Annotated in this window: 50 protein-coding genes (1 of these 50 running past the window's edge); 14 read left to right on the forward strand and 36 right to left on the reverse strand. The window is 56.4% G+C overall.

Annotated features, from left to right (window positions below; translation table 11 throughout):
* The 5 genes from HUS57_RS00080 to HUS57_RS00100 all read right to left on the reverse strand — a co-directional run.
* A partial coding sequence (locus tag HUS57_RS00080; protein WP_173930905.1) for an ATP-binding cassette domain-containing protein occupies positions 1-205 on the reverse strand: 205 nt, incomplete at its 3' end.
* The gene (locus tag HUS57_RS00085; protein WP_173930906.1) at positions 198-944 is read right to left on the reverse strand and encodes an ABC transporter ATP-binding protein; all 747 of its coding nucleotides are present in this window, start codon (positions 942-944) and stop codon (positions 198-200) included. The genes HUS57_RS00080 and HUS57_RS00085, both read right to left, overlap by 8 nt.
* A gap of 1 nt (position 945) precedes the next feature.
* Entirely contained in the window at positions 946-1,809 is an 864-nt protein-coding gene (locus HUS57_RS00090; protein WP_173930907.1) for a branched-chain amino acid ABC transporter permease, read from the reverse strand.
* A complete protein-coding gene (locus HUS57_RS00095) occupies positions 1,809-2,687 on the reverse strand; it encodes a branched-chain amino acid ABC transporter permease (RefSeq protein WP_173930908.1) in 879 nt (292 codons plus the stop codon). Before HUS57_RS00095 ends, HUS57_RS00090 begins: the two co-directional genes overlap by 1 nt.
* Before the next feature lie 12 nt (positions 2,688-2,699).
* A complete protein-coding gene (locus HUS57_RS00100; RefSeq protein ID WP_173930909.1) occupies positions 2,700-3,833 on the reverse strand; it encodes an ABC transporter substrate-binding protein in 1,134 nt (377 codons plus the stop codon).
* 241 nt (positions 3,834-4,074) lie between these two features.
* On the opposite strand from HUS57_RS00100, the gene HUS57_RS00105 reads away from it, so the two are divergent.
* Positions 4,075-5,505 carry an NAD-dependent succinate-semialdehyde dehydrogenase gene (locus HUS57_RS00105; RefSeq protein WP_173930910.1) on the forward strand — a complete coding sequence of 477 codons (1,431 nt, stop codon included), beginning with the start codon at positions 4,075-4,077 and terminating at the stop codon, positions 5,503-5,505.
* A gap of 907 nt (positions 5,506-6,412) precedes the next feature.
* Here the strand turns inward: HUS57_RS00105 and HUS57_RS00110 are convergent.
* The 3 genes from HUS57_RS00110 to HUS57_RS00120 form a co-directional block, all read right to left on the reverse strand.
* Positions 6,413-7,174, reverse strand: coding sequence for a BTAD domain-containing putative transcriptional regulator (locus tag HUS57_RS00110; protein ID WP_173930911.1), 762 nt, complete (start codon positions 7,172-7,174; stop codon positions 6,413-6,415).
* Positions 7,175-7,306: 132 nt separating this feature from the next.
* Positions 7,307-7,819, reverse strand: coding sequence for a hypothetical protein (locus HUS57_RS00115; protein WP_246727666.1), 513 nt, complete (start codon positions 7,817-7,819; stop codon positions 7,307-7,309).
* Positions 7,797-8,570: a response regulator transcription factor gene (locus tag HUS57_RS00120; protein ID WP_173930912.1), complete on the reverse strand. Its 774-nt coding sequence runs from the start codon at positions 8,568-8,570 to the stop codon at positions 7,797-7,799. Before HUS57_RS00120 ends, HUS57_RS00115 begins: the two co-directional genes overlap by 23 nt.
* 477 nt (positions 8,571-9,047) lie before the next feature.
* Here HUS57_RS00120 and HUS57_RS00125 point away from each other — a divergent pair, with 477 nt between their 5' ends.
* The 4 genes from HUS57_RS00125 (at position 9,048) to HUS57_RS00140 (ending at position 15,699) form a co-directional block, all read left to right on the forward strand.
* Complete coding sequence (locus tag HUS57_RS00125; protein ID WP_173930913.1) at positions 9,048-10,010, forward strand: hypothetical protein; 963 nt, start codon at positions 9,048-9,050, stop codon at positions 10,008-10,010.
* Positions 10,011-10,106: 96 nt separating this feature from the next.
* On the forward strand, positions 10,107-12,104 hold the full coding sequence (locus HUS57_RS00130; RefSeq protein ID WP_173930914.1) for a hypothetical protein: 1,998 nt from the start codon (positions 10,107-10,109) through the stop codon (positions 12,102-12,104).
* A gap of 11 nt (positions 12,105-12,115) precedes the next feature.
* Positions 12,116-14,359 (forward strand): type I secretion system permease/ATPase, encoded by a 2,244-nt coding sequence (locus tag HUS57_RS00135; RefSeq protein WP_173930915.1) that lies wholly within the window; start codon positions 12,116-12,118, stop codon positions 14,357-14,359.
* On the forward strand, positions 14,356-15,699 hold the full coding sequence (locus HUS57_RS00140; RefSeq protein WP_173930916.1) for an HlyD family type I secretion periplasmic adaptor subunit: 1,344 nt from the start codon (positions 14,356-14,358) through the stop codon (positions 15,697-15,699). The genes HUS57_RS00135 and HUS57_RS00140 overlap by 4 nt, the downstream gene beginning before the upstream one ends.
* 659 nt (positions 15,700-16,358) lie before the next feature.
* On the opposite strand, the gene HUS57_RS00145 is transcribed toward HUS57_RS00140, so the two are convergent.
* The 15 genes from HUS57_RS00145 to HUS57_RS00215 form a co-directional block, all read right to left on the reverse strand.
* Positions 16,359-17,660 carry a TRAP transporter large permease gene (locus tag HUS57_RS00145; protein ID WP_173930917.1) on the reverse strand — a complete coding sequence of 434 codons (1,302 nt, stop codon included), beginning with the start codon at positions 17,658-17,660 and terminating at the stop codon, positions 16,359-16,361.
* Between the two features lie 2 nt (positions 17,661-17,662).
* The gene (locus HUS57_RS00150) at positions 17,663-18,091 is read right to left on the reverse strand and encodes a TRAP transporter small permease (protein ID WP_173930918.1); all 429 of its coding nucleotides are present in this window, start codon (positions 18,089-18,091) and stop codon (positions 17,663-17,665) included.
* 153 nt (positions 18,092-18,244) lie between these two features.
* A complete protein-coding gene (locus tag HUS57_RS00155; RefSeq protein ID WP_173930919.1) occupies positions 18,245-19,261 on the reverse strand; it encodes a TRAP transporter substrate-binding protein in 1,017 nt (338 codons plus the stop codon).
* Positions 19,262-19,308: 47 nt separating this feature from the next.
* Entirely contained in the window at positions 19,309-20,031 is a 723-nt protein-coding gene (locus tag HUS57_RS00160) for an SDR family oxidoreductase (protein WP_173930920.1), read from the reverse strand.
* A 97-nt stretch (positions 20,032-20,128) separates the two neighbouring features.
* A complete protein-coding gene (locus HUS57_RS00165) occupies positions 20,129-21,187 on the reverse strand; it encodes an amidohydrolase family protein (protein WP_173930921.1) in 1,059 nt (352 codons plus the stop codon).
* An 18-nt stretch (positions 21,188-21,205) separates the two neighbouring features.
* Positions 21,206-22,375, reverse strand: a complete 1,170-nt coding sequence (locus tag HUS57_RS00170) for an NADH:flavin oxidoreductase/NADH oxidase (RefSeq protein ID WP_173930922.1) — start codon at positions 22,373-22,375, stop codon at positions 21,206-21,208.
* Positions 22,376-22,586: 211 nt separating this feature from the next.
* Positions 22,587-23,351, reverse strand: coding sequence for an FCD domain-containing protein (locus tag HUS57_RS00175; protein ID WP_210256031.1), 765 nt, complete (start codon positions 23,349-23,351; stop codon positions 22,587-22,589).
* A gap of 87 nt (positions 23,352-23,438) precedes the next feature.
* Positions 23,439-24,224 (reverse strand): aldolase/citrate lyase family protein, encoded by a 786-nt coding sequence (locus HUS57_RS00180; RefSeq protein WP_173930924.1) that lies wholly within the window; start codon positions 24,222-24,224, stop codon positions 23,439-23,441.
* Positions 24,225-24,611: 387 nt separating this feature from the next.
* Entirely contained in the window at positions 24,612-25,571 is a 960-nt protein-coding gene (locus HUS57_RS00185) for a nucleotidyltransferase family protein (RefSeq protein WP_173930925.1), read from the reverse strand.
* Positions 25,571-25,822, reverse strand: coding sequence for an acyl carrier protein (locus HUS57_RS00190; RefSeq protein WP_173930926.1), 252 nt, complete (start codon positions 25,820-25,822; stop codon positions 25,571-25,573). Before HUS57_RS00190 ends, HUS57_RS00185 begins: the two co-directional genes overlap by 1 nt.
* Positions 25,819-26,382, reverse strand: a complete 564-nt coding sequence (locus HUS57_RS00195; RefSeq protein WP_173930927.1) for a GNAT family protein — start codon at positions 26,380-26,382, stop codon at positions 25,819-25,821. The genes HUS57_RS00190 and HUS57_RS00195 overlap by 4 nt, the downstream gene beginning before the upstream one ends.
* Positions 26,379-27,803, reverse strand: a complete 1,425-nt coding sequence (locus tag HUS57_RS00200) for a class I adenylate-forming enzyme family protein (RefSeq protein WP_173930928.1) — start codon at positions 27,801-27,803, stop codon at positions 26,379-26,381. Before HUS57_RS00200 ends, HUS57_RS00195 begins: the two co-directional genes overlap by 4 nt.
* A gap of 294 nt (positions 27,804-28,097) precedes the next feature.
* A complete protein-coding gene (locus HUS57_RS00205; RefSeq protein ID WP_173930929.1) occupies positions 28,098-29,096 on the reverse strand; it encodes a hypothetical protein in 999 nt (332 codons plus the stop codon).
* Positions 29,087-29,515 carry a lasso peptide biosynthesis B2 protein gene (locus HUS57_RS00210; protein ID WP_173930930.1) on the reverse strand — a complete coding sequence of 143 codons (429 nt, stop codon included), beginning with the start codon at positions 29,513-29,515 and terminating at the stop codon, positions 29,087-29,089. Before HUS57_RS00210 ends, HUS57_RS00205 begins: the two co-directional genes overlap by 10 nt.
* Positions 29,516-29,538: 23 nt before the next feature.
* Entirely contained in the window at positions 29,539-29,838 is a 300-nt protein-coding gene (locus HUS57_RS00215) for a PqqD family protein (RefSeq protein ID WP_173930931.1), read from the reverse strand.
* Positions 29,839-29,930: 92 nt separating this feature from the next.
* Here HUS57_RS00215 and HUS57_RS00220 point away from each other — a divergent pair, with 92 nt between their 5' ends.
* A complete protein-coding gene (locus HUS57_RS00220; RefSeq protein ID WP_173930932.1) occupies positions 29,931-30,272 on the forward strand; it encodes a hypothetical protein in 342 nt (113 codons plus the stop codon).
* Positions 30,273-30,683: 411 nt separating this feature from the next.
* Entirely contained in the window at positions 30,684-31,223 is a 540-nt protein-coding gene (locus tag HUS57_RS00225) for a hypothetical protein (protein WP_173930933.1), read from the forward strand.
* A gap of 790 nt (positions 31,224-32,013) precedes the next feature.
* Here the strand turns inward: HUS57_RS00225 and HUS57_RS00230 are convergent.
* The 8 genes from HUS57_RS00230 to HUS57_RS00265 all read right to left on the reverse strand — a co-directional run bounded on the left by HUS57_RS00230 (position 32,014) and on the right by HUS57_RS00265 (position 41,256).
* A complete protein-coding gene (locus tag HUS57_RS00230) occupies positions 32,014-32,328 on the reverse strand; it encodes a metalloregulator ArsR/SmtB family transcription factor (RefSeq protein WP_173930934.1) in 315 nt (104 codons plus the stop codon).
* A gap of 31 nt (positions 32,329-32,359) precedes the next feature.
* The gene (locus HUS57_RS00235; RefSeq protein ID WP_173931193.1) at positions 32,360-33,262 is read right to left on the reverse strand and encodes a cation diffusion facilitator family transporter; all 903 of its coding nucleotides are present in this window, start codon (positions 33,260-33,262) and stop codon (positions 32,360-32,362) included.
* A 564-nt stretch (positions 33,263-33,826) separates the two neighbouring features.
* Positions 33,827-34,909, reverse strand: a complete 1,083-nt coding sequence (locus HUS57_RS00240) for an alanine racemase (RefSeq protein WP_173931194.1) — start codon at positions 34,907-34,909, stop codon at positions 33,827-33,829.
* Between the two features lie 55 nt (positions 34,910-34,964).
* Positions 34,965-37,127 (reverse strand): N,N-dimethylformamidase beta subunit family domain-containing protein, encoded by a 2,163-nt coding sequence (locus HUS57_RS00245; protein WP_173930935.1) that lies wholly within the window; start codon positions 37,125-37,127, stop codon positions 34,965-34,967.
* Positions 37,128-37,136: 9 nt separating this feature from the next.
* A complete protein-coding gene (locus HUS57_RS00250) occupies positions 37,137-37,955 on the reverse strand; it encodes an ABC transporter permease subunit (RefSeq protein ID WP_173930936.1) in 819 nt (272 codons plus the stop codon).
* The gene (locus HUS57_RS00255; protein WP_173930937.1) at positions 37,952-38,872 is read right to left on the reverse strand and encodes an ABC transporter permease; all 921 of its coding nucleotides are present in this window, start codon (positions 38,870-38,872) and stop codon (positions 37,952-37,954) included. Before HUS57_RS00255 ends, HUS57_RS00250 begins: the two co-directional genes overlap by 4 nt.
* 43 nt (positions 38,873-38,915) lie before the next feature.
* Positions 38,916-40,109, reverse strand: a complete 1,194-nt coding sequence (locus HUS57_RS00260; RefSeq protein ID WP_173931195.1) for an extracellular solute-binding protein — start codon at positions 40,107-40,109, stop codon at positions 38,916-38,918.
* 28 nt (positions 40,110-40,137) lie between these two features.
* Positions 40,138-41,256: an ABC transporter ATP-binding protein gene (locus HUS57_RS00265; RefSeq protein WP_246727667.1), complete on the reverse strand. Its 1,119-nt coding sequence runs from the start codon at positions 41,254-41,256 to the stop codon at positions 40,138-40,140.
* 274 nt (positions 41,257-41,530) lie between these two features.
* Between HUS57_RS00265 and HUS57_RS00270 the strand changes: the two genes are divergently transcribed.
* From HUS57_RS00270 to HUS57_RS00285, 4 genes are read left to right on the forward strand one after another with little or no spacing between them, the layout of a single operon-like run.
* On the forward strand, positions 41,531-42,325 hold the full coding sequence (locus HUS57_RS00270) for an SDR family oxidoreductase (RefSeq protein WP_173930939.1): 795 nt from the start codon (positions 41,531-41,533) through the stop codon (positions 42,323-42,325).
* 39 nt (positions 42,326-42,364) lie between these two features.
* On the forward strand, positions 42,365-44,497 hold the full coding sequence (locus HUS57_RS00275) for a hydantoinase/oxoprolinase family protein (RefSeq protein ID WP_246727668.1): 2,133 nt from the start codon (positions 42,365-42,367) through the stop codon (positions 44,495-44,497).
* On the forward strand, positions 44,490-46,265 hold the full coding sequence (locus tag HUS57_RS00280; protein ID WP_246727669.1) for a hydantoinase B/oxoprolinase family protein: 1,776 nt from the start codon (positions 44,490-44,492) through the stop codon (positions 46,263-46,265). The genes HUS57_RS00275 and HUS57_RS00280 overlap by 8 nt, the downstream gene beginning before the upstream one ends.
* A gap of 32 nt (positions 46,266-46,297) precedes the next feature.
* Positions 46,298-46,690: a RidA family protein gene (locus tag HUS57_RS00285; protein WP_173930940.1), complete on the forward strand. Its 393-nt coding sequence runs from the start codon at positions 46,298-46,300 to the stop codon at positions 46,688-46,690.
* Between the two features lie 71 nt (positions 46,691-46,761).
* Here HUS57_RS00285 and HUS57_RS00290 read toward each other — a convergent pair whose 3' ends face one another.
* Entirely contained in the window at positions 46,762-47,781 is a 1,020-nt protein-coding gene (locus HUS57_RS00290) for a LacI family DNA-binding transcriptional regulator (protein ID WP_173930941.1), read from the reverse strand.
* A gap of 331 nt (positions 47,782-48,112) precedes the next feature.
* On the opposite strand from HUS57_RS00290, the gene HUS57_RS00295 reads away from it, so the two are divergent.
* The 3 genes from HUS57_RS00295 to HUS57_RS00305 all read left to right on the forward strand — a co-directional run bounded on the left by HUS57_RS00295 (position 48,113) and on the right by HUS57_RS00305 (position 52,523).
* Entirely contained in the window at positions 48,113-49,498 is a 1,386-nt protein-coding gene (locus HUS57_RS00295) for an aspartate aminotransferase family protein (protein ID WP_210256033.1), read from the forward strand.
* Positions 49,499-49,636: 138 nt separating this feature from the next.
* Positions 49,637-51,358, forward strand: a complete 1,722-nt coding sequence (locus tag HUS57_RS00300) for an IlvD/Edd family dehydratase (RefSeq protein WP_173930942.1) — start codon at positions 49,637-49,639, stop codon at positions 51,356-51,358.
* A 218-nt stretch (positions 51,359-51,576) separates the two neighbouring features.
* Positions 51,577-52,523, forward strand: a protein-coding gene (locus tag HUS57_RS00305) for an IS630 family transposase (RefSeq protein ID WP_246727670.1) whose coding sequence is annotated in 2 segments (ribosomal slippage) — positions 51,577-51,916 and positions 51,916-52,523 — 948 coding nt in all. Because the reading frame shifts where the segments join, the coding sequence is not laid out codon by codon here.
* Between the two features lie 311 nt (positions 52,524-52,834).
* On the opposite strand, the gene HUS57_RS00310 is transcribed toward HUS57_RS00305, so the two are convergent.
* From HUS57_RS00310 to groL, 4 genes are all read right to left on the reverse strand, one after another.
* A complete protein-coding gene (locus HUS57_RS00310; RefSeq protein ID WP_210256034.1) occupies positions 52,835-53,986 on the reverse strand; it encodes an MFS transporter in 1,152 nt (383 codons plus the stop codon).
* 16 nt (positions 53,987-54,002) lie between these two features.
* Positions 54,003-55,340 (reverse strand): MATE family efflux transporter, encoded by a 1,338-nt coding sequence (locus HUS57_RS00315; RefSeq protein ID WP_210256035.1) that lies wholly within the window; start codon positions 55,338-55,340, stop codon positions 54,003-54,005.
* A gap of 563 nt (positions 55,341-55,903) precedes the next feature.
* Positions 55,904-57,019: an NAD(P)-dependent alcohol dehydrogenase gene (locus HUS57_RS00320; RefSeq protein WP_173930945.1), complete on the reverse strand. Its 1,116-nt coding sequence runs from the start codon at positions 57,017-57,019 to the stop codon at positions 55,904-55,906.
* A gap of 339 nt (positions 57,020-57,358) precedes the next feature.
* Positions 57,359-57,671, reverse strand: the 3' portion of a protein-coding gene (groL, locus tag HUS57_RS00325) for a chaperonin GroEL (protein WP_173930946.1). Its footprint extends 1,316 nt past the window's final position; only the last 313 of its 1,629 coding nucleotides appear in the window; its start codon lies off the right edge, out of view; its stop codon occupies positions 57,359-57,361.

Here is a 57,671-nt window from a genome sequence, read left to right on the forward strand (position 1 = left end):
GCTCGCCGGTGACGGCCTCGCCGCCGAGCCGCACCGTGCCGCTTTCGGCAGCCTCGAGGCCGCAGATGGCGCGGAACAGCGTCGTCTTGCCCGCCCCGTTATGGCCGACCAGACCAACGATCTCGCCCTCAGAGATTTTGATATCGACGTCCTCGAACGCCGTCACGGCGCCGAAGCGCACGGTGAGCTTGTCGACCTCAAGCATGGCCAGCCCCAAAATAGATTTTCGTCAGTTGCGGATCGGCTTCGATTTCGGCCGGGGTGCCCGAAGCGCGCACCCGCCCTTCGGCAAGGAAGAACACCGTCTCGCAGGCGCCGCGCACCACGTCGAGATTGTGCTCGACCAGGATGATGGTATGGCCCTGCTCGCGCAGCCCGATGATCTGCTGCAATACCTTTTCGCGCGAGGTGGGGTCGATGCCCCCGGTCGGCTCGTCGAGCATCAGGATGCGCGCACCCGAGGCCAACAGGCACGCCAGCATGACCGATCGCTGGTCGCCATAGGACAATTCGCTCGCCTTGCGGTCCCCCAGATGCGCGACGCCGACCTTTTCGAGAAAGCCATCAGCCTCCGCCCGCATCGCCGCCTTCTTCCTGCCCGTGCTCATGAGTGCCGGGATGAGGTGGTGCGACACTGCGGGGAGGGCGACCATTACGTTCTCGCGGGCCGTCAGCGCATGAAACAGGCGCATGCGCTGGAAGCCCCGGGCGATGCCCATCCGCGCCACCTTGTGCGGCTGCAGCCCGGTGATGTCCTGCCCGTTGACCAGCACGGTGCCGGCGGTGGGCTTGATAAGGCCGGTGATCATGTTGAAGACCGTGGTCTTGCCCGCCCCATTGGGTCCGATGAGCCCGGTGATGCGCCCTTCCTGAAAGGAACAGGTCACCCCGGCCACCGCCTTCTTGCCACCGAAGGATTTTTCCAGGTTCTTGAGTTCGATCATGTCAGCGCGCCCTCACAAGGCCGGTCGGCCGCAGGAAGCAGAAGCCGATGATGATGAGCCCGTAAAAAATCTGCCGCAAATTGCCCAGCACCTCACTGGGGAAGGGAAAGAAGCGGAGCAATTCGGGCAGGATGATGAGCAGGGCGGCGCCCGCCACCGGCCCCCACAGCGTTCCCATCCCCCCGATGAGCACCATGGAAAGGATCAGCACCGAGGCATGCACGTCGAAGGTGAGGGGATCGATGAAGGTGTAGTAGGAGCCGTAGAGCGCTCCCGCCAGTCCCGCCACGCAGCCGGCAATCACGAAGATCTTCACCTTGGCGGCGATGACATCCTTGCCCAGCGTCTGCGGGACGATCTCGTCCTCGCGGATCGCCTTGAGCAGCAGGCCGAACGGCGAGCGCACCAGCACCGACAGCGCGATGAAGATCAGTATGGCGATCAGCGTATAGGCGATGAGAAAATCCAGCGGCTGCGTCAGCGTGAAGCCGAAGATGCTTGGCTGAGGAATGCGATGCAGGCCCGCGCTCCCGCCGGTGATGCCGTCGAGATTGACCAGCAGGCTATAGAATACCTCCTGGATGGCAAAGGACGCCAGCACCAGATAGTCGCCGCTCACCCTCAGTGAAGGCAGGCTGATCGCCGCACTGACTAGCGCTGAGGCGACCAGTGCCACCCCGACCGCCGGCAGGAAACCCCAGCCGAAGGCCTGCATGGTGAGGGCTGCCCCATAGGCGCCGACGCCGAAGATCGCCGCATGGGAGATGGTGAACAGGCCCGTATAGCCAAGGAGAAGATCCAGGCTCATCGCCAATATGGCAAAGAGCGAGACCGTGACCAGAATTCCGATGATGTATGTTGCCATTACATGCTCGATTGTATCAGTCGACGTCCAAGCAGGCCGGTGGGGCGAACGAGGATGATTGCGAGAAAAAGCGAATAGGTGAACGCGGCTTGCCAGCTGCTGGGAATGAAATACAGCGCGACGTTCTCGACGAACCCGATAAGAAAGCCGCCGATGGCCGCGCCCAGCATGCTGTTGATGCCGCCTAGGAACAGCGACATTGCGCCGATCAGCACCACGGGCAGGCCGATATAGGGCGATACCCCGGTTCCCGACAAAAGCAGCATCACCGCCGCGATGGGCAGGATGGCCGAGCCGAAAGCAACGCAGGCCATGCGGATCGGGCCCGTGGCGATGCCCTGGAGCTGCATCAACTCCTCATCGCCGATCAGGGCCTGCACCTTGCGCCCGAAATCGGTGCGGTAGAGTACGAACAGCGCCAGCCCCACCACCGCCACGGCGATGATCGGGGCGAGGATCTGGGCACGCGAGATCACGACGCCCCCGACGATAATCGGTCCGCCCACATCAACCAGCAGGGTTTTCTGCGAGGGCCCGAACAGGATCGAGAGCAGGTTTTCCCCCACGATCGTCACCCCCAGCGAGGCCATGACGATCACCAGCATGCTGGCCCCGCGCCGGCGCAGCGGGCCGTATATGCCGGCCTGGCAGCCCAGCCCCCCGAGCGTGGCGAAGACCACGCCGGCGAGGATGGCGGGAAGGAGACCTATCGTTGTCGCCAGAGCGACAACGATAAGCGCCGAGCCTGAATAGACAGCTCCCTGCGCGAAATGCCAAACCTTGGTGGTTGCGAAAATCAGCGCAAACGAAAGCCCGAACAGGGCGAAGATCGACCCCGCATAGACCCCGTTGACGGCGAGCTGAAGAAACAGGTTCATTGACGGTCGCTCCTATTGGGATGCGCCGACGCGGTCGACCAGCACGAAGGCGCCGTCGCGGACACCCTTGATGATCACCGATTTGGACACAGTGCCATCGTCGCGGAACACCACGTCGCCGGTAATGCCCGGGAAGTCACGCCGGTCCATGATCGCGGCGCGCAGCGGCTCGCCGGCCCCCCCCGCCTCATCGAGCGCGGCAGCAACGATCATCATCGCGTCATAGGCGTAGCCGATGAACGGGCTGGTGAAATCCTCGCCATATCGGGTCTGGTAGCGCTGGGCCACGGTCGCGATAGCCGGGTCTTCGCTCGCGGGATCGAAATCGGTCTGGGTATACAGCAGGCCCTCGGCCGCCGCGCCCGCCGCGTCGAGGAAGAGCTGGCTCTCCATGCCGCCATAGGTGAGAATCTGCACATTGGGCATCAGCGCCTTGATCTGGCGCGTGGCCGCTGCCGCCACGTCGACGTCGCCCACCAGATAGACGAAGTCGGGCTGGGCCGCCGCGATCTTGGCCACTTGCGGCCCGTAATTGGTGTCGCTGGCCCGGAATGATTCGATCGCCGCCATCTCGCCGCCGAGCTGGGTGAACTGGCGTTCGAACTCGACGACATTGGTCTGCCCGATATCGTTGGAGATATAGAGCGCCGCGCCACGGTCGAAATCGAGGGTGTCATAGGCATAGTTGGCCATCACCGCGATGTCGAAATCGGCGAGCTGGATGACGCTGAAGGTGAATTTGCCGATTCCCGCCATGGCCGGGCTCTGGGCGCCTACATTCATCATCACCAGCTCGCGCTGGTCGGCCAGGGGCGCGATGGTGGGCAGCACGGCGCTGCCCGAGGTGATCAGCACGTCGATGCCGTCCACCGTGGTCAGCTTGTTGAAGCCTTCGAGGCCCTTCTGCGCCTTATATTCGCTGTCTTCGGAGAACATCGTGAAGCGCTGGAAGCCGGCGGCCTCGTTCAACTCCTCGATGGCGATTTCGACGCCGCGATTGGTCCAGTTGCCGATCTGGCCGCTGGCGCCCGAGGTGCCGACCAGCACGCCGACGCGTACCGGATCCTGCTGTGCAAATGCGTTGTTGCCAATGCCGAGCAATGCGGCAAAGGCTGTCGCGATAAGAAGATTACGACGATGGACCATCCTGTGGGTCTCCTCCCAATCGGTTGCGGCCACGTTCTCTTAAAAAGAACGACCGTTTCTTATAAATCGCATGCGTTGGTTCCTATGTCAACCGAACCTGCCGGGGTTGACACCGAACTTTCATTGGTTCCTATGTCAACCGAACCTGCCGGGGTTGACACCGAACTTTCATACGCAATACACAGAAGGAAACATATGATCTGTTTTACGAAACAGCAAAAAAAGATCTGGGATGGGTTTTATGAACGATATTAATCTTCTGATCGGCGGAACATGGAAGCCGGCGTCCGATGGCGGCCGACGCGATGTGATCAACCCGGCCAATGGCGAGGTTGTCGGCCAACTGGCGGTGGCGACCGATGCCGATCTCGACGCGGCAGCTCAGGCCGCTGCCGCTGCCTTCGCAGGCTGGAAGAATACGCCCCCCATCGAACGCGGCGCCATCCTGCGCCGAGCCGCCACCCTGATGCGGCAGCGGGCCGACGAGTTTGCGCCCATCATCACCCGCGAAAACGGCAAGACTATCGCCGAATCCATGGCCGAAGTGTCTTGGGCCGCTGATTTCTACGAGTGGTTTGCCGAGGAGGCGCGGCGCATTTATGGCCGGACCGTTCCGGCCCGCATGGCTGGCGTGCGCCAGTTTACCAATCTCGAGCCGGTCGGGCCGGTCCTGGCGCTGAGCCCCTGGAACTGGCCGCTGGTCCCCTTGTCGCGCAAACTTTCCGCCGCGTTGGCCGCTGGCTGCACGGTGATCGCCAAGCCAGCCGAGGAAACCCCTTCGGCGGTCGCGTTGCTCGCAAGGATCTTCGCCGAGGCGGGGCTGCCGGACGGCGTCCTCAACGTGGTCTATGGCGACCCGGCCCATATTTCGAGCCGGCTGATCGCCGCGCCCGAAGTGCGCAAGATTTCCTTTACCGGCTCCGTGCCGGTCGGGCGGCTCCTTGCCCGACAGGCCGCCGATCATTTGAAGCCCATCACCCTCGAACTCGGCGGCCACGCCCCCGTCATCGTCTTCGACGATGTCGACGTCGACGCCGTGGTCAGCAAAATCGTCCCCATCAAGTTCCGCACGGCGGGGCAGGTCTGTTCCTCACCCACCCGCTTTTACGTGCATGAGAAGATCGCCGCCCAGTTCACCGAAAAGCTGGCCCGCGCAGCCTCCGACCTCAAGGTCGGCGATGGCGCCGCCGCCGGCACCGAAATGGGTCCGCTGATCAGCGCCCGCCGTGTCGATGCCGTCGCCGATCTGGTTTCCGACGCCGTCTCCCGGGGTGCGACGCTGACCAGCGGCGGCCAGCGCCCGGAGGGCAAGGGATTCTATTACCCGCCCACCATCCTGGCCGGGGTGAAGGACGACGCCCGCATCATGTCTGAAGAGCCGTTCGGGCCCGTGGTCCCCGTCACCACCTTCGCGGACTATGACGAGGTGATCGCCCGGGCCAATTCGACGCCCTACGCCCTTGCCGCCTATGTGTTCACCCAGTCGCTGGAATTGGCTCACAAGGTCGGCGCCGATCTCAATTGCGGCAATCTGGGCGTCAACACCTTTGCCGTCTCGCTGGCCGAGGGGCCCTTTGGCGGCAACCACGACTCCGGCTATGGCAGGGAGGGCGGCACCGAAGGCATCCAGTCCTACCTGACCACGAAATTCGTGGCGGAGTCGGCCAGATAATTACCGAGGGCTGGGGCGGGTATCCGCCCCTCGTCCCTTGCAGATGAACCAGAAGGGTTTCCCCCGATGCGTGTCAACATTTCCGATTTGGCCACCCGGGTTCAGTTCAGTGTAGCATAGCAGGCTGCCGATCCGTCTCCGCTTTGAGAGAATATCGAGCTATTCATCGAGTGAAACCACGCGCCAATGGCGTCCTGTGCGGGACGGGGCGCGGACCCAAAGGTCAGCGAGAAAGTCGGGCCGTCCGTTGAGGGCTGCGCGCAGTTGTTCATGTCGAGCCCGTGCAGCATCGCTTCGCGCGAACCGAACGCGACATACGTGCGGAGGCGTGCGAAAAAATGTTTTGGGCCACCGTATAGCCGCAGCGCAAAAGCCATGCGCTTTGATGTGGCCGCCGTACGCGAGCCTCTCTGGCCTGATTTATGATTCCGGCGCGTCGCGGCAGAGGGGTGGCGATTTGCCAAGCTTCTGGTGTCGAAGCACGACCTGAAGGGAACGCATTCTTTAGTAATACAAATCATCACTTTGGATTGGAGACAGTTGTCATTCAGACCCTTTCGCTCCGCCACTATCAGATTGCAAACTCTCAACAGCCCGAATTGAGCGTCGAATTCCGTTTGATTCAAAGGGTACCGGTTCTGGCCGAACCTTAGAGACTGGTGTAAGGCCGATTCCGGTCTCTGGGAAAGCTTTGGTCTCAACCCGGCATGGACGCGGGTGCCGGACGAGACTGGTGAAGCTCTTGCTGCCGGCTTGATTGTTCGGATGGTCCGCAAGCAGCCGGTCTTGGGGATTCCGTCAGACGTCCTATCAGGTGGCCTCGTGCTGACATTAAACATGTGGCGCCCCGACGGCGCTATGCGATCGGCAAACGTTTGGCGCAAGGCAAAGGCATTTTTATGTTATGCTATAACTGTGCTCTACCCATCAACTGAGCATAGAGCGCGCGAGTATGCGCTGAGCCGACGACGCCGAATTCCTCCATCAGATTGCGCTCATATCGCTGAAATATCTGTTGCAGACGTGCAAAGTCGCGTTGTTTTGCAGCTTCCATCATAAGGAGACGGAATGCCTGCTCGTTGCTGGCATCTATCGTCAGTAGCTTATGCGCGCATGAGGTTCGCAATGCAGGCGAAACCTCGATCGCCCCGACAAGTGCGAGCTCAAGCTTTTCGATAACCGATTCACGGAGCTGGGCACGCCGTTCCGCCAGCCAGTCCTCGAATGGCTCGCTCGACTCGGCAATATCCGCCAGCAAATCGCCCCCATAATATTCACACAAAAGGGAAATGTCAGCGGGTTCATTGCCTTTCAACGCCTTGATGACGGTGGCGAGATCCCAATTCAATCGCGATGGATCGACATGCACCAGGCTGAAGTTCGCCTCGATCAGGCGAAAATCGTGCTCGTCCTGGAAGCGGCGAATACGAACCAGATTTTGACGAAGGTTAGCAGCAGCCTGTTTATGATCGGCCTGAGGCCAGAATATCCAATCAAGCTTCTGGCGGGAAACTGTATGGGTCCTACTCGATAGATACAGGTAGCAGGCAATGCGGAAAATGTTGGAAGGAATCGATGACAACAACCTTCCATCAGTCTTTACGCTGCATACTCCCAGGGTGTTTAGCGTAACGCGATAAGGCTGTCCCGCTTTCTGCGTTTGTGCCATGTTGGTCACCGCTGATGATCAAGAATTTCTTGTCAAGCATCAGTAAGCTGACCATCATACATTATCCACATGAAATGGCAAAGTATAAATAAAAAATAAAGATCCTGCAATCTGTCTATTAAATATCCACGGTTAGTATTGGATTTTATTGCATCGTATAAAAGAGAATATAATTCGGTTAATATCGATAATCTCGTTTATAGTATTTGCAATATTCTTCATCTCGTCCTCATCGATCGGCTGAATCTTCCCGTATCTGAGGGTATTCCCGTGATCTGCGATGCGGAGAAGCTGTGTCGACTCGATGTCGCCATGCTCATCGAAGGAGTAGATGCAATGGTTGTAATTGTTGCGGATACGCGCTGCGGACTTCATGCGTTTGACAAGCGGGGAAAGCTGCGCGCCGATGGCTTCATCGACCGTCTCAAGCCGCAAGAGTCGATCGATCAGGTCAAGCCGGGCTCGTGACGTATTCAACGTCAGGAAGGTGACGATCGCAACCTCCTTGCTCGTGCCCATAATGAAGGACAGCAGATAGATCAGCAGGCTTTCCGTGTTCGTCCAGGCGTAGTTCAGCTTGCCAATCAATAACAGGAGCTCTTCGTTGCGCATGGCGGAGCCGTCAGGAGTTTGGTCGGATAACACCAAAACCGCCGGATCCTGCGGGTCGTTTGGCAGGCGAAGCAGGTCTTTGGACGAATTTTCGCCGATAGGCAGCGGCGGCTTGGGTCCGGTTGGTAACCTGAAGCTTGGATAGCAGATTGTGAACATGCACTTTTACCGTGTGCACAGAAAGCGACATCCTGTGCGCGATGAGCTTGTTCTGGTAACCTTCTGCGATCAACTCCAGGATCTGGCTTTCGCGTGCCGTAAGGCAAGGTAGAGCCGGAATCTCGTTGTTGGCAGCCTTGGGCTCAAAAGAGGGACTTCTCATCGTTGTCCCGGTACCCTGCCGGAGGCTTTGGGCGGGATAATATTCTCCGCCGCTCATAAGTAGAGAGAGGGCTGCAAGCCATACATCCAGCTTGAGCGCCCATGGTAGAATTCCCTGAACCTTTCCGGCAGCGAAAAGCATGTCGCATTGGTCGGCTTGCTCACTGTTCTCATCGAGAAGCAGAGCAATGGCCGTGTTAGGATAATGCGCGCGACAGGCGGCGGTCAGACCGCTCATCTCTTTGCTGCAATTTGCATCTATCAGGGCGAGTTGCGGATCATGATCAAGGTCGGGGAGAGCCCCGTCTGCCTCTGTCACATACACCTGGGATCCGCGCAGACGGTCCTGCATTGTACGTGCGAGGCATTGAAACAATGCTCCGGCATGGGCAACAACGAAGACGATCCTCATCGTGTCAAAATCAAGCGACGCCGTACCGTACACTGCTTTGCTGCTTGTCATGACGCCCTCTCCGGCACACCCTATCCTTAACTGCTTATGGTTAACAGACGTAAATGTTAGTAAAAGCTAACAGGCGATGCGTGACTCGAACGTGACATATGAAGGTTAGCTCGATGAGCTGAGCTCGCGCTAGCCCTTTCATAGGCGAAAAGCGTTACTCGCCATCCAACGAATGTGCGCTGGCAAGTTCGAAACTGATACACCCGCCGGGAATAGGCCATCGAATGATGTAATAACGATTTAGCTCTTTGGATCGAAATAGATAAAAAGAGCGTCCAGCGTCCCCTTCATAGTCAATTTTACTTAAGCTTGATTGCTGTCTTACAAATCCACAAGCGATCAGTGATGGTTTTCGCGCGTGGCCAGAACCACTCGGGCTCTGGTCAGAACGCAAAGGTGGGACGAGCCGATAGCCCCGTTTGAAATGAAGAGGGGTGGGTCCTTCCGCCGCGAACTCTCCATTCAAGGAGCAGTAAGATGGCCATTAACAACAACTCCGTTAATGAAAGCCTGCTTGTCGGACTGGACAACGTTGCCAGTACTAACAGCAATCAGAACAACGACAACAGCAATCAGGGTAACGATTATCGGGATCAGTCTACCAATCTGGGTCTTGGACTGACTGACTCTCTCAATGACAACTCGAACCAGGATAACGATTACTCGACCAATACCGATGTGGGGATCGGGATAGAGGATTCGTTGAACGATAATTCGGATAATTCCGACAACTCGAACCAGGACAACGATTATTCCACTAATACCGAGGTCGAGATTGGAATAGAGGATTCATTGAACGACAGTTCGACCAACAATTCAAACAACGACAATTCGAACCGGTCGCAGACTGACTCGAATAATGACAACTCCGACCGCTCGCAGACAAACTCGCATAACGACAATTCTGACAATTCTACCAACGCTTCGCATAACGATGCGTCGACGACCGTCGACGTTGCTCTGGACGTGGCAATTGAGGATGCCTTCAACGACGAGTCGATCGCCAACTCATACAACGATAACAGCACGGATGACAGCACGGCCTTCGGCAATATCAGCCTCAACTTCGAAAACATCTTCGATGGTGCGTTCGGTGATGGCAATGGAAATACGGCCTTTGCCGTAAGCCAGGTTGCCGACATCGTCGATCAGGATACGCTGTCCGGCTTTGCTCAGCACAACAATGGAACGTTTAATGCTCAGGCCTATGCCGATGATGCGAGCATCGGAGGAAGCTGGGACTATATCGGTTCGGACAACGGAAATGGTGACAATGGCGTGACCGACGTCACGACGATCGCCGATGCGCGCGCTTCAGCCAGTGGTACCGCGTTCAACATGGAAGTCGTGATGGGCGCCAATCTGCAGCAGAACGCGTTCTCTGCCAATGTAGTCGGTGGCGATATGGTCAGCGAGACCAACTCCGGCGACAGCTTCTAGGCTTTTCTGATCTCAAGCCCGGCCTGCGCGGAAACGCGCAGGCCTTTGGCTCCCATTGAGGGCATTCCCGTTCTCGCTTGAAGTGGAGATCAATCCGTGTTCATTCCAAATGACGGGAACACCGAGATCATTGCGCACTTCATCGGCTATTTTCAGATATGCATCGAAGAAGTCCGTTACCGGCCCGATTTCGACCCGTTTGCTAATATCGCCACGCAATCGCCTGAACCCGGAACACTGGATGCGCGCAGCTTTCAGTTTCGGGAATCATTTGAACTGAGCATCTCCTCGCCGAAATTGAGTTATGTTCCGTCTGGCTACACGATCGTTACAGGGCAGGTGGAGCATTCCGTTTCCTTCGACCAACTTTCGGTAAGCATCCCTCGCCACGAACTGCCCGCCCGACCGTCCCAAACGCAGCCCGATAGCGGCCCAACCTTGATGCAGCAAGAGCTCATCATAATGCCCGAGCCGGGCTCGACTATTCTTATTGCCTCCCAGTACAAATATCTGTCGGATGACGATGTGCTCGTGGTCGGAGACATCGATTTCATAGGCGAACTCCGTACCGAGGCCCACGCCGAGCTCGAAGCTCTTTCCCATCACGCACTCAGCGTCTCGTCGGGTCTAGCGGAACTGGCCGATCTGCGATCGGTCGCGCAGGTGGTCGAACTTGTCGATCAGGCGCCATCCCTGGTGCAAAAGCTTTCTGCGGAAGACTTTCAAGGCTTCGACAAGTTCGAAGTAAAACTCGGTGACACACTCGACGGCTTCTACAGCAACGGCGTCAGTGTCGAAAAGCAAGTAACAATGGCGGACAGTTTGCCGCTCGTCCAAGATCTGCCTGATATGAAGGAGGCAGATCAAGGCGACTTTGCCTCGATTTTCATCGACGCCGCCGAAGCACCGACCACGATGAGTATATCAAGCGGCGGAAACATCTCCTGGAACGATACGACCATCGTCAGCGCCGGACTGGCGCCTGCCGTATTTTCAGTGGCTGGCGATTATCACCGCTTCGACGCGATATATCAGACCAATGTCCTGCGCGATATTGATACTGTTGACGACAACTGGCCCGCTCAGAATCTGACAATGGGCGGCAACACGCTGCAAAACAGCGCAGGCTTCGTCAATCAGGATTACGCCAGCTATAGCGGCACCGAGAGCCCGGCGAACGGCATGCCAGAAAATTGGAGCGTGACCAGCATCAATGGGGACATGATCTTTCTCGATTGGGTGCAGCAATACAATTTCACGCTCGATAACGACACCCAGATACTGACCGCGATGGGGACAAACACCTTCATATCGACGGGGCTGAACATCGGGTTCAACGATCTCTCCTTCGCCAATCTGGGGCAGTACTTCGACCTCGTACTCATTGGCGGCTCACTCTATGACGGAAACTTCATCGTACAAACCAATGTGCTGCTCGACAGCGACAATCTTTCCGTTCTGGATAATTCGAGCGCCTATCTGGGTGACGCCGCGACTGGTGAAAACTTACTATGGAACCAGGCTACGATCCAAAACATCGGTACCACGAACTGGCAGCAGGGTTTGCCCGGCCATTATCAGAGCGCGCTGGATAATCTCGCCCAGGGCAACAAGGCGATGCCATCGGGCTTTACCAACGACAGCGTGCTGGACGGCCTCGGCAATCTTAAGGTTCTCTACATCTCCGGAAACGTCTACGACATTCATTACATTGACCAGATCAATATTGTCGGCGACGCGGATGATCTTGCGATCTATGAGGCGAGCCTTCTGGAAGCCCAGGAAAGCGTCTGGAAAGTATCTACTGGCCACAACATGCTCGCCAACAAGGCAACGATCCTGGACTATGACAGCCTGGGCGAGGTCGCCTATGTTGGCGGCCAGATCTATAGCGATGCCGTGCTCGTGCAGGCGGATTTACTGGAAGGTCTGGACGACCGAACGACCACCCGCGGCGATGAAATTGCCAATGAGGTTCTCGCCTTCCTGGATGACCACACTGACCTGTCCCCGCGGCTGGAAAGCCATCCAGCGATCAAGAGCATGGCCGACTACGGCATAAGCTCGGACATGTTCCAATCAATGTTTGCTTAAGGCGCAAGATCATGTTGACGAAGGGTTCGCAAAACAAGCCGTTCGGCGAGCCTCCGCAGGCTGGCCGGCCGAACGAAGTACAAGGCGGTGCCGACAAATGCCTTGCCGATATCGATGCCGCTGTGCGCGACCTAAAAACCCTTGCAGCGTATGAAGGTTTAACGCCCAAGGGACTGGCCAATACCAACGGCCAGGCAAGCCCTGCCGGCGCGCGGGAAACGAGTGGCCGCTCCACAACGCCTTCAGCCCAATCTCGCGCGCGGTTGGAAAATTCTTTTCAGCCGCAGCCGATAACTGCCGAGCCACGCTCGCCGGTCGCCGAGCCGCAGGCGCGCGAAGAAAGCGCTCCACCCCGTTCGCGCACGGAGGTGAAGATCGGGCCTGTCATCGAGGGGGATACCGGACTGCTTGCACCGCATAAGAAGGCGGACAGCAGCGGAGGCGGTTCTGGAGCCAAGAGCAGTCCGCCCAATGGCGGCGGGGGAGGGGGCGGCGCACCCGTACCGGGGAGCTTTCCCAAGCGTGTGGAAATGCCCGATTTTGCGGTGGCATTCAAAAATGGCCTTGACGCCGTGCGCAAAAATATCGCGATCGTCATGGTCTTCACGATAATGACCAACATTCTAGTGCTGGCGATACCGATTTATCTGTTCCAGATCGCGGATCGCGTGCTGACAAGCCGGTCGGTTGACACGCTGGTGATGCTCACGGTGGTCGTTGCGGCGGCGGTCATATTGCAAATGGCGTTCGATGCGATACGGCGTTTCATCCTGATGCGCACGGCGGTTGAAATAGGAGCGCAGCTTGGGGCGCCGGTGCTGGCCGCTGCCGCCCGCTCATCCCTAAACGGCTCAGCACGCGATTATCACGTGCTCGGCGATCTTCAGCAGATCCGCTCCTTCATCACGTCGGGCACACTCCTTTCAATTCTCGACGTACCGATCGCTCCGCTTTTCGTGCTTGTGGTGTTCCTGATTCATCCCCATCTCGGCTCGATTGTCGTTGGCGCATCCTTGCTATTGATCTTCACGGCCTACGTGAACCAGCGTATGACGGCGCAACATTTCAGCGATGCAAACGGCTTTAACAGCCGCGCAACGCTGCATGTCGACTCCATGTCGCGCAATTCGCAAATCATCAATGCAATGGCCATGATACCCGAAGCGGTTCGTATGTGGGGCCGCGACACTGCATTGGCGCTGCGTTCCCAGGTGCGCGCTCAGGACCGCAACATCGTGATCAGCAGCGCATCCAAATCGCTGCGGCTCTTAACGCAGGTCGCAATGCTGGGGTGGGGCGCCTTTCTGGCGATTAAGGGCGAGATGACGGGCGGTATGGTGATTGCCGCTTCGATCATCGCCAGCCGTGCTTTGACGCCTATAGAGGGTGCCATTGAGGGCTGGAGTGGCTTTACGCAATATCTAGCTTCCTTCCAGCGCGTGCGCGCACTCTTGCAGACCTCGCCACTGAACTTCCAGCGGCTGCTTCTGCCTACGCCTCAAGGCAGGCTCGATGTCGACCGTATCCTTTACGTGCCGCCACCGACCAAAAAGGTCATCCTCAACGGTATTTCGTTCTCCCTGTTGCCAGGTGAAACGCTCGCCGTGATCGGCAATTCGGGCTCCGGCAAGACCACGCTCGGCAAGATGCTTGTTGGATCGATCTTGCCTACTTCCGGTAATGTCCGGCTCGACCTGATGGATCTGCGCAATTGGGACCAGCGGCAGTTTGGCGAGAATATTGGCTACCTGCCTCAGGACGTGCAACTCTTTCCCGGATCCATAAAAGCAAACATCGCCCGCATGCGTGACGATGCCACCGACCAGCAGATATTCGATGCTGCCATTCTGGCCGACGTGCACGAACTGATCGCTTCTTTCCCGCAAGGCTACGAGACCTTTGTGGCCGCTGATGGCGCGCCGCTTTCAGGCGGGCAGAAGCAGCGTATTGCGCTAGCCCGTGCGTTTTTCGGCAGTCCGCGGCTGGTGGTACTTGATGAGCCGAACTCGAATCTCGATTCGCCTGGCGAAATAGCGCTCGCCAAGGCTTTGCTGCACGCACGCAAGCAAAAAATAACGGTTGTCACGATCACCCAGCGCACCGCGCTGCTCAACCACGTTGACAAGATTCTGGTGCTGAACAACGGATCGGTGGCGATGTTCGGCTCCCGCAACGAGATCCTCAAGACGCTGGCGAATAAAAGCCGCAACACCGGCTTGGGCGGAATGATCGATAATTCGGGAACCGGGCCATGAAAACCGATGTGACCGGGTATAATCCGCTGAACGAATGGTATGCCAACGTTCCCCGCTCCATCCGAGCCCAAACCATAGGCGGACTGACCTTGATGTTCGTCGTATGTGGTGGTTTCGGCGCATGGGCCGGCCTTGCGCCACTGGCATCAGCGGTCATCGCGCCTGGCAGCTTTGTTGCCACGGGCAAGAACAAGATTGTGCAGCATCTGGAAGGCGGCCTGATACGGGAAATCCTCGTGCAGGAGGGCGATCATGTGAAAGAGGGCCAGGACTTGATCCAGCTCGACAAGACCGCAGCTCTCGCCAACGCGCGCCAGCTCCATTTACGCACGCTGAGACTGGAGGCAACTCTGGTCCGGCTGCAAGCGGAATCGCGTGGAGAAAGCGAATTCATGGCGCCGGCATCGATCGCGGGTAAGCTCGACGACGCGGAGATCGCCGCGATCATGGACAGCCAGAAGAAAATTTTCGATTCAACGCGCCTTAAGATCGAGAACCAGCTTGGTTTGCTGCGCGAGAACATTTCCGCGCTCAACCATCAGCTTGATGGCATAGAAGGCCATGCCGACTCCTTGCGCCGGCAGCGCGCGATCCTGCAAAGTGAGTTGGACGTCAAGACCGAGCTGCTGGAAAGGAGCATTGTCACCCGCTCGACCGTCAACATGCTGGAGCGTGCAGTGGCGGACGCCGATGGCGCTATCATTCGCCTTGAAGCGGAAGCTCGCATGGTCATGACGCAGATAGCGAAATACAAGATGGAGATGATCCAGGTCGTAGATACTGCAAAGAATGTGGCCTTTGATGAAATTCAGAAGGTTGAGGCCGAACTGGATGCTGCGCGTGAGCAAGGGCGCAACGCCAGAAGCGTGCTAGGCCGCACGGCAATCCAGGCTCCCGTGTCTGGCATTGTCGTTCGCAGCTACTATCACACCGGCGGCGGCGTTATCGAAAGCGGACGTCCGATCATGGAGATCCTTCCATCCGGCGAGCCTCTCATTATCGAGGCGCAGGTACCGCGCATGCAGATCGACGAGGTTCGTCTTGGCCAGTCGGCCTCTATCCGGCTGAGCGCTTTGAACCAGCGCACGACGCCCATCCTTGAAGGTGAGGTAATCTATGTTTCTGCCGATGCCGTGACTGCATCGGCGTCTTCGCCGTCAAAGGAAATCTATATCGTGCGTGTCGAGATTCCCGGCGAGGAACTGCATCGTGTGAAGGGTTTCAATCCCACCCCCGGTATGCCGGCCGAGATCCTGATCCAAACCCGCGAGCGCACATTCTTCCAATATATCGCCAAACCGATTAGCGACAGCATGGCCCGCGCGTTTCGAGAATACTGAATGGGTTTTCCTGGCTTATCTGGGATGGTGTCCGTGTTCGCGCAGCTTCAATATGGTGTTTCTTGCCTGCGTCGCATTACGTGAAGATGAGATGGACGCGGCTCCCCGCAAGAGCGCAATATCTTCAAACTTGCGGTGCTAGAAAAGTAAGCCGGAAGAGATTGCATCCATTTCGGCGCCGATCTGGCAGAGAATGTGTTCCTTGTCCGTACCCTCTGCAAGACACTTGATTAATGATCAAGACACTTGATCTTTGATAATGTCAGGCGCATTCGGAGCGACGCTAAGGGGAGAAGGTTGGCCCCAATCTTCTTACCCCCGCAATCCCCATGTTCCCATCCAAAATGCGTTGGAGCCAGAGCCTCTAACCTTCCGCTCCAGTTAGACAGTCTTGTTCTTTACTCCCTAGGCCAGCCGCATCTGGGAGGCTGCGGCGGGTCACTCTTGGTACTGGAACGCGGGGTCTGCTGCCTTTGTCATCAAGGGCCACGACATGGTACATCCCGAGGCTGACCAGGCGACTTTTTGAGGCAGCGTGCGCCCTTGCTGCCTTTTCTCTCCTTGAGGTCACCACCGTCCCGTCCTGGTAAACCCGCCAGCCATTTCCTCGGTGATCAGCATTGACGGCCTTCGCTGCACCTCATGTTATTCCCCAGCCATCACATGCCGATATATCTATACCACAGCGAGAACGCGGGGACCGATACTATCAAGACAAGAACTGCGTACGCCATCGCCAGAAACCAGCCAATGTAACGGAAAAGCTCCCACACGGGTGTATCGTTTACCTTTGCGGCGACAAAGATGTTTGCGGCAAGGGGCGGTGTCAGCAGCCCGATCTCGATCGTGGTTACCAAAATTATACCAAAGTGGATCGGGTCAACTCCAAACTCTATTGCCGCCGGAGCCAGTAGTGGTCCCATAAGAAGCACGGCGGAGTTCGTCTCCATGAACATGCCAATAATGGTGGCTACAAGGACCGCAAGGACCAGGAAGCCGGCCTGCGAGTAGACGATTGTTGAAGCATAAGCAGCAATTTCTTGTGGGATCTGATTAATGACGAGCGTCCTGTTAAGGAGGGCGGTCATCGCGATGATGAACAATATTGCTCCAGAACTAACTGAGGCAGAAAACAAAGCGCGTTTGATCGCATTTGGTTTTCTCTGTCCGGTAAACAATGACAGGAGAAACGCGAAAATACAGCCGACGGCGGCCGCTTCGGTGGGTGTGAAGATGCCCCCGTAGATGCCACCTAGAACAACGACCGGAAGCAACAGAACCGGAACTGTCGCCCCTGCCGAGCGCACCTTTCCGAGTCTTCCATCAATAGCACCAGAGGTTCCGGTTACTTCTGATGATGCTGTTTCATGGCCATTTGGCAAGACTTTCCGCGAGAGGAAATAATGCACTACCGCAAAGCCGAGCAGCATCATGAGGCCTGGCACCAGCGTCGCGATGAAAAGCTGTGATATTGATACCCCTACCGCGGCGCCATAAAGAATTAACGGTATGGAAGGCGGAATAAATACGCCGAGTAGTCCGGCGGCCGCGTTGAGAGCGGCGACATAGCCACGAGGATAGTCGCGTTTTCTCATCTCGCCACCAACGATGCCGCCGATGGCTGCAACAGTCGCAACCGAGGAGCCCGTTATCGCGCCGAAAATCCCGCTTGCACCGAGAAAAATATAACCAAGCGAAGCTCGTAACTGCCCAAACATCGTCTCGCATAGACGAATCAGCTTTGGAGCGAGACCGCCGCTCTGCATAATCGATCCGATCAGCAGAAAAAGTGGAATAGCAAGCAACGGGAAGCTGAAGACTGCTTCATGCGGCACTGAACTCAACGATGCCAGCGAAACCTTCAGCTCGCTGCCGAGCACAAATATACCCAGCGAGAAGGCAACCGCGATCGGTGTTCCAATCAGGAGCAACAGAAGAATACTGATGGAAAGCAATACCATACCTAATGAGTCCTGAATCTTGCAGCAGTTCTGACGATGCTGAAAACGCTATGCACCAACATCAGCACGCCGCCTCCGACCATGAACGCTACCGTGATCCATACGGGGATACCGGTTGTTATCAGCCGCTCATTGAAAGTGTAGGAGAACTCCATCAATCCGTACGAAGCCCAGATGAAGAACACGCTGAAAGTGACGAACGCAGCATCAGCGATAATTTCCAAGGCCAGTCGATACTTCGGGTTGGGAATCGCGTCCACAAGATCCAGTCGGATGTGCTCGCGAATATTGGAGCACAGCGCCGCCCCGATAAAGGTGAGCGGCAACATTGCTGAGAGTGCCAGTTCTGATAAATCAACAAGCGGCAGGTTGAAAAATCGCGACACAACGTTCGCGTTGACAGCCACCATAATCACAAGCAGCGCACTCACGGCGACCGTGGTCTCCAAGTAGAGGAGTAACCGCTCAAGGCGGTTAATACTAAGAAGAACCGGGCCCTCCGGCCGCGTTTGATTGGATTTCACCGTCGCTAGTCCCCAATTCCGCCTCCTGTTGTAAACTGACAACAGGAGGCGGTTTATTTTTTAGTTTGCACCCGCCGAGATCTTCTCAACTTCTTCACGAACCGCAGAAATGCGATCGGCGCCGAAGACTGGTTCTAGATCCGTCCAGGTGGAACGGCCTACTTCGACGAATGCGCTCATCTGCTCGGGAGTCAATTCCACTACCTCGACCCCCATTGCCTTAACCGCCTCAACCGCTTGGGCGGTCGCCTCTTCGGCTTCGTTAAACGTTTCTTCCGAAATTTCCCGTGAAACCTCGAGCACCGCCTCCTGCTGGCCAGGTGTCAACTTGTCCCAGAAACGCTGGCTGATGACTATGCCTGAAATACCGAACAGATGATTGGTCAGCGTCATGTATTTCTGGGTTTCCATAAGTCCGGACGTATGGCTGAGGATTGGGCCATTCTCCTGACCGTCTACGGTGCCCTGCTGAAGAGCAACGAAAAGTTCTGTGAAGGGCATAAGAACAGTCTGCGCGCCCATTTTGTCAAAGAGCGCCTTGATTGCCGGAGAATTGTAAATACGGATCTTCATTCCGCTCACATCATCCGGCGATACCACTGGCTTGCCAGAATTGGTGATAGAGCGAAATTCGATCGAGTATGTTCCCAGATAGCGAATACCCAATTTGTCGAGAGCTTCGGCATGGGTCTTCCGGATGACACCTTCCTCATTGAGGAACAACTTTCGTGCTTCGTCGAAGTTCGTCGCGGTGTAGGGCAAGGAATGAATGTCTAAAACGGGATCAAGACCGCTCAAAGGGCCGAGATTAAGAAAAGCAAACTCAAGCGTGCCTCGAGCAAGCTCGCGTGCCATTGCTTCGTCGCTTCCGATCTGACCGTTCGGAAACACCTCGATTTTCAGCGCGCCATCTGTGGCGTCGTTGATACGCTCTACGAAGCGGTGCGCAGCCGCCCCAAGCGGGCTGTTATCCGCGTAGACATGGCCTAGACGCGCCGTCATAACATCCTGTGCCTGGGCCAGCATTGTAGAGGCGCCTATTATCAAAGAGGCAAGCCCATATTTGACGAGTTTCATGTTCTGTTTCTCCTAAGCTTCGCTAGGTTTGATGCTTTCAACGAGTATTACCGATTGAGAAAATTCACCGACGTTCCGCCACACACGTTAAGAACTTGACCGGTGATGTAGCGGGCGCGATCGGATAGCAGAAAATCAAAGGCGACAGCGATGTCGACCGGTTCAGCAACGAACTGGACCGGGATCCCTTCCCGGATGCGCTTTTGGATGAAGGCACCGTCGGGGTCATTGTGCGTTTGCAGCATGTATGTATTCGTCGGTCCAGGCGCGACGACATTAGCGGTAATGCCATAGGGGCCTAATTCCAAGGCCATTGTTCGAACAATGCCTGACAGGCCTGCCTTGGCTGCCGCATAGCCTACACGCTCCTCCTTGCCGAGAGCGGCGCGGCTTCCTGTTCCTACGATACGTCCCTTTCCGAGGCGCTTCATCGAAGGAATTAGAACCTGGGCAAGGGAAATCAGCGAAATGGTGCTGATGTTGATTTCCTTAGTGATGCCTTCGACTGTAGCCGCTTCGACCGAGGCTGGAACGCAGTAGCCCGCAACATGTGCTAAGCGCGTTACATCCTTGCCATTGATGGCGGCTTTTACGACATCAGCCGCCTCAGACGGGTTCGCCAGATCCGTCCTGACGAACTCCTCGTAATGGTCATTTTCCGGATCGATGAGATCAACCGCTAGGACCTTTACGCCGCTGTCCTTCAACAGCTTCGCGACTGCCGCGCCTATCCCACGACTTGCACCGGTAACCACAGCCCACTCAGTCATGTGTACTCCGAAGTTTCAACAATTAATTGTCGGACGATAAGACAATGATGCAGGGTTGCAGTCAACCGTCCGGAGCGAGTTTGCGCCTCAAAATGCTTCAAGCAGGGCTTGTGACAGGTGCAGGAAGGTCGAGGCGGTAGATTCGCTCCGCTGTGCGGGAGAACAATGCCGACTTCTCTTCGAGCGAGAAATTGTGAGTCAGGCGTTTGAACGCATTCCATAATGTCCGGTAACTTGACGAAACTGCATCTACCGGGAAATTGCTCTCAAACATCGCCCTCTGGGGTGAAAAGGCCTCGATACAAGTTTCAACGTAAGGCTTCCATGCCTGCGCTAATTCTTCAGAGCTTGGCGGTTCGGCTCTTTCGTGGAAGTCAAAGCCAGCGGTAGGCATACCGAGACCGCCGATCTTAACCACTGTGTTTGGATATTGAGCTAGGCGGCGCATTGAGGCATCCCACTGCTCTCGCACTTGGTTCATCTGGCCGCGATAGGGACCGACTCCGAGCGGCCCCCCTGCATGATTGATAACAAAGATGATTTCTGGAAAACGCTTGACCAACGATTCGGTGTCGTCGAGCGCATCATGATGTACCCAGGCTTCAAAGATTAGGGAAAATTCAGCGAGCTTTGCCAAGCCCTCAATGAAGCCAGGCCGCCGGAAAAGGCCTGGTGTTGTCGTTCGCACTTTCGATCTTTGGTCGCTGAACTGGCGGATCCCACGTAACCGTCCTTCCCCGACCTCTACTTGAGCGGCAAGGACCTCCGCAATCGACGCGCCAATATGCAGGTCCGCATAACCGACAATACCGGCGCAGATGCGAGGACCGTTATATCCCTCAACATTGAACTGTCTCGTCATTCGCGCGATGTGCTGCACTTCCCCAACGGATCGGAAATGCTCGGGACCATCTTCAAATATCCCTTCAGAGCACTCGATGAACACGCTGGCGACGATGTTGTGCCCATCTGCGATGTCCGCCTGGAAAGCGGATAGCTCATAGGGAGGACGAGGACCTCCCCACAAATGATGATGTGGGTCAACTATTGGTAGCGAAGGCTCCAGAACCTCTTCCGGCTCTGCCGCGTTCCAGCCAGGTCTTGCACCGGTGCCGACGAGCGGCAGGAATTCTTTTTCATCGTCACTAAGCGTCATCGCGCACCCCTTCTTTACTCAACGCAGCGATGCTGGATGTCCCTTGGGCAGTACTACCCCGGCGGCGCGCCAAGCATCTTCCCGGCGCCGTAAGAAGTGCCGCTCCACTTGTGGAGCCAGCGTCCAATCCGGATCAGCACCCAGTGATTGTGCTGCACCTATCGGCCAATTAGGGTTGCTTAGAAGCTCGCGTCCTATCGCGACCAGGTCTGCCTTGCCGCCTCTAATGATCTCGTCAGCCTGAACGGCGTCGACAATCATCCCGACGGCCATCGTCGGTATATCCACTTGACGACGAAGAGCGGTTGCATAGTCGACCTGGTATCCCAGTTGTGCGGCGGCGGCGGTTTCTATGGGGGAAATGCCTACCAGACCGCCTGACGAGCAGTCTAACGCATCCACCCCTGCTTGCTTTAGCAGTCGTGCCAGACGGACGCTATCTTCAAGCTCCCATCCGACCTGGTCGATCACCGACAGCCGAACGAAAAGCGGCTTGTGCGCAGGCCATACCGCACGGATCCCCTCGACAATCTCCATAAGGAAGCGAACCCTATTCTCAAAGGAGCCGCCATACGCATCGCCACGCTGGTTGGAGTAGGGGGATAGAAACTGGTGGATGAGATAGCCATGAGCCGCGTGGATCTCGAGTACCTTGTAGCCTGCCTGATCAGCTCGCGCAGCTGCGGCGCTCCAAGCCGTGATCACTTCGGCAATGTCAGCGGCGCTCATCTCACGTGGAACGTCGTGCTCGCTTGTATGAGGCAGCGGACTGGGGGCAATCATATCCCAGTCATCCCAGTCGGCGATACCCTCGGAGGTTATTGCTTTGCGGTTCTGCCATGGAGGCAACATCCTTGCTTTGCGGCCACAGTGTAACAACTGGATGCCAGGCGTAGCACCGCAAGATTCAATCAGGCGCACGATCCGACTGAGCGGAGCAATGAAGTCATCATGCCATAACCCGAGGTCACCCAGCGAGCCGCAGCCGCGGCGCTCAACTGCTGTTCCTTCCTGAAAGACCAGACCAGCCCCACCAGCAGCGAGCCGCCCGAGGTGCATAAGGTGCCAATCTGTAGGGTACCCCTTAGAGCCGCAGTACTGCCACATTGGTGACGCGACGATGCGGTTTCGTATTTCTATCTCGCGCAGACGATAGGGAGAGAAGAGACCAGTAGATGTGTTATGCATTGGCTTTCCGATGTTGACGGATTATCCGACAATAAATTTTCTTCCCGATGAAATCAACCGCGCGACAAGTTAAGCTGCGGCGTCTGCGCCCGCCGTTCTGCCATTGAAGCATTTCAATCAGATCGGTGTAGTCGGGGAATACGACGTCAGCCTGCGGTGCAAAGCATCCAGCATAACGAACAGGGATACCCGGTACCTGGTGGCAGGAATGCTATCGGACTTCCGGCAGCTCAAACATGGCATCATGGATCGGAGTGTCGAGGTCCAGATCAGCAAGCTCGTAACCCCGCCGGAAATCGACGATGTGCCGTTCCATCCATTCGCTCGCCATTGCGCGGTCCCGATTTCGCAGCGCTTCAAATATCTTGCGGTGAGCCGTAATCATACGTTCGCCGGCATTCAGCCGCGCCATGACACTCTGGAACGCGGGATAGAATAGCTGGCTGATCGGCTCGCGGCAGAGCAAGAGCGCTCGATTTCCAGCGGCCTGCGCCAGAAGGAAATGGAACTCGACGTCAAGGAGAACTGTACTGCGCCCTTCCGACACTGCGAGCTCGCTCTCGATGACATTTTCCTCAATTTTGGTTAGAATATCATCCGTAAGGCGATCGAGGGCAGCGTTGACCGCCGCAACCTCAAGGTAGAGCATCACTTCCCACAGTTCGTGGAACGTCACCTTGCCAAGAAGCATCGCAGTCGAGACGCGTCGTGATATCTGCGCTGATCCTGGCTTAGTGGTGTAGAGCCGCTTCTGTCCACGCCGACGCGCGACCAGGCCAGCTTGCTCCAAAGAGCGTATCGCCTCTCGCACCGTTGAACGGTGGACGCCAAATTGATCTGCAAGCGCTGCTTCCGATGGTAGCGGTTCGCCGATCTTTACTTCGCCAGCCAGAATCTTAGATTCGATCATACGGGCAACGGCTCGATAGGCAGGCTCGGTTACAACTGGTTCAAAGAAATTTTTTGTTGTCTTCAAACTCAGTCTCCTCGCCGATTTTCCAACGAGCAAAGCAGTATTCTCGACACGCTCACCAATCCGCATCGTCCTTTATTGCAGGATTATTCACCTACCGAACCAACTTGGAATGCTGCGGTAGCCGGACGCCAATATTCGCCGGTCGGTACCGCAGACGAAAATTCGTACGCCCTGGTCGGCTAGTCGGGAATAAGCATTCTTGACTGAGGCCTCGTCGAATCCAAAAAGCACCTCTACGAGTGCCTTATCAGATTGTAATATCTTTTCGCGTGCCGCAGAAAAGATCGCGCTTACCTGCTCGGAATCATGCCCGTTTGGCATGTTCAGGTCCTGTGCAAGATCAAAAGGACCAGTCACTATGCCGTCCAGACCGCGCACTGTCAGTATCGCGTCGAGGTTGTCAATTCCTTCGGTTGTCTCAAGCAACCCCCAGACAAGAATGTTGTCATTGGCCTCTTGAAAGTCCCTGATCCAATCTCGCGTCTGATGACGGGTAGCGCGGATGCGCGGGCATGCTCCACGCGTTCCGAGTGGTGCATAGCGTGAATTCGATACTAGCTGGAGTGCCTTCGCCTCCGTCGACAAGTTGGGGGCAAGTATACCCGATGCACCTGCATCAAGAACTTTCTGGATTGTGGAACGGCTTGTGTCGGGGAGCCGCACGATCGTGGCCGCACCTCCAATCTCCACCCCACGCATGATGTCGACCAGCCGGTCCATGCCAAAGGAGCCATGTTCCATATCAATGCATACAAAATCGAAGCCGGCATCGGCGGCGATTTCAGCCACATCCGCTGACGCAAGCGTGACCCACGTACCTATAAGGGTTTCCCCTGCTTCATATCTCTTCTTTAGGTCGAATCGCCCAAACATTGGCTCCACTCCTCATAATGTTCGTTATTATGCTGGATTGTCCTACAAAAGCAAAGATGCTCATATATCGGTTGGTGTCCGAATTCTATTGCTGGGGAAAAATGAGTCCGACCTGGAAATCGGACGGCATCCGGCGAAAGTGCTAGCTGGCAAGGCGTACCAAGGACAACAACTCGGCCAATCTTTTCTGGCGAGCGACGCTGTCTCCGCCCCCGTGTGACAAGCGGCTCCATGATCAGCTCCCCAGCCGTCATGCGCAACAATCAGTTCTGAACGCTGCCACCAGCGCTCGTCCGATTCGCAACCATTTTGAGGCTCAGCAAAACGGTCGGAGCGACCTGGATTGCCACCGACAGGGTTTTGCCATTCCGGCGGCCGTTGAACCAATCATCTATGCATATATTGTATCAGCCGGAATGCTTTGCGGCGCGCCCATGATCCACGGTGCCGTGGATCTGCCGCCTGTATTGCACATTCCGGAGAAATCAAGCGGCAGCCGATCGACGCCAGGATGCCGCGGCGCAACCGGTTTGCCAATATAGTGGCGTGCCGATCTTCAAAAAGTCTGCTTGCAAGCGAGAGGCTGACGGCGGCTTCCATGCCGAACCGCAGCTTCCTTGCTATACGAACGAAAGTATCGATCCTGTCGTCGGGGAGCCGACGCGCGGCCTGCACCACATCGACAACCATCTGGAGACGGTGGAACTTGTGGCCGCATGAAGCATGAACGATTGCAACGCAAAGCAGCGCTTCAGGCGCCTCCGGGTCGCCCTGACCGGCGGCCAGAAGTTCCTCATAGCCGAAACTGACGCGCCGGCGCAGCCGAGGATAGTGGACAAGGTCGGTGTGGAGTTCGAACAGGACCGACCGATTCTGCGCCAGCGTCCACTTGAACTCCATGTTGCGCTGCGAATTGTCCCAGATCTCATTGCGCTCGGGCTGAAAACCCCGCTCGCGCATAACATCACTTGCCCGCTCAAGGTCCGCGGGATGGACGAGCAGATCGATATCGGTAAAGGGACGGTCGGCGGGATTGTCGTAGAGAAGGCGCGAGAAGGTCGGGCCCTTGACGATAGCGAAGCGGATTTCCGCCTTTCGCAGTTCAGCCGAAACCAATTCGGCCTTTCGCTGCAGCAGCAATGCCTGACCTATCCGCAATGCGGTATCGGGGTCCGCCTCGGCGGCACATAGCCCCATCTTGCGCTCGACAATAGGCAACACGCCATGGTGGTTTGCAAGGGCGGCGAGTTTCTCCGCCGTCGCACCTTCCGGCCGTGAGCCTTGCTGAGCCTGCCACATTGGATCTGCAAACCGGGGCAGGAATGAAGCCACGTCCTCCGTAACCATCAGCTTTCATCTTCCCGATGCGCGGCACCGAACAGGGCAGCGAGGCTGCCTACGGTTTCGAAGGATGCTATTTCCTCCGCTGTCATCATCCGCCCCAGCCTTTCCTCCGCAGCTGCGATAATGGAGACATGGGCAATGCTGTCCCATTGGGGGAGCGAACCGACTTTGGCCTCACACGGAACGTCTTCTATGGGGCAACCAAGTGCCTCCGCCACAATTTCGCGCGCGATTAAACTTTCCGCATAGGTCATGATTCCTCCCAGGTCCGTCGCTCCCATTCATCGCGAAAAAGCTCGAAAATCAGGAAATCATGGACTTCACCGCTCACCGGGTCCTGCTTCGCCCGATGCAATGTACCGACATGGCTAAAACCCAGCTTCCGGTTATTGAAGATCGACGGGAAGTTGCGGGAGCGGACATAGGTGCAGAGCCGATCGACCGGCGTATTCTCAAAAATATGCGCGATTATGCCCTTGCGCACCTCCTGCACGACATTCTTGCCCCACCAGTGCCGATCGGAAATCGCGATTGCCAGATAAGCGGATCTATATGGCCTCATTTCTATAAAGTGGAGCCCTATGGGGTCTTCCTGACCATGTGGCATGATTGCATGGGCAAACTTGGTGCGGTTGTTGGGCCGTACCATCTCGCGATACCATTTCCACGGCGAACGCCGTGCCGCTGAACCCGTATAACTGCGGATGAGCTCGACATCCTTTGTCCACGCATAGCTAAGACAAAAGGCACGCCAGCGGCTGATCGGCTCCAGCCGAAAGCGCTCAGTAACAATAATGTTTTGCAGCTTCTTCATGCCCGCTGGCGTGCCTTGTGCTGCCGCAACGCCTCTTCACGAACGTGATCACGCACGATTTTCCCACGATCATTGCGCGGGATGGCATCGAGCGGGAAAATACGCGTTGGAACTGCCTCTGGCCGGCATCGCTCTCGGCACCAGGCCTTTATGGCTTCGACCTCGCCTCCCTTGCGCAGTACAACGGCAGCAGCAACAGCTTCGCCGGCCACCGGATCAGCAAGCGGAAAGGCACAGGCCTCCTCGACATGCGGATGGCGTTCAAGCAGCAGGTCGATTTCCTCAGCAGGAATCTTGATGCCGCCGCGATTGATCTCATGCTTGATCCGTCCCACCAGCGTCAGGCCGCCATCTTCCGCGATCATGCCGATGTCTCCGGTCCGGAACCACGGGCCGATGAAGGCTGCAGCCGTTGCGTCTTCCATTCCGAGATAGCAGGTCATGATGGAAGGCGAAGCGACCAGCACCTCGCCGAAGCCCTTGTTCCGGATGTTCCCTTCACCGTCGAGTACCGCCCATGTGCCGCCCCATGGCTTGCCGACGAAGCCATCTGTCGGCTCCCGATCTTCCAGGCTTGCTCCGGCAATCCAGTTCGCCGTCTCAGTCATGCCATACATATTGAGGACGCGTCGCGTACCTATCCATCCGGCGATTGAACTCCAGGCTTCCGCCGATAGCGGCGCAGAGCCCACATGCACGCGTCTCATCTTCCATTCCGGCCTTGGCGAAAGCCGCATCGCCACCTTCCAGAAGGATGGCGTTGAACTCATGAAGGTGATTTGCTCGCGGTCAACCAATGGGCCGAAGCCTTGCATCTCTTCGATGCCTGGCTGTGGCCATAGGTAGAGTGTTCCACCCGCCGCCAGAACGGTGAGGACGTTGCCAATCAACCCGTGGCCGAAATGGAGGGGCAGCACACATAACGACCGCTCAAGGTCGGCGCTTCCGATGGCTGCAACGTTTAGCGCTATGCGTGAACTGAGGCTGCGCTGCGTGTGAACGATGCCCTTGGGATGCCCGGTTGTGCCGGATGTCATTAATGTCAAAGCCGGCGCTTCAATGTGCAGGGGGCCAGTAAAGACGCTCCGTACCGTAGAACGATGTATCTCCTCGCCATCCAGGAGAGCCATGGCGCCGGTGGTTGTCATCACGTTTGCCCGTTCCTCGGCCGTAATGGCGGGGTTGACGACCAGCGCCATGGCCCCCACCGTCCACAAGGCGAAGATGTCGCGGAGACAGGCGAGGGGATTACGATGAGCAACGGCCGCGCAGCCGCCCACCACGCCAGCCTTGGCCAAAGCTTTAGCCCGCGTTTCGATCTGCCGCCACAACTCTTGCTTATCGATCGTTGCGCCGCTTCGAATATCGACAAGTCTTGCTTTCCGATGCAAATGCGCAAAGAGAACGGGCGGAACACTCATGAAAACTATCTCACGCCGTTATTGCCTTTAACTCGCGATATTATAAACTGTGAGGCATTGACGGCTGTCAGCTAAGACCTCTAGTATTAATGTGCTTATGCTACTTATCCTTGGGAGGATCTGCAATGAAGAAAAGGTACGAAAAACCGGTATTGAATAGGCGGGAGAAACTGTCAGAGGTTACAGCGCAGGTGGGTGTGTCAGTACCTAATGGCGACAAGAACGCAATCTGACCAACGATAGTGAATCCTCTTGACAGATTTAGAGAAATTTATCTGTCGTCATCATGCTATCTCACCTCACCTCCATTTCATTGATAAGAACATTGGTGAGGTGAGTAATTCGATGCGGAAGATCCAGTTCGAAGGCCGACGCCTTGTCAACGGCTTTCGCCAACATTGCATAGCGCCGCGATTGCAGTGGAGTAAGGCCGGTATTCGCACGGCGAATGTTGTCGGCAGCCAGCGCCGCCAGCATTTCGGCTCTTGGTATCGGTCGAAGCCGTCCTCTCCCTGATCCTGAACGGTTCAGCAGGAAGATATCCGTAACGCGAAGGTTGCGACGGTCAAAGGAAACCACCCCTTCGAGCCTTGCTCGCGGTATGGCCTGTTCGCCATTATCGTTCCAGCTTCCCATGACGGCAGCAAGGAACGGCAGCATCTCCGCCGTTTTCCGGTGCACCTTCATCGCCCGCGGCAGCCCCCACGCACGGATATCGTCGTCCTCTATTCGCAGCACCATCGCGTCATCAGCCGCGAGCGGAAAGCCGGCCTCGGCGAGCGCAAGTGCGGTTGTGGTCTTGCCAGTCCCGCTCGGTGCACACAGCAGCAAGGCCCTGTCACTGTCGGGCAGCGATACTCCGGCGCAATGAACAACTTGCTGGCCGTCTGAATCGAGCGCGAATTCAAGAGCCAACGCGATCATGTTGCCGCGGGTATGAACCAGCCTGCCTTCTGCAATGATCAATTCAGCAGTTCTTGCATCCGGAAAGATATTCAACGTCGCCGCGCCGGGAAAGTTAAGCACATAAGCATCCCTTATGCGGCCGAATATGCAGCTCCCCTCATCAAGAAGCGGCCCCTGATAAAGAACTTCCATCTCATCTTCTGGAGGCGGGGGAATGCCGACGGTGATGTCGAGTCGGAACGTGGCTGCGCGTGGCAATGCCAGGCGCCGCTCACCTATAAGATAATCCAGGCCTTCGAGAAATCGGTCATTGTCGGCATGCGCTTCAAGCACTGTCGCCTCAAGGTCATAGAACGCCTGCACGCATCCTGCCTTCCCTATCGGCATGGCACGTCCTTTTCCGGATAGATAAGAATGGGCAGCATCGGTGTTGCCGAGGCGCCCAGCACCGTCTTGCCGTCGACCTCGACCCAGCAATGGGCGGCAAGCCTGTCTGCAGAAACAGAGGCAGGGTCGATCCCGAAGCAAAGTCTCGGCTCATATCCCGCCTCCCGAAGGAAGCGGTATCCCAAAAGGCCTACGCGCAGACAACGCCGGTCGCGCATAAGCCATGGACGCCTCACTGCGCGCGCAATTTTGCTGACCACATAGGAAAGCGGAAGGCCGGGATAGGACGGCGCTCCCGAGAATGTTGCCAGCTTCAACACCTGATCCAAAGAATCGCGCGGAACCTGCCAGGGCAGGAGACGGGCGCGGAGCCACAGGTCCAGGTTAAACAGCAGCCTTGTGATTATTGGAGCAGCCATGGCCAGATAGCGACGCTACTTCATCACTTCGTCAGTTCCTCACTGGCAAGCCGGATAATACCCTCCTCGACAAGTTCCCCCGCAATCTCGATCAGGTCCCCAGTCACGGTACCCGAATCGACGTCGAATTCCTCGCAAAGCAGCGCGGCAATCTCTTCCAGTGTGCGGTTGCCGTCGACATGACGGAGAAATGCTTCAAACGTCGCGTTACAGGTGAACAATTGCCCGTCATCAAAGCGCAGGATTACTGCGCCATCACCCACGGGCTGGTAGTTGACGGACGGATTCATAAGAAAGACGGAACGCTCCCCCACTGACCGCATGAACTCCTCCCATATGCGATCACTCCTGCCAGCATGTTATGGAATATCCTTAATTCTAGCAACTGCTGGATTGACGACTTGACGCAGACCTTATGATCAAGCTGCAAGAGATCGAGGCCGAGGCGATCGCACGGATGGAAGAGGTAACGTTGCAGGCGAGCGTCGATCAGGAGCGTCATGAGGTCGATTTACAGCACCGGGTCATGAAACAGCAGGCGGAATACGACCGGATGGCTACTCAAGAGCGTATTCCCGGCAAGAAGATAGGCGCGGACGTTGGCAGCGCGCAGATGGCCGAACGGCAAGGCATGGATCGGCAGAGGCAAGATAAGGGCAATAGTCAGGGCGACGAACTGGCGGTGATGGCGGCGTTGCGCTCGTACCAGCCATCATTGCGAGGAGCGATCGCATGGGGATTGCCGGCGTGGCAATAAGCTGTTCCGGGCGGGGAGGTATGCGCTGTAGGATTTAGCCAAGGCCACTAGCGGGCTGATGAATTTTGTCATGACTTAGGAGAGGCCCTTGGGGCGGATGAAGCAGCTAGTGCGTACCGATCAGGGGATTCTCCCGGAGCTGGGCAATCTCGCAACCGTTGCAGGAGTAATTCCTATTATAGACGGTGATTTTCCAGTAAATGCTTGAAAATACTGGAAGTTTGACCTGAAATTATATATAATCCTCCTATGAAATCTCCCCGGCCCGTTGAGGCGGATTACCCGGGAGGAACGATTGCAGATGGAACAGGAAACCTTACTCGCGACATTGATGGAGGGCTCCTCTCTGCCCGATATGTGGTGGGTCGAAGGAGCGTATCCGGACCTGACGTGGCACTACCGAGTGAAGCATTGGACGAAATCGCAAAGGCGCGAACTGGCGAGGCAATTCGTTCAGTTGCGCCGCGATCTCCGGAAATTGGACGTGACGTGGGTAGGGCAGTATTCAGACGCGGTGGCAGCCCTGATTATATCGCTGTCTCCAACGCTCTCAAGCCGGAGCAATCTGCACGTGTAGCAGCACATGAGATCGGACATGTTATAGACAAGACAGTCGATGAAATACCGATAAGCGGTATCAACGATGAGCTCCGCACGATCTATAACGATCTAAACAACCCACAGAGCTATGGTAAAAAGTTCGGGCCGGAGCAGCATAGGTACAAGGGCGATAATATCCAGCGCGAGTTGATGGCGGAAGCCATTCGCGCCTACATGACTGACCCAAACTATCTTAAGACCGTGGCGCCAAAGACGGCTGCCCGCATCCGCAAATACGTCAATAATCATCCACGGTTGAAAGACATCATTCAATTCAACAGCCTTGTTGGCGCGGATGGCATAGGCCTTCATGAGCTACGAGTCATTGGCCAGGAGGCGAGTAGCTTATGACCCCTTCGATGGCCCGAAAAGGCGGTTCGGGCGGCCTTGCAACCGTTGCGGGCGTAATTCCTATAGCGGTTGATTTTCCGGTAAGGCTTGAAAAAGCAGGTTTCTGGCTGCGCAAACATCTATAATTTTCCGGTGAAACCGCCGCGTCGTTTCCATGCGCATTATCCCACTGGAGTGTTGGCGAATGCAAAAGGAAGGCTCACACACGACATACACGGAAGACCGCTCTCTGCCCGATATGTGGTGGGTCGAAGGAGCGTATCCGGACCTGACGTGGCACTACCGAGTGAAGCATTGGACGAAATCGCAAAGGGCGAACTGGCGAGGCAATTCGTTCAGTTGCGCCGCGATCTCCTGAGATCGGAAGTGACGTGGGTAGGGCAGTATTCAGACGCGGTGGCAGCCCTGATTATGTCACTGTCTCCAACGCTCTCAAGCCGGAGCAATCTGCACCTGTAGGGCCCATGAGATCGGGCATGTTATAGACAGTGGTTTACGAGATGCCATCAAGCGGCTCAATGATGAACTTCGCAAGAACGATGAACACCGCGCGGCATGCAGCGGGGTGGACCGCGGCCGTACGCGCTCCATATCGCCTTATTGACGGATGACAGGCGGCATTCAGCAGCGGCCAACCTGCCAGCATCGCGAACGTTCTAGCCGGTTATCCGAGAGACATCCCCGCGAAAAATTGAATAGCCCAATAGAGGCCAACATCTTTGCCGCCCTATGTCGCCCAAGAATGTCGGCGGCTCGAACTGCCGACACCCAGCTTGCCCCCTGTCGCAGGTCAGTGTTCGCTGCGGTCTTCACGGATGTGGCTGATCATGTCGGAAAGCATGTCGCTGACATGCTTGTCAGCGATTTCATAGAAGACCTTTTTTGACTGCCGCTCGCCTCGCACGAGCCTTGCACCTCGCAGAAGACGTAGGTGGTGGCTGACAAGCGACTGTGACAGTTGCAACTCCGCGGCAATTTTGGAAACGGATTTGGGCCCGTCAGAGCAGCACAGCAAGATCTTCAGCCTGCTGGGATCTCCGAGCAGGCGAAAAGTCTCCGACAAGACGGTCAGCTCGTACGGCCGCAATGCGCTGGCTTGCGACAAGGAGTGGTCCTTTCTCTACTTCCCCACCCGATCAGTGGGCATGCGCATGGTGTGATGAGGGCGCCTCCTGCTGGAAACGGCACGTGCTGGCTCCGTCCCAATCGATGCCGACGGTTGCATGCTCGACGCCGAAGCGCTCCTTCAATTCCCGTTCCACCTGGCGCACGGCCAAGCGAATGTCGGCGCCCGGCTTTGGCCGGAGCTGGAGCGTTGCGACCAACACTCCGGAAGTGATCGACCAGACATGAACGTGATGAACTTCCTGCACACTCTCCACGGCCTTCTTCAGGTGTGCGGCGATCTTGCCGCCTTCCAGGCCAGAGGGAGCCCCTTCGAGCAGGATATGCAGGGTCTGTTTCATCAGGCTCCAGGCGCTGCGTAGTATAAGGAGCGAGACAAGAAGAGACAGGATCGGGTCGATCGGGGTCCATCCCGTGTACCAGATAACTACCGCTGCGAGGATTGCGCCCACCGAACCCAGTAAGTCGCCCATCACATGCAGGATGGCGCCCCTGACGTTGATGTGCTCCGCATCGCCGCGCGTAAGAATCCGCAGCACGAACAGGTTCACCAACATGCCGGCGGCTGCGATGATGAACATCGGTCCTGCCAGGATAGGACCGGGGTCCTGAAAGCGCGTGACGGCTTCGTAAAGGATGAAACCGACGATGCCGAACAATGTCAGAGCGTTGACGAGACCGGCGATTACCTCGAACCGGCCATAACCGAAGGTACGCTGCGCATCCGCACCACGGCGGCCAAGCCGGAAGGCGGCATAGGCAAGGCCAAGCGCGATGGCGTCCGTGAGCATGTGCCCGGCATCGGCCAGCAACGCCAACGAGCCGGATACCGCGCCGCCAATCGCTTCGACCATCATGAATGAGAAGATCAGGAGGAAGGAAACAAGGATCTTGCGCTCGTTCTGCGCTGTCACCGCAAGGACGTGAGAATGATTATGATCGTCGTGACCGTGACCGCGGCGGGCATGCGCCCTCTTCGTGCCGTGACTGGATTGGTCGCGATCATGGCTGGTTTGTTGCTCTGGGAAAGGTGTCACAGTCGGCGGCTCCACTTTTCTCAAACATATGAATATGTATTCATATGTTACTTGTCAATGCGGAGACTTGTCCGATGAGCGCGGCGAGCAGTTTGCCGGAGTCGTTGATCAGGCCGTCAACCCCGTTCACGGGTGGAGCGTGCCTTGTTTTATTTCGTTCGCTTCAATCCGATAGGGCAACAACCGTCACATGCGATAAAGGGAGTGATCAGGCGCCTAATCGTTCGACTAGAGCGGCGTAGACGGGCGGCATACAGGCTGTGGTGTTGAGTGTCTGAGGTACTTGTGGAACTGGGCGGATATGCTTGGAGAAACCAAGCGATTGATTGACTTAGCGGCCGGAAGAGGGGCGAGGCAATCCTTGATGTAACCCGCCCGTCGTCACTTCGGAGCAGGTTATGTGTTTGCTTATCATTGCGAACAAGATAACCGGAGACGAAGCTATATTACTTTGCCCCGCGCGGACACAGGCCAAACCTCCGGTCCATTATTCAAGCCCGTTGCGATGACAGTATCTACCATGTTGGCCACAGCGCAGGCATGGTTCGGCACGATCCGCAGGCGCTGTCCTACGGAAAGGTTAATCGCTCCCGATGAGCGCAGCCGACCATGCTCCTCCGATAACTGGTCGATCGTGATGTCAGGCCTTCCCAAAACATGCCCGTAGCCATTTAATTCCAGCAAGTCTGTGGTGAGTATCTTGCTCCCCGCGTCAATGATGGCCCTTTCGGGAGCTGGGACAGAGACTACGGTAGTCACAACTGTCAGTGCACAGTCGCTCCACTTGCAGCGGCCGCCAAGAACAAGCGAGCGATCATTGTAGACGTAGGTGCCCGGGCGATACTCCGTGACCACTGGTGCAAGGTGCGCGGAATACATGTCAGGCGATCCGCCGGAGCTGACCACCGGGACGGCAAGACCCTCAGCTTCAATCAACGCCTTAGTGTCGGCCAAAAAAGTTTGGACCCTGGCGGTCCCACCAATGGGCGGGTAGGTCATCAATCCGCCAAAATGCAATCCCGGACTGTTAGAGATATACTTGGCGAGCATGGCAGCTTCAGCCGGACTGCTGACCCCGCAACGATCTGCACCGGTATTGCATTCCACAAGCACAGAAAGCGGCTCAGAGGCGGCCGCAAACACACCTGCCAATCCGTCAACTACCTGTTGGCTGTCAGCAACGACACTCAGGCGTACCTTCCGCGATAATGCATCGAGTGCGCGCAACTTGGCTTCGCCAAGAATATTGTAGGTGATCAGCACGTCGCTGATACGCTCGCTCCCGGACACCATCGCCTGGGCTTCCGAAACTTTCTGACAGGTGATTCCAACAGCTCCCGCCGCGATCTGCATTTCGGCAATTGCTGGTAACTTATGGGTCTTGATATGCGGCCGCACCTTCAAGCCATGTGCATTGGAATAGGATTGGAAGCGCGAAATGTTACGCCGCACACAGCCTATGTCTACAAGGACGGAGGGCGTCTGAATGTCATCGAGCTTGTGCTTCCTGCTGAGCTTTGTCATTGTTGGCCGTAGTACAGACGCCAAGGAAGCATCCCGATCAGGCATGTCCTAGTTCCTATTGGCTTGGACCGATCGGCTTATTGTCCAGAAATGCGGAAAGCACGTTCTGTGTGATACGCGATGTGTCGCTATCATAGCCATTTGCAGAAAGGGTAGACGTCCAGCTTATCGAGCCGGCAGAAAAAACGGCTCCACCGTTCGGTCCAGGAAGAATAACAAGGTCAGATCGGACTCCGGATGCGATGTGTGAGCCGCCTGTCCATGGATTGAGTGACTCCATATTCTCGATGGCTCCCTGATAGGCGTCCGTGAATGCTTCGGTCGAGGCGAGCAATACTGCATGGGCTGGTGTACCAAACCTGGCATCCGCTTTGTCCACCTCAAACCCCGCGGCGCCGTGTCCCAGAACAAGAGCTGGGCCTGCACCCACCACTTCATGGTCAACTCCGCGAAAAATCCAACTCCAATCAGCGGAATAGCTCGGCGCACTTCGCCGATAAGGCATCCCGCGATCAAATCCCTGCCCGGAAAAACCAACGCCAACACGTGACTGTGGGGACCTGCCGCGATCACGCCACAACCCACCGCGTTCCCCACTGACACTCAGGCTTTCCTCACCAATTCCCCCTGTTGAAGTCCGTGTACCGGCATAACGCCGGATCTCGATTATGTTGGGATCATCCTCGGCAACGCCGGTTACCCAGTAAAATCCGTTCCCCCCAAGATACATCAAGCGCCCGCCGGCATCGAGCCATTGATCACGGGCGTCGAGCATCGATCTCGTCCAATACTCCGGATGGGAGCCAGTGATGACACAACGATAGGGCTCTAGGAGCGAAACACCTTCATTGTGCAATAAATCATCCGTAATGATGTCAAACTCGTAACCCTTCTCGGTCAGCCAATCGATTAGGTAAAGATCAGCCGCGAATTGATGTGGAGCATCGAAAGTCCGGCATCGGGCATTGGCACGGAAATCTATGATTGGCCTCCGACGCGAGCCGTACAGAATAGGGCTACCATCACGGTGCAGGTCGTAAGTGCTCTTCAAGCCGTTTTGCTCGACATAATCATAATACGAGCGCGAAATAGACATATCCTGACGTGGGGACAGTTGAACTGTAGCGGATACGTCGAGCGACTCATTGGCATATGCAAGGTAGCTCATTGTCGGCATCAGTACCGCGAGCTGCGACCTTGCTCGACCTACGGGAGGGCAGACGAAGAACGGGATATGGTCTTCAGCCTCTCCGGAGGACACCACCATGGCGTAGACGCCGTACTCCAAATCATCGGGTATCTTGAACGAAAAACTCTTCGGCCAGCCTACGTCCCCAACATCGTCATCGTGAAAGTGAATGGCATCGTGCGTGTCGGCCCCGGCCGCGGTTGCTACCGAATTTCCCGGCCAACCAGGTCCGGTCATCAGACGCGAAGGACGATTGATCAATTGACCATGCCTGCCTCCGCCACTCGTGTCGACGATTTTGCAGGATGAACTTTTCAAGAAGAAGTCCCATGCTGCGATCAGCTCACTACCGCTTCGAAGTTCAGGCTGTGCAATTTTGCCGTTGAAGAGCGCATCTCCAGCCAGGCCTTCTTCCGTCTCTCTCGATGATCCGGCTGCAAAAAGAACTTGAGATCGCGGTTTCAGGAGGAGTGGCGCTAATAGCTGCTTTTCCACACGATGCGGTGAACTGAACTCGGGCGACCAGCTCTTCGCCTTGATAGTGAGGGAGAGTCTGGATGCATCCAGCTCTGCTGTCAGTCGATACCATTCGCGGCATCTTAGCGGGCCGCCGGATCGCAGTAGACGTTCACCGCCATAGTAGCATTCTACATGACCGTCCGAGGCGAGATAAATGCCGAAACCGGCTTCTCGGTCATGTTGCAAGGAAATAATCCCTTGGAGTCCCGGGCCGGGCAGAGTCGGTAATATCCAGGCGGAGATTGCAACCTTGTCCAGGCTCTTATTCAGATCTCCAAGCGCAGCGATGCCGAACGACCCTTTATGGATTGAACGCGGAAAGCCAGGATAGCGCCCATCTGCGGCACAGGGCACGCGGAATTGCTTGCGGCCCGGACCCCGAGGATTTTCGTCGCCATGCTGCAGCTTGACTAGCTGCGCGTCAAAATGTGGCTTAGCGCAATGAATGTGGAATGAAATCTCTTCTCCGGGGCGAACTGACCACCGATCCGTATAGCCGGTTAAAATCATTCTAGAGCCCTACTCTCTCTTGTTGAGAATCCGCATTGCCACCAACGTTACAAGAAAACTGAGAACCATGATGATGGAACTCAAAGCGTATATCAGGGAAACTTGGGAGCTATGCGAGGAAGATGCTGTCCACACGTAATAGGGAAGAGTTACAACGCTCCCACGCGCATAAAGGGTACGCGGTAGTTCATTGAACGAAAGCAGAAAACTAAAGAACAAAGATGCCATTACCCCAGGCATCAACAACGGCAACTCAATATCAATAAATTGGCGAAACTTGCTCGCACCAAGATCTTCCGCGGCATCCAGGAGGCGGCGGTCAAAACGTAGGGTAACGATAAGAATGCACAGCAGAGAGAAAGGTAAAGCCCATATGAAGTGCACGAGAAAGACGGACCAAAAGCCAGTCGTTAAGCCAAGAAGGACACGGTAGAATAGGAGAACTGCCACACCGACAAGAATGCCTGGCAGGACGATCACGCATAAGTAAGCAACGAGGAGGCCAGTGCTGCGGCGTAAGGTTGGGACCGCCCGCCCGATAAGGAGAGCAGTTGCAGTCGAAGCAATCGACACGAGAATTCCGATGCTGATGCTGGTAAGGAGTGGGCTTATCCACTTCGAAGCAGTTTCACCAGCCACCAACGCGCCATACCACTCAAAGGTGAAGGGCCATGGAATTCCTCGAAGTGGCTGCGCACTGAATGAAAGAAGGGCAAGACCGGCGATTGGCAAATAGAGAAGGACAATGGCGATCATGCCCAGGGAGGAAGCCAGCAAGCTCGAGGAGCGAGTAAATAGTCCAGCGGGCTGATAATGGCGGCGGATCATGACGACATCACCTTGAGCCGGTGGCCGTTGTTGCGATCAAGGTGGACCAGTACCCATCGAATAATGAGGGCCGTAGCGATCACCGCGACGACAAGAATGGCACCAAGGGCTGCGGCCCCAGTAAAATTCATCGCACGGATTAGATCATCGAAGCTTTCTGCGATTAGTGCCACACGGCCGCCCCCAAGGAGCGTAGAGGCAACATTGTCACCAAGCATCGGTATCGCGGTGAAGAGAAAGCCGGCAACGATCCCTGGTACGGCCAGAGGCGTTACAACATACCACAACGTTTGGAGACCCGTGGCCCCCAAATCGCGGCTCGCCTTGATCAGTTCGTCGTCGATGAGCGAAACGGAGATGAATATTGGCCAAACCATAGATGGGAAATATGGGCCGATTAACCCAAGGTGAACAGCGAACTCCGAGAACAGCAACCAACTGACAGGAGTATCAACGAGGCCAACAGAGAGAAGCAGATTGTTTATGAGACCATCATTGCCCAGTATCGAACGCCAAACGATCGTACGAGCAGCGGGGCTGAGGAAGAATGGTACGACGAGCAGGACCAGGATGATTGATTTCGCCAAACCAGAGCGTATCCCCTTCGCAAGCCAGATTGCGAATGGATAGCCCAGCAGAAACTCGATCAGCGTTACGACCGCAACTACTCGCAACGTCCGTAAAATGATCTCCAGCCGGAAATCAACCAGGACGTCCCTATAGGCTTGCAGCGTCAGTGAGAAATCGAAGGAAAGGCCTTTCGCCCTGAGGACCGAGATTACAAACAACGCCAGGATTGGCATTAGGGCACCGAGCACCCATAGCGCGGTGACAAGTATGATCGCACCGCGTTCTAGCGAAACTCGCGGACGCCGCTGAAGATGACTGACTGCGGCGTCCTTGTCTAAGACAATCACAGACACTGGTTCCCTCGGGCGAAAGGCCTCTCTTCCATTGCCATCAAGCGTTTCGGAAGCGTGCCATTTCTCGATCGTGAGCGGCCAGATCGTCAGGAGCGCCCCCAATCCAAAAGTTCGGATTGGAGAATTTCGTCTCCACCTTCACAATGTTTGCTTCAATCGCCTCAATCTTTTCATCTGGCCATCCTTCCGACCTTGCGTGCTCTAGACCAAGATCCATGCGAGATCCGGTATAGCCCCGCAGCACTGCAAGCTCTGCCGCGTAAGAGCCCCCCAGAAACCAGTCCAAGGCACGGTAGATCTCATCCAGATTGTTCCGTTCCGCAGCTTGGACCGGGATAAAGGTCGAATGCATCCAGTTGACGTGAAAATCGCTGCAAGTCGCATATTCAACGTCGAGACCTTGAGCCTGAACAGCCTTCACGGCAGGCTCCCAACAACGTTGCACAAGCACTTCGCCATTTACAAAGTTGGCGACCTGCTCGTCATATGTCTTCCAGAGCGTTCGGAATTGCCCAGCCTTCTTGCGCTCTATCAGCCAGTCGGTAGCCAGCGCCACTTCGTCCGCCGTCATGTTCCCCGGATCTGCAATATCGGCTAGTCCGCGACTCTTGAGATACATGCCGCCAATCATGAGGGCGATCATGTCACCGTCCAGCGCCGCCTTGCCGAGCGTTTCCTCGCTATTGAGAAGCAGGTCCCAGGTCAAAGCCTCTGGTGGACGCGGTAGCCCCAGTTTCTCAGGGAAGTATCCAAAACTGTCCGCATTGTAATAAAGCGGCACGCACCAATCCTTGTCATCGCCCGTATACAAGACCGGACTGCGCTTGACCGAATCCGCGATGCCCGCATAATTTTGGAGCTTTGATGTATCAAGCTGCGCTACCTGCCCTTGTTGAACTAAGGGCTTTTGCACTCCTGCAAGCGTATTGATCAGGTCAAACCGCTCACCGGCGCCATTAATTAGAATCTCATTGTAGAGCGCCCCAACGTCATCGACATTGAAGGGCACAAATTCCATCTTGAGACCGGTATCCTTCTCAAACTGTGCCCAATCCTCCAACGCTACCGTTGGTCCTCCCATCATTCGTATAGTTCCGGGCGAGGACTGCGCTTTTGCGCGACCGATCCCCTCCGGCACGATATATGGCAGCGCTAGGGCGGCTGTAGCAGCACCCGCTCTCTTCAGAACCGTACGCCGGCTGATTTTGCTCCTGTCCTGTCGCTCTGTCATTTCCTCCTCCTCCCTTTGACGATTCGTTCTAATGTATGCCCTCCGGCCCCAGTACGCCCACAACGCATCGCTCTGGCGAGAAAGTGATGTTGGTTTTACAAGCCAGATTTACCGGCAGCTCCCCGAAGCGGGCGATGAGCGTACCAAGTTGAGTTGAAAAGGGGATGTCGTAGTAGCGGCCCTTATAGATCGGATCTCCGCGAACCGCAGTAACGCTATTTCCAGTGCGCTGGCAGTCTACCTCAACATGCTCGGCCCGGATGGCAGCAAAGACACGGTCTCCTGGATTCATTGCTGCCGACTTACTTACCATCCTCCCCAATAACGTTGCACCGCCAACGTCCACTTCAGCAAGATCACCCCTTTTTGCACGCAAGATTCCGTGCATTACATTCTCAAATCCCATAAACCTTGCGGCGAATTCTGTTTGAGGTCGGGAAAACAAGTCATTGGGCGAGCCCAGTTGCTCGATCGTGCCAGCGCGCATGAGTGCGATGCGGTCGCTCATTGAAACCGCTTCTTCTTGGCTATGTGTCACCAGGATGAAAGTGACCCCCGTTGCCCGGCGCAACTCAATGAGCTCACGCTGCATGTCAAGGCGAAGGCGTTCATCAAGCGCGCCCAGCGGCTCGTCCAGCAAGAGAATGTCTGGTCCCATGACCAATGATCTGGCCAGAGCGACACGCTGACGCTCACCGCCGCTCAACTGATAAATTCGCCGATCATACTTGCCCGTCAGCCGCACAAGAGAGAGCATGCTCTCCGCCCGCCGCCGCCGTTCTGGCGCAGGTATCCGCCTTAACTTGAGGCTGTATTCGACATTCTCTCCCACACTCATATGCGGAAACAGAGCAAAATGCTGAAAGACGGTTGAGACGTTACGCTCATTCGCAGGCGCCCAGGTAATGTCCATCCCATCAAGCAGCATCATGGCCACCTTTTGGGGGTTCTCCAAACCAGCAATAATTCGAAGAAGCGTTGATTTTCCCGAGCCACTAGGACCGAGCAACGTCAGAAACTCGCCGCGCTCCACGTGGAGGGATATGTTGTGGAGCACAGTAACCGCGCCGTATGAATGCCAGACGCCGCCAAGCTGGAGAATGGGCGATCGCGCGCTTTCGGCGCAAATGGCAGGCGTTCCCTCCATTGATGACTCTCGCCTCTAATTTCACCGACAACCAACTCGGCTCTCGAACTGAGAATGAGTAACTTTATCGTTACATAATACTAAACCGGAGTTCGTAAGCGTGTCAACGGCCGAGTGTGCTTGTTCTACCCCATGGTCTCCTTGGGTTCCGATGCTTATGTCATCATTCAGCATTCTTGACCGCGATTTAGCGTTTGTGTAACGTTCCATCAATGGAGATGCGATTGAAGTTTGCGCTTCAAGAGCGGCTAAGGCTTCGGCACGGAGGCTCGATTTGACCGGGGGAGATGAAGCTGTTTTCAAGGCCGAATCTGCGCAGCAAGTATTTAATGTTTCTGGTCAGACCGTTCTAATAACGGGGGGTTCGAGCGGTCTCGGCCGGCGCTTTGCAGAAGTCCTTGCGGGTAATGGAGCACGTATCGCGGTAACAGGCCGCGACATGGCAGCGCTGAGCAACACTGTCGAAAGCATCCGGTCGAAAGGTGGCTTTGCCGAAGCATTCAGCCTAGAGCTTGCTGACACTGATCAGATCAAGCCGCTATTCGATAAGGTAGAAGCAGTCCTGGGGCCTGTAAGCGTTCTTGTTAACAATGCAGGAGTTGCTGGGCCTGGCGAAGCCCTGGATACGAATTTCGCAAAATGGCGCCAGGTCCTTGCGATTAACTTAGACGCCCAATTTCTGATCGCGCAGGAAGCGGCGCGTCGAATGAGTTCCGGCAGTTCGATCATCAACATCTCATCGATCCTCGGAATCGGTGTCACGACCGGCGACGTTGCCTATTCCGTAGCGAAAGCAGGATTGACCCAGCTCTCCCAGATCATGGCCCTCGAATTTGCGAGTAGGGGCATTCGTGTCAACACCATTGCGCCCGGCTATGTGGTGACCGGGATGAATGAAGTTTTCTTCTCCAGCGAGGAAAGCCGCATCATAACTGATCGAATTCCTCTCGGCCGCGTCGGGCAGGTCGATGATCTGGACGGTGTCATCCTGCTGCTTGCCTCCCGAGCCTCGCGGTTCATGACAGGAGCCGTGATCGCAGTGGATGGAGGCCATCTTCTATCACTTTGATGAACGTGCGCTCTTCTTGAGAAACGGAAATTGAGCATCATGGATGACATAGTCGGAACGCTCGACGCGTCGAAGCGCAAACGAAGCAAGTTGCGATTTGCCGTAGATACGGGCGGCACGTTTACCGACCTCATCGTCAGTGGAGACGGCGATTATTTAAGCATGCACAAGGCTGCAACGACTCCGGATGACCCGGTACGAGGCGTGATCAACGTGATGAAGGCCGCGGCAGATCAAGCAGGCGCGTCTCTCTCTGAGTATCTAGCCCGAGGTGAAATCCTGGTTCACGGGACCACCCATGCCATCAACGCTATTATTACCGGGCGGACTGCTCGAACAGCATTTCTAACAACGCGCGGCCATCCGGATACTCTGGTTTTTCGGGAAGGGGGAAGACAAGACGCTTTCAATTTCACCGTCCCTTATCCGCAACCCTATGTATCCAAGGCGCTGACATTCGAAATTGATGAACGCATCATGTCCACAGGGCAGTGCGCACATCCCCTCGATGAAGGTCAAGCCATCGAAGTGTTACGTCGTCTGCCCAGTATGGGTGTCGAAGCTATTGCGGTGTGCCTACTTTGGTCAATCGTCAATCCGGAGCACGAACTCATTCTGGAGCGTTTGATAAAGGATCATTTGCCAGGAGTCCCCTATACGCTCTCCCACCGCATTAACCCGTCGATCCGGGAATACCGGCGGGCCATGTCTACCTGCATCGACGCATCGCTCAAGCCGATCATGGGCGCTTACATGAGCGGCCTCGACGAGAGGCTGCGCGATGTCGGTTTTGCCGGACGTCTTCTGGTAGTCACTTCGCAAGGCGGTGTCATCGATGCTGCGGACGTCGCGCAAACTCCGGTACATCTAATCAATTCCGGGCCCAGCATGGCTCCGGTCGGGGCGCGCGCATATTGTGACAGCAGCATGGCGAATACGCTTATCGTCGGCGATACCGGCGGGACGACCTTTGATGTTTCGCTTATCCGCAACGGGCGGATTCCGAGGACTCGCGAGACCTGGCTGGGCAAGCCTTTCTCCAGCCATCTCACGGGAATGCCTTCGGTTGATATCAAGAGCATAGGAGCGGGCGGCGGATCGATTGCTTGGGTGGATGAGGGTGGGCTGCTCCATGTAGGCCCGAATAGCGCCGGCGCAGTACCTGGACCTGCAGCCTATGGCCGGGGCGGAGACAAGCCGACCGTAACCGACGCTGCTGTCGTGCAAGGATTCATAGATCCGGACAATTTCCTAGGCGGTCAGATGAAGCTTGATGTGGAAGAGGCAAAAGCAGCGATCCGCGATCATGTCGGCCGACCGCTTGGGCTTCGTGTGGAGGAGGCGGCGTCCGCGATCATGGATCTTGCTACTGAGCAAATGGTTCAGGCGATCCTCGATATCACCGTAAGTCAGGGAATTGATCCAGGCGACGCTGCATTTGTAGGAGGTGGGGGTGCAGCCGGTCTAAACGCGGTCGCGGTTGGAAAGCGGCTCGGATGCCGCTGGGTCTTTATTCCGGAGACGGGCGCTGCCCTTTCTGCAGCCGGGGCGCTCGTGTCGGATCTCGTTGCTCATTACCATGCCACGTGTCACACGATCACTACCCATTTTGATTTCGAAGGAGTGAACGCCACGTTGGAGAAGTTGGCAAAGCATTGTGAGAGCTTCCGACGCAGCGCCGGCGCAGATGCTAATTCTTCCTATATCGATTGGGCGACTGAATCACGCTATCCCGATCAGGCTTGGGAGATCGAAGTCCCTTTGCGAACTTCGCGCTTCGCAGACATTGATGACGTCAAGGGTCTGGAGGCCGACTTCCATGCGATGCATCAGGAAATTTTTGCCGTAAACGATCCTGGCCAGCCGGTCGAAACGATTGGCTGGAATGCAGCTGTCCATTGCCGCCTCGGATCGCAGCTTCCGGGACGGATCAAACTGCCGGAAAGAGCACCGCAAAGAAGCTCCCGATGGACTTACTTTCGAGCACCCGGCTGGGTCGAGGCATCAGTCCACAGCCTGGAGACAATCGGGCTTTCTGACTTGGTCGTTGGTCCGGCAATTATCCAGTCTGACCTGACCTCCATCGTTATCGATCCTGGCGCGACAGCTTTTCGCGACGCGATGGGCACGGTCATTGTGGATCTCAAGCGTTCGGGAGGTACTCGTGACTGAGCGTACTACCTTGTCGAGCAAATTGGATGGATCCGACCTTGCCATCTTGACGGCGCGGTTCGAGGGTGTCGCTCGAAAGATGGCAAATACGCTGCATCGAACAGGACGCTCTGGAATTCTTACCATAGCGCGCGATTTCTCCTGTGTCATTCTTACTGCAAATCATGAACTGGTGACCGCGTCTGACAGTTTGCCAATTCACGTTTTGCGTGGACCTGAAGTGATGACCCGCACTATGGCGGAGAACCACAAAAATCTGAGACGCGGAGATGCGTTTCTGCACAATTCTCCTTACCACGGGTGCACACATCCTGCCGATCACAGCATTTTGGTGCCTGTTATCGATGATGACGGCATTCATCGGTTCACAGTACTGGCGAAAGGTCACCAGGCGGACTGTGGAAACTCCTTGCCAACGACTTACATGGGCGCTGCCAGGGACGTCTATGCAGAAGGCGCTTTGATCTTTCCAGCCGTCCGCATCCAGACCGACTATCAGCACGAAATGGACATCATCAGGATGTGCCAAATGCGGATCCGTGTACCGGAGCAATGGTGGGGGGATTATCTCGCTACCCTCGGAGCGGCACGCGTCGGCGAACGCGAACTTCTCAATTTGGGGCGGGAAATGGGCTGGGACACACTTGAAAGCTACACCCGGCAATGGTTCGACTATAGTGAAAGGCGGATGCGCTCTGCTATACGCGCCTTGCCAGCGGGACGAATTACGCACAGCAGTCGCCATGATCCCTTCCCCGGTACACCAGATGATGGCGTTGAAGTTAAAATCACGCTGAATGTGAATCCCGAACAGGAAATGATCGAGGTTGATCTGCGTGACAACATCGATGTCATGGAGAATGGGCTTAATCTTTCGGAGGCATGTGCGCGATCGGCTCCGATGGTTGGGATATTCAATTCACTGGATCATACAATACCCAAGAATGAAGGGAGCTTTCGTCGAATTGTCGTCCAACTGCGCGAAAACTGTGCCGTAGGCATACCGAGGCATCCGACCTCCTGTTCCGTAGCAACCACAAATCTAGCGGATCGTGTAGCCAATCCGGTTCAGTGTGCCATGGCCGAGCTAGCTGAAGGGTACGGCATGGCAGAAACCGGTGCATGCATTCCTGCCTCTTCAGGCGTTATTTCGGGCACCCATAATGGGAAGCCATTTGTCAACGAAGTTTACCTTGGCTGCACCGGAGGCGCCGCCACCCCTATGACAGATGGATGGCTTACAATCATGCATGCTGGGAACGCAGGCATGTGCTACCAGGATTCGATTGAGATCGATGAGCTTCGTCATCCGATCGTTGTGAAATCCCGGAGATTGTTGGCTGACACTGAGGGCGCTGGACGACATCGTGGCGCAGTGAGTGCTTATTCAGAGTTCTCGCCGGTGGATTGCAACATGACTGTCGCATACGTCAGCGACGGAAACATAAATGCAGCCAAAGGCGTTCGTGGTGGCCTTGCCGGTGGACCTTCCTCCCAATTCATCCGCCGGTCCACTGGGATGCTTGAACCTGTACCGGCCTGCGCCGAGGTTGTCGTCGGTCCCGACGAGGCAATGGTGTCGATAAGTTGCGGGGGAGGAGGATATGGACCACCGCATGAACGACCGGTCGCTTTGGTCCATCTGGACGTAATGGAGGGCTGGGTGAGCCGGGATCGCGCCCTCAATATCTACCGCGTTGTCATCAATGAAGCCCTTGAAGTCGACATTGATGGAACCCGCCGCTTGCGTGAAGCTGCGCCATCATAATGATCGGCAACTCAACTGTGCGAGGAGGACAGATGAACAAGGATATAAGCCTTCCAAAGGCCACCGGTGTCTATTCGCCCGCGTTGCGGATCGGGGACTGGATCTATGTTTCTGGACAGGGGCCGATCGATGATCGCGGCAACATCGTTGCAGGCAGCTTCGAAGATGAAATGCTGCTTACGCTGAAGAATATCCAACGGCTTGTAGAAGCTGCGGGAGGTGAGGTGAACCGCATTACCAAATGCACTTGCTACCTGTCGAATATAGCAAATTTCAACAAGTTTGACGAGATTTATGGTGAGTTTTTCCGGAATGCGGAAGTCTTTCCGGCGCGAACAACCGTCGCCGCAGAGCTTGACCGTATTCAGATCGAGATCGACGCGGTTGCCTATGTTGGCAAGGAAATACCCATTATGATCCGGTAAGAAAGGTTGTAACCGGCGTGCTTCCTCTTGAGCGTTGCTCGGCGGCAAGCAGTCACCCCTGCATCCTCACGTTACGTCGTCTCACCTCGCACGAATTCAACTGGAAGTACTACTGTTTCCGGCTCAAAGACCCCATCTTCGAGCCGCCGGATCATCAGGTTTGCGGCGAAATTGCCCATTCGAAAGGTTGGTGAGCGTATCGTGGTCAACTGGGGTTCAAAGAAGTCTAGCAGCGGGAAGCCGTTAAATCCCGTGAGTTTGACCCTGTCGGGAACAGAGATCCCGCGCCGCCGCAACATGCGATAAACGGCTATTGCCATCTGATCATTGCCCGCCATGACTGCGTCAAACGTTCCGCCAGCTTCCATGTAATTATAAAGAGCGGCTTCGGTTGCGTCGGGTGACTCATCCAATGAAGTAATTACGGTCAATTGGGCTCCTGTGGCGGAGTCCTCTATCTCCTGGCGTGCTCCGTTTAGACGAGCTCGCATCGCCGGCCAGTCTGGTTGTGGCAGAATGAATACGGCTTGCCGCGCGCCACGTTCGATTAGATGCGCGGCTAGCATGCGTCCTCCTTCGTAGTCATCCTGGCGAATGACACAATGATCGAGGATTGGGTCCGGCAAGGACTGTTGGAACAGGATGACAGGTTGACCTAGACCTCGCAGTGTTTCGGCAAACGAGCCGTTCGGATCGAATTCGCCTGCGGCCAAGACGCATAAGCCATCACTTTGCCTTTGCTGGATCAATGGCGAATTCGCCATTTGATTTGTCGGCTGCCTTTCAAGAACAAGCGAATATCCATGCTGGTTCAGGCCGGTACAAAGCCCATCCAGGAGGCTAGTGATGTAGGGATCGGCAAGGAAGAACTGATGCTCCTGTATAATCAGCATTCCTACTGCCTTGCGTCGATCGGTTCTCAATGTACGTGCTGCGATGTCCGGGCGGTAATTGCATGCCTTCACCGCCCACAGGACCTTGTCTCGGGTCTCCGCGTTGTAGCCTTTCATCCGGCCATTGACGACATTAGACACCGTCATCGGCGAAACGCCAGCCAGTTGAGCGACGTCCTTAAGCGTTGCTCGGGGCAAGAATTCCTTCTTAGCTCGTGATCGTGATGCCATATTTTCGTTCGTCTTCTTTAAACCTGAACCGCGATGCTTCGGTCACGCTATTGCATGCTTCCTCCATTCAACACCCACCCCGTTAGCGGTGGGTGCCGGTATTGCGGCTGAAAATAATAGGGGTGGCCCCTCTGCATAGTTGCTTCTTATAGCTTACGCCCTAGCGTTGCAAAATGTTGCGTTAAATTAACGCATTTCATATCTCTTTCAAAGCGTTCAGATGCATGCACATGGGCATTGACTTAACGTTAAATTGCTCCTTAAATGTTCACTGTGTGGATCGCATGTCGGGAGAGGGGTGGGCGAGGCGCATTTTTCCAACCTTGGCAGCGTGCCCACCGGCAATCAGCAAAGCGGGGTTAAAATGACGCAATCAGTCACCGAAACCGTTAATCGGCAGAGCCAGTTCATTGCCGGCGGTACAATGTCGACCAACCGCGCGATTACACCGCCCCGGGTCTTCGTGCGTGCAATGGGAGCGTATCTTTGGGATGCGGAGGGGAAGAAGTACATCGACTATCATGCGGGGTTCGCTCCTTATCTGTTTGGCCATGGCGATCCAGAGGTTGACGAGGCAGTTGTCAAGGCAATCCGGTCGGGAGCGTCGCTGATCGGTGCAGGGACGACGCCTTGGGAGGCCGAGATTTCGGAGCTGCTATGCGACGCGGTGCCGGGTCTTGAACAAATCCAGCTTACCAATAGTGGTTCGGAGGCGGTTTCATATGCATTGCGGCTTGCTCGCGCCGCGACCGGCCGGGATGTCGTAGTATTAATGCAAGGCGGATACAACGGGTGGGCTGATTACGTATCCTACAATCTAATGGATCCTGCGAGTATTGTTGCTGAACATGAGCCGGGCACAGAATACAAGCTGCGCCCGTTCACCAGCGGCATTCCCGGCGTGATTAGCGAGACCGTGCGAGTAGTGGAATTCAACGATCTGGAAGCTGCCGAACGGGTGCTTTCACGAGGTGATGTCGCGGCGATCATTCTTGAGCCCATCCTTCAGAACATCGGGGTAGTCAAACCGTTGCCTGGCTATCTAGAGGGATTGCGCGCGATCTGCGACCGCACTGGTACAATGCTAATTTTCGACGAAGTGAAGACCGGATTCCGGCACGCACTCGGCGGTTATCAAGCGATCAGCGGCGTGATCCCTGATCTTTCTACCTTCGGAAAGGCGATAGCCAACGGTTATCCGATGGGCGTCGTTGGCGGCAAGCGAGAAATTATGGCTTTTTGCGCGCATCCTGATCCGGAAAGAAGAGTCGTCATTGCCGGTACCTACAACGGCCATCCAGTCAATGTCGCGGCTGCAACGGCAGTCCTGAAGCGCTTGAAGTCAAGGGAGGCCGAGATCTACGAGAGGCTGGAGAAGCTGGGCAGCCGGCTTGAAACGGGGCTGAGGGAGGTGTTTTCCAGGCGAAACTATCCTGCGACAATTGTGCGCCAAGGATCTGCAATTGCAGTTTACTTCATGGACCATGTCCCCACCAGTTGGCGTGATGTCGCGATGAACCACGACAGTGATCGTGACGTTTCCTATCGTCGAGCAATGATTGACGCCGGAGTTTTCCACTTTCCTGTAGCTACGAAACAATCCAGCATTTCTCTGGCTCACTCAGAGGAAGATATCGATCGGACCATCGAGATTACCTCTGATGTCCTCAACAGATTGAATTGATTAACTCGCCATGACCGTGACTTGGCTACTGCTGTTCAGCCGGAGCTTTGCCAAAAAACATGAGGGACACGTCCGCGTTCTGCTTGGACGGCTGCTGAAGTAGAGCAGCAGTTATGGATTTGAAGGTGAGGGGGCAGGATGAGGAAACGAAGGCTGCGATCGGCAGAGTGGTTCGAAGGCCCTGGCAAGAACGCATTCATGTATCGGTCATGGATGAAGAACCAGGGTCTGCCGGATGATGCTTTTGACGGCCGTCCCGTAATTGGGATCTGCAATACCTGGTCCGAACTTACTCCGTGTAATGCTCACTTGCGGGAAGTGGCTGAAAAAGTGAGAAGAGGAGTGCTGGAAGCGGGCGGACTTCCGTTGGAGTTTCCGGTGACTTCGCTTGGTGAAAGCATCCTCAGGCCAACCGCCATGCTAATGCGTAATCTGGCGAGCATGGATGTGGAGGAAAGTATCCGTGGCAACCCGATTGACGGAGTTGTCCTGCTTGTCGGGTGCGACAAGACCACTCCGGCCCTTCTTATGGGGGCGGCCAGCTGTGATCTGCCTGCATTGGTTGTGTCAGGCGGTCCAATGCTTTCCGGACGCCATAATGGCGAGATTATAGGTTCTGGCACCGATGTCTGGCGCTATCATCAGGAAGTGAAGAATGGCACTCGCTCAATCGAAGATTTTCTTTCGGCTGAGCAAGCAATGAACCGATCAGCAGGCTCCTGCAACACCATGGGTACAGCGTCTACCATGGCGTGCATGGTCGAGGCTCTGGGAATTGCGCTGCCGGGAAACGCAGCCATTCCCGCAGTGGATGCCCGGCGCTACACTCATGCGCAGCTTGCCGGACGCCGGATTGTCGAGATGGTGAAGGAAGACCTCACGCCTTCTCAGATCTTGACCAAGACTGCATTCGAAAACGCCATTAAGGTCAATGCGGCGATCGGAGGATCGACGAATGCGGTGATCCATCTGATCGCGATTGCAGGACGTCTCGGGCTGAAACTGACGCTGGATGATTGGGACCGCGTCGGCCGCGGAGTCCCAACCATCGTCAACCTGATGCCATCCGGACAATATCTGATGGAGGACTTCTTTTACGCTGGCGGCCTTCCTGCTGTCATAGCTCGTCTTCTAGAAAAGGAGTTGTTCGACGGAAGCGCCCTTTGCGCGACTGGCAGAACCATGGGCAGGGAGTTTACGGGGGCACCCTGCTATAATGATGGGGTGATCCGCACGTTCGACAATGCGCTTTTGAATGAAGGCGCCATTGCTGTTTTGAAGGGCAGTCTGGCGCCAGCCGGAGCGATCATCAAGCCATCAGCCGCCACGCCGGCTCTCATGACGCATACCGGACCTGCAGTGGTCTTTGAGAATATTGACGACTATCACTCCCGAATAGACGATCCAGATCTTGAAGTCGACGCTGACTCAATTCTAGTCCTTAGAAATTGTGGCCCTCGTGGGTTCCCAGGCATGGCCGAAGTCGGCAACATGGCGCTGCCGGCAAAGCTTCTGAAGCGGGGCATCACCGACATGGTTCGCATAAGCGATGCCCGCATGAGCGGTACAGCCTTTGGAACAGTAGTACTGCATTGCGCGCCTGAGGCAGCAATTGGAGGACCGCTCCAGGCAGTGAGGACGGGCGATAGGATCACACTCAATGTCCCTGAGCGCAAACTCGAACTTCATGTGAACCAGGCCCAGATCGATCAACGCCTGGCGGAGCTGCGTTCCCTTCCTCCTTCCGTCGGAGGCTATCAGGGACTGTACGTTGATCATGTTCTTCAGGCTGATCTTGGTTGCGATTTTGATTTTCTTGTTGGTAAGCGCGGCGCTGCGGTTGCCCGCCATTCACATTAAGGTTCCAGCAGATCCGCGTGAATTGGTTTAGTGTTGATGTAAACGATGAGGCTCGTCATCGGTCCTTAAATTTTCAGTCAACTTGAGCCGCATACCAGGTTCCATCTCGCCGAACGAAGGCTCTTAGAGCGGGATGAGATTACGCCGAGTCGCTAGGGGCTACGCAAATCAGATTGAATTTGATTCAAGGTGCTGGCTGGGACAGGAGGCCAGCATGGATGAGCAAGCCCTATTCGATCGATCTTCGGGAACGCGTGGTGAAGGCGGTTGAGAAGGAGGGGATGTCGCGTCGGCAGGCGGCGGCCCGTTTTGGCGTCAGCTACAGCTCGGCGATCGAATGGGTGAAGCGTTATCGCCAGAGCGGCAGCCTGGAACCGGGCCAGATCGGCGGCCATAAGCCGAAGAAGATTTCCGGGGCTTGGCGCGACTGGCTCATTGAGCGCTGCCGTGGCGCGGACTTCACGCTGCGCGGCCTTGTGGCGGAACTGGCCGAGCGCGGCCTGAAGGTCGACTACCGCTCGGTGTGGGAGTTCGTCCACGCCGAAGGGCTCACGCATAAAAAAAGACGCTGATCGCCGCCGAGCAGGATCGGCCCGACGTGGCGCGAAGACGCGCGCAGTGGAAAGCCTATCAGGGCCGCATCGACCCCTCCCGCCTGGTCTTCATCGACGAGACATGGACCAAGACCAACATGGCCCCGCTCAGGGGTTGGGCACCGCGCGGTGCGCGGCTCAAGGCCAAGGTGCCGCACCGGCGCTGGAAGACCATGACCTTCCTGGCCGCCCTGCGCTGCGACCGCGTTGAGGCCCCCTGGCTCATCGACGGGCCGATCAACGGCGAGCGCTTCCGCCTCTATGTCGAGAAGGTGCTGGTGCCGACGCTCAGGCCCGGCGACATCGTCGTCATGGACAATCTCGGCTCGCACAAGGGCAAGGCCATACGGCAGGCCATCCGCAAGGCCGGTGCCAGGCTCTTCTTTCTGCCGAAATACTCGCCCGATCTGAACCCGATCGAGCAACTCTTCGCAAAGCTCAAACACCTGCTGCGAAAGGCCGAAAGGCGCACCACCGATGCCGTATCCAGCGCTATCGGCCAAATCCTCGACATCGTCACATCAAAGGAATGCGCAAACTATTTCGCCGAGGCCGGATATGACCGGAAATAAAATCATCCCGCTTTAAAAGGTGAAAGACGGAGAGTTGGCGCATGGCATAGCGAAAATTCCCGTTAGCCCTGCCGATCAGGTCGCGATGAGGGTCCTCTTAAGCCTATCGTCACGTACAGGATTTCCACGGCGGAACGGGTGTGCGCGAACCGGTGGAACACGCTGCCGCGGCCAAACTCCGCGATCGTCCAGTACAGGTGGGCGACACCGCGAACTCCGGCAGCATCGTTTGGGCATCTCCCAGGCGATGCAGAAAGCGATGGCGTCCGGTTTATAGGTTGCATCCTCTGTTTTTAAAAGGTTGCGCTTGTCTATGCAGAGACTCGTTCTCTATGCAGGCTCGCCAATGCAGTGCCCAGTGAGGTGGCGATAAGGAAGGCACCGGCCAACGCCTGCTGCTCAACCGAAAACCGATCAATGATCAGGCTGCCGGCGAACGTTCCGAACGCGATGCCAAGATGCAGGACAGCAATATTCAAACTCTGCTGGATAGCAGCCGTTTCGGGGGCCAGCTGAACCAGGTGGCTCTGGATAGGCGGGCTGATCGACCAGCTCAACACGCCCCAAATGACCAGCACCATCCAGAACAATGGGGGCACACCTGTCGTATACGGGATGATCAACAGACAGACACACAGCAGGATGATCGAGGCGAGCAGTGTGCGCCTCGGCCCGAACTTATCGGTTGACCATCCCGCAAAACCGCCGCCGGATACGGCGGCAACGCCATACAGAAAATAGGCGAGCGCCACGTGCGAACTGTTGAAATTCATAGTGAACTTCAAAAAAGGGGTCATGTACCCGTAGAGAGTGAAGTGGCCGGCGAGGAAGAAGAATGTCGTCAGATGACCAAACAGCACCTTCTTGTCGCGCAAGGCATGCATCTGTCTTTTCAAAGGGACTGGCGGGTTGGCGGGAACCCTCCCAACGAAAGCGGGTACAGCCACCACGAGGCCTAGTGCCAGTATGGTGACGAGGATGAACGGGCTGCGCCAGCCGAAAGCATGGCCCATGCTTACTCCTACCGGAAGGCCGAAGACTAGCGAGCCACTAATGCCCATCACAACCATCCCGATCGCTCGGCCGCGATATTCAGGCGCGGAGATATGAGCTGCAAGTGCCAAGCTTAGCACTGTCAGCAATGCCCCGCTTGCAGCAGTGATGATGCGGGAGAGCATCAGGGCGCTGTATGTCGTTCCTAGGATGGCGACAAGATTGCCGATGATGAAGACAAGAAGGGCGACAAGCATCACCCGCGTGCGCTCCTCCCGCCCTGTCAGGAACAGCAGAACCGGTCCGCTGATACTGAAGACAAGCGCAAAGACAGTGATCAGCAGCCCGGCCCTGCCTACGCTCACTTCCAGATCCAGCGCCACCAGATCGAGGATCCCGCCGATAAGCAACTCGACCATGCCGACGACAAAGGCAATCGCCGTAAGCAGGTAAATGCGTTTATCCAGCAAGACGCTCCCCCGAATTCTATGGATTGGCCTCAAACAGCTTCTTGCTTCGCCATCCGCCCCAGCGGTAGTAGGCCATAGAGAACAGGCTGCTAAGCACGAAGCTCAATCCGATGCCGAGCGCTATCCCGTGCTCGTCATGCAAAATGGTCAGTCCGTAGGCCAGAGGAACGCGCAGAATCCACAGCGAAATGACGTTCAGGGCAAGTACCTGAAACATCGCCCCGGACCCGCGGACCACGCCGTTGAAGATAAAGTTCAACCCGATGAAGGGGTAGAAGATGGCAATCGTGCGCAGATAGGAAACGCCGAATGCGACGCTTGCAGCATCCTGGATGAAGAGCCGGATCAGGGGTTCTGCCCAGGCGAGCAGCATGCCGGCAACCACGATCATGATGCTCATGTTGAAGATGACGCCGGTGCTGGTGATCTGCGTCACACGCGGCCACTTGTTCGCGCCGATGTTTTGCGCAGCCATCGCATTAACCGCCATGCCCAATGCAACCGCAGGCAACAGGATGATACTGTCCAGCCTTTGAGCCGCGCCGAAGCCGGCCACCACTTCATTTCCATATACGTTGACCAGGGAAAGGATGACCCCCGTGCCTGCGTAGATGACGATCATCTGTATGCTCGACGGGATGCCGAGTTGCAAAATAGTGCGGAATTCGGCCACTCCCGGCCGCCTTGGATTGAGATGGTACTGATCCGGTCTTTTGGCGAGATAGATCAGGCTGTAGAGAAATGCCACCGCCTGCGCCAGCACCATCGCCCAGGCAGCCCCGTTCACGCCGAGCTCCAGGCCGTCGATCAGGAGAGGGCTCAATCCTGTGACCAACACTGTTGCAAGCAGCACGAAATAAAGCGGCGTGCGGCTGTCCCCGAACGCCCGCAGCATCGTGCCTATGAAGTTGTAGCCAACCAGGAACAGCGTGCCCGCAAAGTTGATCTGCAAGTAGCCCTTGGCCGCATCTATGATGGATAGGGGCGTGTTGAACAGGGCAAGAAGAGGCTCGACAAGGAAGTAGCCTCCGGCTCCAACGAGCGCCGACAATATTACGAGAAGAATGGTGAATGCGCTCAAAAAGGCCCCGATACCATACGTGTCTCCAGCTCCGCGAAGCTGGGCAAAGATGGTCAGGATGGCGTTGTTCATGCCAAGCACAAACGCCAACACTACTGCAAGCACGGTAGTGGCGACGGTTACGGCGGCAAAGGCTTCGCTTCCCAAAAGATTTCCAACCCACAAACCGCTGATGAGCTGCATTGCAGCCTGCAGTAGGTTGGCAAGCAGGATAGGCAGGGAAAACAGAAACAGCTTTCCCGGTATCGGGCCGACGGTGAAATCATTGGTCACGGCAGCCGCCATCCTGGGCTGCCGCTACGCGGCGCGGAAAATGTTGACATCGGAGCTCCACCGGCGGCGGCGGCAGTGGACCGCCCCTATCGACACGATTGCTTCGCAAGGATGGTTGGAAGCTAGGACCGGATGAACGGTCTTGCAAGCCCGCCCAAAGCTTCGAGGCCAATGCCTGTAATCCCGCGGCTGAACGGTTATCCGGCCGGCAACACCGAGCAGACGAGGGGTGCCGGTTGAAAGTGCCCCATCTTTTATTGCGGGCTAGTTTCACTATTGCGCCGCTTGATGTCCGCGAGCGCGAAGCTGAGAATATCTTCCATTTGCCTTCGGTGAGCGGCAATGGCGCGGGGCTGCGCTGGAAAGACAGCTTTTCTATCGCTGCCGGCACTGACGGACCGGCTGGCGGCAGAGCATGATATGCCGGATGAGCCGGCCAAGTTGGCTTCACGCCGGGCGGTGCCATCTTCTTATGCTAATGTCCCTGAAGTTGTCACAGCCCGGAAACGATGGCGTTGGAGCAGTAAGATCGTGGCTTGCCTTTTCAGGCCGAGCCACTCAGCTCACGATGCGGACATGCGCAGGATCGGCTTGATAACCTCGCCCGATCTTGAATCCTCCAGGGCCTGCTCGATCTGGTCCATGTCATAGAATTTTACCAGCCGTTCAAAGGGGAAGCGCCCCTGCTGGAAAAGATCCACCAGCGCCGGGATCAGCTGTCCTGACCGACCGCCGCCGCCCAGCACGCCACTGACGCGTTTTCCCCACAACGTTCGGAGATGGTCGAGCGAGAACCGTGCATTGGCCGGTGCTCCGCCGACGAGCACGAGATGTCCGAGCATCCCGACGGTCTCTGCAAGCTGCTCGATCACAGGAATCACTCCGGTGCAGTCGAAGGCAAAATCGACGGTGCTGCCTGTAATGCTGCGCACCGCTTCGATCAGATCCGTTTCGCCCGAATTTATGACATGGGTGGCGCCGAATTCCTTGGCAAGTTCCAGCCGGTTGTCGTGAAGGTCCGCGGCGATGATCCGGGTCACGCCTGAATTCCGGGCCGCCATTATCGCTGCCAGCCCAACGGCACCCGCGCCGACGATCAGAATGGAATCGCCCAGACGCGGACGTGCCTCGTTCAGGACTGCGCCGGCACCCGTACCCAGACCGCAGGCCAGTGGACCGAGCAGATCGAGCGGGACCTCGTCGGGCACCTTCACCAGCGCATCCGCCGTGACGATCGAATGGGTTGCAAAAGAGGACTGCCCGAAGAAGTGGCCATTGATGGGTTCGCCATTGCGGGAATAGGCAGTGGTGCCTGCCTGCTCGCCCTTGAACCGACGCCCGGACACCAGCGCCTCGCCTGTCCTGAGGCAGTAGCGCGGCTGGCCGTCGAGGCAGTTGCGGCAAGTTCCGCAGGAAGGCCAGCCAATGATGACCTTGTCACCCGGGGCAACTTCCGCCACACCGGCTCCTACTTGTTCGACTACGCCCGCACCCTCATGGCCAAGCACGGCGGGGAAGGGCATCGGCATGTCGCCGGCCCGGGTGATTGCATCAGTATGGCAGACGCCGCACGCGACAATACGCACCAGCGCTTCGCCGCGGCCGGGTTCCTCAAGGTCGAGCTCCTGAAGCACAAACGGTCCGTCCAGTTGCTCCACGACTAATGCCGTGATCTTCATGGCGGCCTCCTCGCTCATGGTCTGCAGGCGATATCATTCGCTAGAACTTGTAACAGGTGCGCATTGATCCATTGATGTCAGCAGTTCTCGCAGCAGGAGCGAACACGCACGGGCATGTCCAGGGACATGCTATGCTGCCTAAAGCAGTTTTAGGGGGCTATCGCTACGATCGGTGAGAAGCGTGCTGCGCTCGAATTGATTGTTCTAAGCGTTTCAAGCGCCGGAAAACTCGGCACAATCCGGCCGCTGTTTGTGCTGATGATGGTTGGGGGAAATAAGAATGCCCGCTTCCTGGGCGGGAAGCGGACATTCATGTCAGTGGTCAGAAATGCTTGGATGTCAGAAGTCCATCCCGGCTCCGGCTGGCATTGCGGGCTGAGCTTCCTTCTTCGGCTTGTCGGCGATCATCGCCTCAGTGGTGATGAGAAGCCCTGCGACAGAAGCAGCATCCTGCAAGGCAGTGCGAACCACCTTCGCGGGGTCGATCACGCCCTGCTTGTAGAAATCGCCGAACTCGTCCGTCTGGGCGTTCCAGCCGTAGGAGAATTCGTCCTTCTCCCGAAGTTTGCCAACAATGATGGAGCCTTCCGCCCCCGCATTCTCAGCGATTTGACGAGCCGGCGCTTCGATCGCCCGGCGAATAATTTCTACG

This window comes from Chelativorans sp. Marseille-P2723 (assembly GCF_902809845.1).
Taxonomy (GTDB): Bacteria; Pseudomonadota; Alphaproteobacteria; order Rhizobiales; family Rhizobiaceae; genus Chelativorans.

Bases quoted from the DNA above. Each gene is read 5' to 3' on its own strand.
- HUS57_RS00085 (WP_173930906.1), bottom strand. From the start codon at position 944: ATGATCGAACTCAAGAACCTGGAAAAATCCTTCGGTGGCAAGAAGGCG.
- HUS57_RS00090 (WP_173930907.1), bottom strand. From the start codon at position 1,809: ATGGCAACATACATCATCGGAATTCTGGTCACGGTCTCGCTCTTTGCC.
- HUS57_RS00095 (WP_173930908.1), bottom strand. From the start codon at position 2,687: ATGAACCTGTTTCTTCAGCTCGCCGTCAACGGGGTCTATGCGGGGTCG.
- HUS57_RS00100 (WP_173930909.1), bottom strand. From the start codon at position 3,833: ATGGTCCATCGTCGTAATCTTCTTATCGCGACAGCCTTTGCCGCATTG.
- HUS57_RS00105 (WP_173930910.1), top strand. From the start codon at position 4,075: ATGAACGATATTAATCTTCTGATCGGCGGAACATGGAAGCCGGCGTCC.
- HUS57_RS00110 (WP_173930911.1), bottom strand. From the start codon at position 7,174: ATGGCACAAACGCAGAAAGCGGGACAGCCTTATCGCGTTACGCTAAAC.
- HUS57_RS00120 (WP_173930912.1), bottom strand. From the start codon at position 8,570: ATGACAAGCAGCAAAGCAGTGTACGGTACGGCGTCGCTTGATTTTGAC.
- HUS57_RS00125 (WP_173930913.1), top strand. From the start codon at position 9,048: ATGGCCATTAACAACAACTCCGTTAATGAAAGCCTGCTTGTCGGACTG.
- HUS57_RS00135 (WP_173930915.1), top strand. From the start codon at position 12,116: ATGTTGACGAAGGGTTCGCAAAACAAGCCGTTCGGCGAGCCTCCGCAG.
- HUS57_RS00140 (WP_173930916.1), top strand. From the start codon at position 14,356: ATGAAAACCGATGTGACCGGGTATAATCCGCTGAACGAATGGTATGCC.
- HUS57_RS00145 (WP_173930917.1), bottom strand. From the start codon at position 17,660: ATGGTATTGCTTTCCATCAGTATTCTTCTGTTGCTCCTGATTGGAACA.
- HUS57_RS00155 (WP_173930919.1), bottom strand. From the start codon at position 19,261: ATGAAACTCGTCAAATATGGGCTTGCCTCTTTGATAATAGGCGCCTCT.
- HUS57_RS00160 (WP_173930920.1), bottom strand. From the start codon at position 20,031: ATGACTGAGTGGGCTGTGGTTACCGGTGCAAGTCGTGGGATAGGCGCG.
- HUS57_RS00165 (WP_173930921.1), bottom strand. From the start codon at position 21,187: ATGACGCTTAGTGACGATGAAAAAGAATTCCTGCCGCTCGTCGGCACC.
- HUS57_RS00170 (WP_173930922.1), bottom strand. From the start codon at position 22,375: ATGCATAACACATCTACTGGTCTCTTCTCTCCCTATCGTCTGCGCGAG.
- HUS57_RS00180 (WP_173930924.1), bottom strand. From the start codon at position 24,224: ATGTTTGGGCGATTCGACCTAAAGAAGAGATATGAAGCAGGGGAAACC.
- HUS57_RS00185 (WP_173930925.1), bottom strand. From the start codon at position 25,571: ATGGTTACGGAGGACGTGGCTTCATTCCTGCCCCGGTTTGCAGATCCA.
- HUS57_RS00190 (WP_173930926.1), bottom strand. From the start codon at position 25,822: ATGACCTATGCGGAAAGTTTAATCGCGCGCGAAATTGTGGCGGAGGCA.
- HUS57_RS00195 (WP_173930927.1), bottom strand. From the start codon at position 26,382: ATGAAGAAGCTGCAAAACATTATTGTTACTGAGCGCTTTCGGCTGGAG.
- HUS57_RS00200 (WP_173930928.1), bottom strand. From the start codon at position 27,803: ATGAGTGTTCCGCCCGTTCTCTTTGCGCATTTGCATCGGAAAGCAAGA.
- HUS57_RS00205 (WP_173930929.1), bottom strand. From the start codon at position 29,096: ATGCCGATAGGGAAGGCAGGATGCGTGCAGGCGTTCTATGACCTTGAG.
- HUS57_RS00210 (WP_173930930.1), bottom strand. From the start codon at position 29,515: ATGGCTGCTCCAATAATCACAAGGCTGCTGTTTAACCTGGACCTGTGG.
- HUS57_RS00215 (WP_173930931.1), bottom strand. From the start codon at position 29,838: ATGCGGTCAGTGGGGGAGCGTTCCGTCTTTCTTATGAATCCGTCCGTC.
- HUS57_RS00220 (WP_173930932.1), top strand. From the start codon at position 29,931: ATGATCAAGCTGCAAGAGATCGAGGCCGAGGCGATCGCACGGATGGAA.
- HUS57_RS00240 (WP_173931194.1), bottom strand. From the start codon at position 34,909: ATGACAAAGCTCAGCAGGAAGCACAAGCTCGATGACATTCAGACGCCC.
- HUS57_RS00245 (WP_173930935.1), bottom strand. From the start codon at position 37,127: ATGATTTTAACCGGCTATACGGATCGGTGGTCAGTTCGCCCCGGAGAA.
- HUS57_RS00250 (WP_173930936.1), bottom strand. From the start codon at position 37,955: ATGATCCGCCGCCATTATCAGCCCGCTGGACTATTTACTCGCTCCTCG.
- HUS57_RS00260 (WP_173931195.1), bottom strand. From the start codon at position 40,109: ATGACAGAGCGACAGGACAGGAGCAAAATCAGCCGGCGTACGGTTCTG.
- HUS57_RS00265 (WP_246727667.1), bottom strand. From the start codon at position 41,256: ATGGAGGGAACGCCTGCCATTTGCGCCGAAAGCGCGCGATCGCCCATT.
- HUS57_RS00275 (WP_246727668.1), top strand. From the start codon at position 42,365: ATGGATGACATAGTCGGAACGCTCGACGCGTCGAAGCGCAAACGAAGC.
- HUS57_RS00285 (WP_173930940.1), top strand. From the start codon at position 46,298: ATGAACAAGGATATAAGCCTTCCAAAGGCCACCGGTGTCTATTCGCCC.
- HUS57_RS00300 (WP_173930942.1), top strand. From the start codon at position 49,637: ATGAGGAAACGAAGGCTGCGATCGGCAGAGTGGTTCGAAGGCCCTGGC.
- HUS57_RS00320 (WP_173930945.1), bottom strand. From the start codon at position 57,019: ATGAAGATCACGGCATTAGTCGTGGAGCAACTGGACGGACCGTTTGTG.